At 71.3% G+C, this 57671-nt stretch carries 46 protein-coding genes (2 of these 46 only partly in view); 29 read left to right on the top strand and 17 right to left on the bottom strand.

Annotated elements, in window-relative coordinates; translation table 11 throughout:
• From dnaK to ACFCXS_RS30980, 3 genes are all read left to right on the top strand, one after another.
• Positions 1–353, top strand: partial view of a molecular chaperone DnaK gene (gene dnaK, locus ACFCXS_RS30990; RefSeq protein ID WP_376646666.1) — the end only. It extends 1516 nt beyond the left edge of the window; only the last 353 of its 1869 coding nucleotides appear in the window; the start codon falls outside the window, past its left edge; it ends in the stop codon at positions 351–353.
• Positions 354–459: 106 nt separating this feature from the next.
• Positions 460–1560 (top strand): hypothetical protein, encoded by a 1101-nt coding sequence (locus ACFCXS_RS30985; protein ID WP_376646665.1) that lies wholly within the window; start codon positions 460–462, stop codon positions 1558–1560.
• Complete coding sequence (locus tag ACFCXS_RS30980) at positions 1476–2609, top strand: LamG-like jellyroll fold domain-containing protein (RefSeq protein ID WP_376646687.1); 1134 nt, start codon at positions 1476–1478, stop codon at positions 2607–2609. Before ACFCXS_RS30985 ends, ACFCXS_RS30980 begins: the two co-directional genes overlap by 85 nt.
• Positions 2610–2625: 16 nt before the next feature.
• On the opposite strand, the gene ACFCXS_RS30975 is transcribed toward ACFCXS_RS30980, so the two are convergent.
• Together ACFCXS_RS30975 and ACFCXS_RS30970 are read right to left on the bottom strand one after the other, a co-directional pair.
• Entirely contained in the window at positions 2626–3093 is a 468-nt protein-coding gene (locus ACFCXS_RS30975) for a nitrate reductase molybdenum cofactor assembly chaperone (protein ID WP_376646664.1), read from the bottom strand.
• Positions 3094–3225: 132 nt separating this feature from the next.
• Positions 3226–4089, bottom strand: a complete 864-nt coding sequence (locus tag ACFCXS_RS30970; RefSeq protein ID WP_376646663.1) for a helix-turn-helix domain-containing protein — start codon at positions 4087–4089, stop codon at positions 3226–3228.
• Between the two features lie 241 nt (positions 4090–4330).
• Here ACFCXS_RS30970 and ACFCXS_RS30965 point away from each other — a divergent pair, with 241 nt between their 5' ends.
• The gene (locus ACFCXS_RS30965) at positions 4331–4756 is read left to right on the top strand and encodes a hypothetical protein (protein WP_376646662.1); all 426 of its coding nucleotides are present in this window, start codon (positions 4331–4333) and stop codon (positions 4754–4756) included.
• On the opposite strand, the gene ACFCXS_RS30960 is transcribed toward ACFCXS_RS30965, so the two are convergent.
• Positions 4738–5544: a helix-turn-helix domain-containing protein gene (locus ACFCXS_RS30960; RefSeq protein WP_376646661.1), complete on the bottom strand. Its 807-nt coding sequence runs from the start codon at positions 5542–5544 to the stop codon at positions 4738–4740. The two genes, ACFCXS_RS30965 and ACFCXS_RS30960, sit on opposite strands and share 19 nt — an antisense overlap.
• A 127-nt stretch (positions 5545–5671) precedes the next feature.
• Between ACFCXS_RS30960 and ACFCXS_RS30955 the strand changes: the two genes are divergently transcribed.
• Positions 5672–5977, top strand: a complete 306-nt coding sequence (locus tag ACFCXS_RS30955) for a 4a-hydroxytetrahydrobiopterin dehydratase (protein WP_376646660.1) — start codon at positions 5672–5674, stop codon at positions 5975–5977.
• Positions 5978–5981: 4 nt separating this feature from the next.
• On the top strand, positions 5982–6725 hold the full coding sequence (locus tag ACFCXS_RS30950) for a class I SAM-dependent methyltransferase (RefSeq protein ID WP_376646659.1): 744 nt from the start codon (positions 5982–5984) through the stop codon (positions 6723–6725).
• Positions 6726–6823: 98 nt separating this feature from the next.
• Here ACFCXS_RS30950 and ACFCXS_RS30945 read toward each other — a convergent pair whose 3' ends face one another.
• Together ACFCXS_RS30945 and ACFCXS_RS30940 are read right to left on the bottom strand one after the other, a co-directional pair.
• Positions 6824–9475 (bottom strand): cellulose binding domain-containing protein, encoded by a 2652-nt coding sequence (locus ACFCXS_RS30945; protein ID WP_376646658.1) that lies wholly within the window; start codon positions 9473–9475, stop codon positions 6824–6826.
• 209 nt (positions 9476–9684) lie between these two features.
• Positions 9685–12603 (bottom strand): glycoside hydrolase family 48 protein, encoded by a 2919-nt coding sequence (locus ACFCXS_RS30940; RefSeq protein ID WP_376646657.1) that lies wholly within the window; start codon positions 12601–12603, stop codon positions 9685–9687.
• Between the two features lie 459 nt (positions 12604–13062).
• Between ACFCXS_RS30940 and ACFCXS_RS30935 the strand changes: the two genes are divergently transcribed.
• Both ACFCXS_RS30935 and ACFCXS_RS30930 read left to right on the top strand, forming a co-directional pair.
• Positions 13063–14784: a glycoside hydrolase family 6 protein gene (locus ACFCXS_RS30935; protein ID WP_376646656.1), complete on the top strand. Its 1722-nt coding sequence runs from the start codon at positions 13063–13065 to the stop codon at positions 14782–14784.
• Between the two features lie 130 nt (positions 14785–14914).
• Positions 14915–15811, top strand: a complete 897-nt coding sequence (locus ACFCXS_RS30930) for a class I SAM-dependent methyltransferase (protein WP_376646655.1) — start codon at positions 14915–14917, stop codon at positions 15809–15811.
• Between the two features lie 195 nt (positions 15812–16006).
• Here ACFCXS_RS30930 and ACFCXS_RS30925 read toward each other — a convergent pair whose 3' ends face one another.
• The 3 genes from ACFCXS_RS30925 to ACFCXS_RS30915 all read right to left on the bottom strand — a co-directional run bounded on the left by ACFCXS_RS30925 (position 16007) and on the right by ACFCXS_RS30915 (position 19983).
• On the bottom strand, positions 16007–16798 hold the full coding sequence (locus ACFCXS_RS30925) for an aldo/keto reductase (RefSeq protein WP_376646686.1): 792 nt from the start codon (positions 16796–16798) through the stop codon (positions 16007–16009).
• Positions 16799–16954: 156 nt separating this feature from the next.
• Positions 16955–18781, bottom strand: coding sequence for an AMP-dependent synthetase/ligase (locus ACFCXS_RS30920; RefSeq protein ID WP_376646654.1), 1827 nt, complete (start codon positions 18779–18781; stop codon positions 16955–16957).
• A 323-nt stretch (positions 18782–19104) separates the two neighbouring features.
• Positions 19105–19983, bottom strand: coding sequence for a LysR substrate-binding domain-containing protein (locus ACFCXS_RS30915; protein ID WP_376646653.1), 879 nt, complete (start codon positions 19981–19983; stop codon positions 19105–19107).
• 163 nt (positions 19984–20146) lie between these two features.
• Here ACFCXS_RS30915 and ACFCXS_RS30910 point away from each other — a divergent pair, with 163 nt between their 5' ends.
• Positions 20147–21160, top strand: coding sequence for a bile acid:sodium symporter family protein (locus ACFCXS_RS30910; RefSeq protein WP_376646685.1), 1014 nt, complete (start codon positions 20147–20149; stop codon positions 21158–21160).
• On the opposite strand, the gene ACFCXS_RS30905 is transcribed toward ACFCXS_RS30910, so the two are convergent.
• The 3 genes from ACFCXS_RS30905 to ACFCXS_RS30895 form a co-directional block, all read right to left on the bottom strand.
• On the bottom strand, positions 21096–22331 hold the full coding sequence (locus ACFCXS_RS30905; protein WP_376646652.1) for a DUF4185 domain-containing protein: 1236 nt from the start codon (positions 22329–22331) through the stop codon (positions 21096–21098). The genes ACFCXS_RS30910 and ACFCXS_RS30905 overlap by 65 nt on opposite strands.
• Positions 22332–22342: 11 nt before the next feature.
• Positions 22343–24214 (bottom strand): exo-alpha-sialidase, encoded by a 1872-nt coding sequence (locus ACFCXS_RS30900; RefSeq protein ID WP_376646651.1) that lies wholly within the window; start codon positions 24212–24214, stop codon positions 22343–22345.
• Between the two features lie 139 nt (positions 24215–24353).
• The gene (locus tag ACFCXS_RS30895; protein ID WP_376646650.1) at positions 24354–25271 is read right to left on the bottom strand and encodes a zinc-binding alcohol dehydrogenase family protein; all 918 of its coding nucleotides are present in this window, start codon (positions 25269–25271) and stop codon (positions 24354–24356) included.
• Positions 25272–25373: 102 nt separating this feature from the next.
• Here ACFCXS_RS30895 and ACFCXS_RS30890 point away from each other — a divergent pair, with 102 nt between their 5' ends.
• Positions 25374–25811 carry a MarR family winged helix-turn-helix transcriptional regulator gene (locus ACFCXS_RS30890; RefSeq protein ID WP_376646649.1) on the top strand — a complete coding sequence of 146 codons (438 nt, stop codon included), beginning with the start codon at positions 25374–25376 and terminating at the stop codon, positions 25809–25811.
• A 171-nt stretch (positions 25812–25982) separates the two neighbouring features.
• Here ACFCXS_RS30890 and fdhD read toward each other — a convergent pair whose 3' ends face one another.
• Genes fdhD through ACFCXS_RS30865 form a run of 5 tightly spaced genes read right to left on the bottom strand, consistent with a single transcriptional unit; the run spans position 25983 to position 32418 of the window.
• Positions 25983–26831, bottom strand: coding sequence for a formate dehydrogenase accessory sulfurtransferase FdhD (fdhD, locus tag ACFCXS_RS30885; protein WP_376646648.1), 849 nt, complete (start codon positions 26829–26831; stop codon positions 25983–25985).
• A gap of 7 nt (positions 26832–26838) precedes the next feature.
• The gene (locus tag ACFCXS_RS30880; protein ID WP_376646647.1) at positions 26839–27699 is read right to left on the bottom strand and encodes a 2Fe-2S iron-sulfur cluster-binding protein; all 861 of its coding nucleotides are present in this window, start codon (positions 27697–27699) and stop codon (positions 26839–26841) included.
• Complete coding sequence (locus tag ACFCXS_RS30875) at positions 27696–29519, bottom strand: NAD(P)H-dependent oxidoreductase subunit E (RefSeq protein WP_376646646.1); 1824 nt, start codon at positions 29517–29519, stop codon at positions 27696–27698. Before ACFCXS_RS30875 ends, ACFCXS_RS30880 begins: the two co-directional genes overlap by 4 nt.
• 5 nt (positions 29520–29524) lie before the next feature.
• Positions 29525–31450, bottom strand: coding sequence for a molybdopterin oxidoreductase family protein (locus tag ACFCXS_RS30870; RefSeq protein ID WP_376646645.1), 1926 nt, complete (start codon positions 31448–31450; stop codon positions 29525–29527).
• A complete protein-coding gene (locus ACFCXS_RS30865) occupies positions 31447–32418 on the bottom strand; it encodes a 2-dehydropantoate 2-reductase (RefSeq protein ID WP_376646644.1) in 972 nt (323 codons plus the stop codon). Before ACFCXS_RS30865 ends, ACFCXS_RS30870 begins: the two co-directional genes overlap by 4 nt.
• A 235-nt stretch (positions 32419–32653) precedes the next feature.
• Between ACFCXS_RS30865 and ACFCXS_RS30860 the strand changes: the two genes are divergently transcribed.
• The 19 genes from ACFCXS_RS30860 (at position 32654) to ACFCXS_RS30770 (ending at position 56694) form a co-directional block, all read left to right on the top strand.
• A complete protein-coding gene (locus ACFCXS_RS30860; RefSeq protein WP_376646643.1) occupies positions 32654–33988 on the top strand; it encodes an OFA family MFS transporter in 1335 nt (444 codons plus the stop codon).
• Complete coding sequence (locus ACFCXS_RS30855; RefSeq protein ID WP_199808545.1) at positions 33957–34097, top strand: hypothetical protein; 141 nt, start codon at positions 33957–33959, stop codon at positions 34095–34097. The genes ACFCXS_RS30860 and ACFCXS_RS30855 overlap by 32 nt, the downstream gene beginning before the upstream one ends.
• 237 nt (positions 34098–34334) lie before the next feature.
• Positions 34335–35273 carry a beta-ketoacyl-ACP synthase III gene (locus ACFCXS_RS30850; RefSeq protein WP_376646642.1) on the top strand — a complete coding sequence of 313 codons (939 nt, stop codon included), beginning with the start codon at positions 34335–34337 and terminating at the stop codon, positions 35271–35273.
• 157 nt (positions 35274–35430) lie between these two features.
• Positions 35431–36108: a GntR family transcriptional regulator gene (locus tag ACFCXS_RS30845; RefSeq protein ID WP_376646641.1), complete on the top strand. Its 678-nt coding sequence runs from the start codon at positions 35431–35433 to the stop codon at positions 36106–36108.
• Positions 36109–36361: 253 nt separating this feature from the next.
• Positions 36362–37543: an ROK family protein gene (locus ACFCXS_RS30840; protein WP_376646640.1), complete on the top strand. Its 1182-nt coding sequence runs from the start codon at positions 36362–36364 to the stop codon at positions 37541–37543.
• Between the two features lie 118 nt (positions 37544–37661).
• Positions 37662–39176: a sugar ABC transporter ATP-binding protein gene (locus ACFCXS_RS30835; protein ID WP_376646639.1), complete on the top strand. Its 1515-nt coding sequence runs from the start codon at positions 37662–37664 to the stop codon at positions 39174–39176.
• Positions 39173–40189: an ABC transporter permease gene (locus ACFCXS_RS30830; protein ID WP_376646638.1), complete on the top strand. Its 1017-nt coding sequence runs from the start codon at positions 39173–39175 to the stop codon at positions 40187–40189. The genes ACFCXS_RS30835 and ACFCXS_RS30830 overlap by 4 nt, the downstream gene beginning before the upstream one ends.
• 50 nt (positions 40190–40239) lie before the next feature.
• Positions 40240–41286 carry a substrate-binding domain-containing protein gene (locus tag ACFCXS_RS30825; protein ID WP_376646637.1) on the top strand — a complete coding sequence of 349 codons (1047 nt, stop codon included), beginning with the start codon at positions 40240–40242 and terminating at the stop codon, positions 41284–41286.
• 55 nt (positions 41287–41341) lie between these two features.
• Positions 41342–42553 carry a Gfo/Idh/MocA family protein gene (locus ACFCXS_RS30820; RefSeq protein ID WP_376646636.1) on the top strand — a complete coding sequence of 404 codons (1212 nt, stop codon included), beginning with the start codon at positions 41342–41344 and terminating at the stop codon, positions 42551–42553.
• Positions 42554–42565: 12 nt separating this feature from the next.
• The gene (locus ACFCXS_RS30815; RefSeq protein WP_376646635.1) at positions 42566–43564 is read left to right on the top strand and encodes a sugar phosphate isomerase/epimerase family protein; all 999 of its coding nucleotides are present in this window, start codon (positions 42566–42568) and stop codon (positions 43562–43564) included.
• Between the two features lie 136 nt (positions 43565–43700).
• Positions 43701–47423, top strand: a complete 3723-nt coding sequence (locus ACFCXS_RS30810) for a ThuA domain-containing protein (RefSeq protein ID WP_376646634.1) — start codon at positions 43701–43703, stop codon at positions 47421–47423.
• Between the two features lie 87 nt (positions 47424–47510).
• Positions 47511–48695 carry an inositol-3-phosphate synthase gene (locus ACFCXS_RS30805; RefSeq protein ID WP_376646633.1) on the top strand — a complete coding sequence of 395 codons (1185 nt, stop codon included), beginning with the start codon at positions 47511–47513 and terminating at the stop codon, positions 48693–48695.
• Positions 48692–49918: an SCO3242 family prenyltransferase gene (locus ACFCXS_RS30800; RefSeq protein ID WP_376646632.1), complete on the top strand. Its 1227-nt coding sequence runs from the start codon at positions 48692–48694 to the stop codon at positions 49916–49918. The genes ACFCXS_RS30805 and ACFCXS_RS30800 overlap by 4 nt, the downstream gene beginning before the upstream one ends.
• 101 nt (positions 49919–50019) lie before the next feature.
• Positions 50020–51012, top strand: a complete 993-nt coding sequence (locus ACFCXS_RS30795; RefSeq protein ID WP_376646684.1) for a sugar phosphate isomerase/epimerase family protein — start codon at positions 50020–50022, stop codon at positions 51010–51012.
• Between the two features lie 221 nt (positions 51013–51233).
• Complete coding sequence (locus ACFCXS_RS30790) at positions 51234–51977, top strand: EboA domain-containing protein (RefSeq protein ID WP_376646683.1); 744 nt, start codon at positions 51234–51236, stop codon at positions 51975–51977.
• Positions 51977–52888, top strand: a complete 912-nt coding sequence (locus ACFCXS_RS30785) for a TatD family hydrolase (RefSeq protein WP_376646631.1) — start codon at positions 51977–51979, stop codon at positions 52886–52888. The genes ACFCXS_RS30790 and ACFCXS_RS30785 overlap by 1 nt, the downstream gene beginning before the upstream one ends.
• 3 nt (positions 52889–52891) lie before the next feature.
• Entirely contained in the window at positions 52892–54061 is a 1170-nt protein-coding gene (eboE, locus tag ACFCXS_RS30780; protein ID WP_376646630.1) for a metabolite traffic protein EboE, read from the top strand.
• A complete protein-coding gene (locus ACFCXS_RS30775) occupies positions 54058–55542 on the top strand; it encodes a nucleotide pyrophosphatase/phosphodiesterase family protein (RefSeq protein WP_376646629.1) in 1485 nt (494 codons plus the stop codon). The genes eboE and ACFCXS_RS30775 overlap by 4 nt, the downstream gene beginning before the upstream one ends.
• A gap of 81 nt (positions 55543–55623) precedes the next feature.
• Entirely contained in the window at positions 55624–56694 is a 1071-nt protein-coding gene (locus tag ACFCXS_RS30770) for a sugar phosphate isomerase/epimerase family protein (protein WP_376646628.1), read from the top strand.
• A 67-nt stretch (positions 56695–56761) separates the two neighbouring features.
• Here ACFCXS_RS30770 and ACFCXS_RS30765 read toward each other — a convergent pair whose 3' ends face one another.
• Positions 56762–57671 carry the 3' portion of an OFA family MFS transporter gene (locus ACFCXS_RS30765; RefSeq protein WP_376646627.1) on the bottom strand. Its footprint extends 482 nt past the window's final position, so only the last 910 of its 1392 coding nucleotides appear in the window; its start codon lies off the right edge, out of view; the stop codon is at positions 56762–56764.

The raw sequence follows: 57671 nt of genomic DNA, 5'->3' as shown, positions 1-57671 counted from the left end.
GCGAGGCGGCCGAGACCCGCAACCAGGCCGAGCAACTCGTCTACCAGACCGAGAACTTCCTCCGCGAGAACGGCGACCGGGTCCCGGCCGACACGAAGTCCGAGGTCGAGTCGGCCGTCACCGAGGTGAAGGAGAGGCTGGAACAGCAGGCGGACACCGCCGCCCTGCGTGCCGCCGTCGAGAAGCTCGCCTCCGTCAGCCAGAAGATGGGCCAGGCGATGTACGCCCAGGCGGCCCAGCAGACCCCCGCCGAGGAACCCTCCGGCACTCCCCGGGACGAGGAGGGCGTGGTCGACGCGGAGATCGTGGACGAGGAGAAGAACGGCCCGGACGCGAAGGGCGGCGCCGCCTAGCCCAACTCCCCCCGGGATGACCCTTTCTGCGATGTCGGTGCTCCCTGTTAACCTCCAGCGGCTCGTGTGACCGGCGGGCCGAGGGAAGTTCCCAGGGGAGGGACAGTTGGACGCACTGAAGAGATCCGGCGGGCACAGACTGCTGGCGGTGGGGTGTGCGGTGGCGGCCGTGATGACGACCGGCACCGGCGTGGCACGGGCCGCGGACAACCTGCCGCCGAAGCAGCCGCTCGTCCAGGACCTGAAGACGGGGTACAAGGCGTGCGCGACGGGGGACGACAAGGCGTACGTCGCGGAAGCGCCCGTCCTCACCGCGGTGCTGTACGACCCGGAGGAGGACAACCACCCCGCCGAGGCCAACATGGTCAAGGGCGAGTTCGAGGCGTGGTGGACCGACGCCGCCGGGGTGGAACAGCGGCGCTCGTACACGACGCTCGAGACGCTGTCGGGCAGTCCGCAGCGGTGGCACATGCCGGAAGGTTCCGTCCCGCCGAACACCGTCGTCTCCTGGCGCGTCCGCGCGAACGACGGCAAGGAGAACTCCCCCTGGAGCTCCGAAGGCGCCGGTTCGGCCTGTGAGTTCGTCCACGACGACGACAACCCGGAGAAGGCGACGATCGCCTCCCCCGAATACCCGGAGGACGTGCTCTGGATGGACGGAGTGGGCGCGTACGGCCACTTCACCATGGACTCACCCTCCGACGACGTCGTGGCCTACGCGTACGGCTTCATCGGCGGCCCCTACAGCACCGTCCGTCCCGAGCGGCCCGGTGGGCCCGTGACCATCCCGTTCCTGCCCCTGCGGTCGGGCCCCCAGACACTGACCGTCCGGGCCCTCGACCGTGCCGGACGCAGCAGCGGCGAATCGTCGTACCGCTTCTTCGTGAAGGCCGGCCGCGCCCCCGTGGCGCACTGGCCCCTGGCCGACGCCGAGGGAGCCACGACCGCCCACGCGGAGACAGGCACCGACGCGAGAGCCGGCTCCGGTGTCACCTTCGGCGCCCCGGCCCCCGCGGGCACGGGCCTCACGGCGACGGCGGCCCTGGACGGCAGCAGCCACGGCTACCTCACCACGGACGCCCCGGCCGTCGCCGACCCCCGCAAGAGCTTCGCGGTCAGTGCCTGGGTCCGCCCGGCCGAGACCGACCGCAACATGACCGTCGCAGGCCAGGACGCGGGGATTCGGCCGCGTTCGCTCTCGGTCTGAGCTCCCGGGGCGAGAGCCCGGACTGGTCGTTCACCGTCGGCGGCGCAACGGTGTCGGGCGGTGCTCCGGAGACCGGCGAACGGGCCCATCTGCTGGGCGTGTACGACGCCGAGACCGGCAAGGCGCAGCTGTACGTCAACGGCGATGAGGTAGGCCACCCGGCCGAGGCCACGCCCGCCGCCACCGCCGGCGCCTTCCAGATCGGCCGCGTCCGCAACGGCAGTGGCTATCACGACCGTTGGCACGGCGAGCTGGGCGGCGTCAGGGTCCACGACCGGGTCGTCGTACCCGACGAGGCAGCCGAACTGGCTTACCGTAAACCGTCGTTGCGCGGCCACTGGTCGCTGGAGACGGCCCGGGACGGCACCAGCCCCGAACTGAACGGCAGCGCGCCTCTGAAGCTGGGAACCGGTGCGTCGATCTACCGAGTCCCGGACAGCTCGTGCGAGCCGTGGCTGGACCCGGACTGCGCGCGGGTGCCGGTGCCGCTAGTCGGAGACGGCCACTTGACGCTCGACGGCAGGACCGGACACGCGGTGGCCGAGGGGCCCGTGGTCGACACCTCCGACAGCTTCACCGTCGGGGTGGTCGTACGGCTGGCGGACGCGGAGCCCGAAGGCCCCATGACCGTGCTGTCGCTGCCCGGTGAGAACACGAACGCCTTCACGGTCCGCTACCAGCCCGAGCAGCACGCCTGGCAACTGGTCATGCCGCACAAGGACGAGCGGGGTGCCCCCGAGAGTGTGGTGGCACAGATGGAGATGGCGGACGGCGGCGAGGGCCTCGGCCACCGGCTCGCCGTCGTCTACGACGACGCCACCGACAAGATCAAGCTCTACCTCGACGGCAGGGCCGGCGCCGACGCGACAGTGGACCTCTCCGACGGCTGGCGCGGTTCCGGCCCGCTCCAGATCGGCCGGGCCCGGACGGGCGATGGGTGGGGTGAGTACCTGCACGGCGATGTCGACGAGGTGCACGCCTTCGCCGGCGCTCTGAGCGACGACGACATCCCGTTCCTGGGTTCGGGTGTGGAGCCCTGCTTCTGCTAGCCGGACCGTGGTCCCCCTAGGCCCCGGTGTGCGCGGGCGGCAGCGTCGCGCACACCGCGTCCAGGACCGTCGCGTACGGCGTGCCGAAGTCGGTGAGGCTGCAGCGGAGCTGGTCCAGGCCGTCCCGGTGGTCCGCCAGCAGCCCGGTGTCGCCGGTGCGGGACGCGCACTCCAGGACGGCCGGCAGGAAGTCCGGCGGCTCCTCGCCGGTGGTCTCCAGGCCGTGCGCGCGGTACAGCTCCTCCGACGGCGCCGGGGCGGCCTCGCGCCAGACACTCAGATACAGGCTGCGGTCCTGCCCCGCCTCGAAGACCTCGACGTAGTGGGCGGCCAGTTCCCTCGGCGGGGTGACGGCCGCACGGTCGGCGAACTCCCGTAGCTGCGGGGCGGCTTCGCGCAACAGCGGCAGCCGGGTGCGGAAGTCGTCGTCGGGGTACATCAGGCACAGCGCGGCCGCCTGGTACAGCACCTCGAATCCGGGCATCGGACCTCCTCCACGAGCGCTTGACCGCCCGCCCGTCACCCCGACGCTAGGGGCGGGCCGGAAAGCACACCTGCCGGCGGCGCCCGTACGGGTCAGAACCCGTCCCATGACGTCGCGCGGGCGGCGAGCCGCTCAGTAGCGCTCGCGGTACTCCCGCAGCAGTTCCTCCGTGCGCTGCGCGGAGCCCGCCCGGGCCGTCATGTGGTCCAGCACCTCCAGATGCGCGGAGACCTCCTTGCGGGAGTCCAGGTACAGCGCACCGGTCAGGTACTCGGTGAAGACCATGTCGGGCAGCTCGGGCTCGGCGAAACGGAACAGGGAGAACGGCGCGTACGTGCCCGGATGGGGGCCGTCCGCGAACTCGGCGATCTGGAGGGTGACCCGGTCGCGCCCGGCGTACTCCAGCAGCTTGTCCAGCTGCTCGCGCATCACCCGTCCGTCCGCGCTCACCGGGCGGCGCAGCACCGTCTCGTCCATGATGACCCACAGGTGCGGCGCGTCCGGGCGGTCCAGGAGCCGCTGCCGCTCCATGCGCAGCGACACATGCCGGTCGACGGCCGCCGGCCCGGCGTTGGCGATGGTGCCGGTCTGCAGCACGGCCCGCGCGTACCCCTCGGTCTGCAGCAGTCCCGGCACGAAGTGCGGCTCGTACGACCGGATGATCCGGGCCGCGCCCTCCAGGCTCACGTACAGGCTGAACCACTCCGGCAGCACGTCGTGGAACCGCTGCCACCAGCCCGGCCGGTTCGCCTCCTCGGCGAGGTCGACGAAGGCGGCGGTCTCGTCCTCGGCCACCCCGTACGCCGTCAGCAGGATCTGCACGTACGGAATCTTCAGCGCGACATCCGCGGTCTCCATCCGCCGGATGGTCGCCGGGGCGACCCGCAGCACCTTCGCCGCCTCGTCACGACCGAGGCCCGCGGCCTCACGCAGCTCCTGCAACCGCTTGCCCAGGACCACCTGGCCCACGGTGGGTGCGGCCCGCCGTTCACTCACGCCACGCCTCCCCAACGTGCCCAAGCCTGCGATCAGTCTGTCACGGTCGGTCGTCGGCACGACAGGGCCGGGAGCGAGAAGATCGCCGGAAGCGGAGGAGCGGTGCGGGTATTACCCCACGGGTAATCGACCGTACGCCACCCGACGGGGATCGTGAACGTACCGGTTCCCGGGCCGGCGCACTCCGGCCCGGGCACCGGCCCCAGTCGCCGCACCACGACCCGACGGAGGGTGATTCCCCATGTCCGCGATCCAGCTCGCCGCACTCGCCCGGACCTCCGAGCCGCAGTCGATGCTGCGCCGCTTCCTCGCCCTCGACGCGGCCGTGACCGGCGCCAACGCGCTCGCCTACCTGGCCCTCTCCGGCCCGCTCGGACGGTTCCTCGGGGTCGACACCACGCTGCTCCTGGCCGTTGGTGCGTTCCTCGCCGTCTATGCGGCGGGCGTGGGCCTGCCGGCCGCCCGCAGGCACCCGCCGGCGCTCGGTGTGCGGGCTGTGGTCGAGGCCAACCTCGCCTGGGCGGCGGTGAGCCTCGTGGCCCTGGCGCTGTGGCTCACGCCGAGCACGCCGGGCGCCGTGTGGACGGTGCTCCAGGCCCTGGTCGTGGCCGGCTTCGCCGTCCTCCAGCACCTGTCCCTGAGGGCACGTCAGGGCATGAGCTCCTGAAGGTACTTGACCGTCGCCGGGTCGGCCGGGAGCAGCGTCTCGATGGCCAGCTCGGCGACCGTCACGTCCATCGGCGTGTTGAACGTGGAGATCGACGAGATGAACGACAGCGTCCGTCCCTCGTGCTCGATCCGCAGCGGCAGCGCGAAGTACGGAACCGGCTCCGACGACTCGTCCACCGGATCCTCCTCGGGCACGGGATACGCGGCCACCTCCTCGTACAGCGCCCGCAGCGGCTCCGAGCGGTGCAGCGCGATCTGCCGCTCCATCTGCTCCAGCAGATGCCCCCGCCAGGCGCGCAGATTGCGGATGCGGGGCGCGAGACCTCGCGGGTGCAGGGCCAGCCGCATCGCGTTCAGCGGTGGTTCCAGCAGCGACTCGCACACACCGTCGACCAGCGTCATGACACCCCGGTTGGCGGCCACCACGTTGTACAGCGCGTCCACCACCAGGGCCGGATACGGCTCGTAGCCGCTGATCAGCCGCTCGATGCCCTCCCGCAGCGCACCCAGCGCGGGGTCGTCCAGCGGGGTCTCCGGATAGCGGGGGGCGTAACCGGCCGCCAGCAGCAGCGCGTTGCGCTCCCGCACGGGCACCTCGAGATGCTCGGCCAGCCGCAGCACCATCTCCTCGCTGGGCCGGGAACGGCCGGTCTCGACGAAGCTGATGTGCCGGGCCGAGGAGTCCGCGCGCAGGGCCAGCTCCAGCTGGCTGACCCGCCGCTGCTCCCGCCAGGCCCGCAGCAGCGGGCCCACGCCCTGCTCGGCGGTGCACGGGTGAGTGGTCATGCCGGGACCGTAGTCGAGAACCGGCCGCACCGGACAGACACACCTCTGTGACCAGGGCCCCTGCCGCCCCCGTGTGGCAGGCTGAGAGGACACCGAGGACACCGCAGTCCGGGAAGGAGCGCAGCCCATGCCCGTCGAACCGCTGTCGCAGAAAGAGGTCGAGGACCGGCTGGCCGAGTTGCCGGGCTGGTCGCTCGACAGGGACCGCCTCTTCCGCTCCTACCGCCTCGGCTCGCACTTCGCGGCGACGGCGATGGTCGTGCACATCGCCCAGGTCCAGGAGGAACTGAACCACCACTCCGACCTCACGCTCGGCTACAACACCGTCTCCCTGGCCGTGCACACGCACAGCGCGGGCGGCGCCGTCACCGAGAAGGACTTCGAGCTCGCCCGCAGGGTGGAGGACCTGGCCTCCGGGCACGGGGCACACTGACCGGGTGCTCGACTACGACAAGGAAGCGGAGCGCTACGACGCCTCGCGCGGCGGGGAGCCCCGGGCGGCCGCCGCCGCGCAGGCCGTGCTGAGCCTCGTGCCGCCGGACACCCGCAGGCTGCTCGACGTCGCCTGCGGCACCGGCATCGTGACCCGCCGGATCGCCGCCGCCCGCGACAGCATGCGGGTGACCGGCGTCGACCTCGCCGCCGCGATGGCCCGGCAGGCCTCCACCCGGCTCCCCGGTGCCGTCGTACGCGCCGACAGCCGCAGGCTGCCCTTCCGGGACGGTCAGTTCGACGCGGTGTGCAGCGTGTGGTTGCTGCACCTGGCCGCCGGGCCCGCCGAGGTACGGACCATCGTCGGCGAGTGTGCCCGGGTGCTGCGCCCCGGCGGGATCTACGTCACCACGGTCGACAAGGCCGCCTCGCACAACGTGGGCAGTGACATCGATGTCGTGCTGTCCTCCCGGCCGTCCAGCCCGGTCCGGGACGCGGCGGCGGACGTCGAGTCCGCGGCCGCCTCCCACGGCCTGTTGCCGGCCGGGCAGGCCCGCTTCACCGGTCACGGCCAGGGCCGCAGCCCCCGGCGTACGATCGCCGACCTGCGTCGGGGCTGGTTCGTCACCCTGCGGCCCGGCGACCCCCTCGCCGACAGCTTCGCCACCCGGCTCGCCCACCTTCCCGACCAGGACCGGCCACGCCCCGACCCGGTCTTCGGCCTGCGGTCGTTCCGGAAGGCCGGGTGAACCCTCGTCCTTGACGGTCGGGGTCTTCTGTTCGTGATCGGTTCCGGACGGCAAAGAGGGCGCACACCGTGTCCGGTGCACGCCCTCTCATCACCCGGTCAGGCGACCGTGCAGGTCTGCCGGCCCAGGGTGAAGGCGGTCGGCTTCGTGTTCGTGCCCGACCGTTGTGCCGTGAACCCGAAGCTCACCGACGACCCCGCCGCCACGTTCGCGTTCCAGCCGACGTTCTTCGCCGTCACCGCGGAACCAGACTGTGCCGTCTCGGCGTTCCATGCCTGGGTCAGCTTCTGGCCGTCGGCGAAGGTCCAGCCGAGCGACCAGCCGTTCCAGGCGCTCGTACCGGTGTTGGTGAGCTGGACGTCCGCCTGGAAGCCGTCCGACCACTGGCTCGTGATCGTGTAGGTCACCTTGCAGGCACCGGTCGGCGTCGGGTCGGGACCGGGCCCCGGATCCGTCGGGCCGCCGCCGGAGCTGTCGCCGTAGAGGACGCCCCGGCCGTTCGTCGAGACGTAGACGTGGCCGTACACCCGTGGGTCGCCGGTGATCGCGGCGCCCGTCCAGCCCCACTGGTGGGCGTCGTCGTTGATGCGTGTCCAGCTCGCGCCCTTGTCCGTGGAGCGGAAGACGCCGCGTACGCCGCCGAGCTTCGCGCTGGTGTAGAGGGTCTGGTAGGAGGCGCCGGGCGCCGCCTTGCCGAAGCCGATGGTGTCGGCCTGCTCGACGTTCGGGAGCTTGGTGAAGCTCGCCCCGCCGTCCGTGGAGTGCCACAGCCCGTACGCGCCGTCCGCCGCGCCGCCCGCGAGCCACACGTCGCCCTTTCCGCCGGGCAGCGCCTTGAAGCGGACGTCGCCGCCGGGCAGTCCACCGGCGGATGACTCCTTGAACGTCGCCCCACCGTCCGTACTGACGTAGAACTTCCCGGACTTGAAGCCGTAGAAGGTCTTCGCGTCGACGCGGTCCGACTCGACGATCGCCCCCGCGGGGATCCCGGAAGAGGCCTGCCACGACGTGCCGAAGCCCGTCGTGTGGTGGACACCGGCCCCCTCGGGGCTCCACACGAACCGGGTGCCGTCGGCCGCCGACGCCACCGTGCCGCCGCCGCTCACGCCCGAAGGGTCGGTCCCGGCGAACCAGTTGGCTCCGTTGTCGGTCGAGAACGCGATGTGCGGCCCCGAGTCGAGGTTGCCCACGCGCACCACCGTGTTCGGGTTCGACTCGGCGAAGTCCAGGCTCGTGGTCGTCGTGAAGTTCGGCTGTGTGAACATCATCGACGGCACCTTCGTCAGGTCCGTGTGCCGGAAGCCGCCGATGTCACCGAGCGCGCTCAGCAGCGGGGCGCCCGACGGGGGAGAGGCGAGGTCGTTGACCGAGGTCTCCTCCAGCCCCTGCACCATCGGTCTGATGGCGAACTTTCCTCCGCCGTCCCACTTCGTGAGGTTCTCGGTGCCGTAGACCGTCGCACCCGTCCCGTACATCATCCGGTCGGAGTCGAACGGGTCGATCTCCAGCGCCTCCGTCATCCAGCCCAGCTTCGGCGTCTGCTCGGGCGGTTGCGGGTTCGCGCCCCAGGTCAGCCACGGCGAGGACGAGACGTCCATCGTGTAGCGGTTCTCGCGGTTCGGGTACGACGTGTAGTCCCACGCCTTGGTCCAGCTCCCGCCGCTGTCCGTGGAGCGGAAGATCTGGGTGTCCGGCCACCAGGCGCTGTACGCGGTCGCCATGACCGTGCCCGGCCTCTGCCGGTCCACGGTCAGCCCGCTGAAGCCGTAGGAGGTGTCCGCCTCCGCCACCGGGCTGATGTCCCTCCAGGTCCCCGTGCCCGTCGCGTACCGCCACAGCCGGCCCTTGCCACCGTCGTACGGCCCGCCCTTGTCGCTGTAGGCGAGGTACAGATAGCCGTTCTTCGCGTCCAGGACGCCCTTGTGGGCCAGGTGGCCGGTGGGCTGCCCGGCCAGCCGCTGCCAGGTCGCCCCAGCGTCCGTCGACCGGTACACCGCGTTGTCCTTGTCGGCGACCCCGACGTAGATCGTCTTCGTGGCGCTCCCGGCGGTGCCGGTGGACTCGTCGAACGTGACCCAGACGATGCCCTGGTTGTCGCTCGCGTAGCCGCTCGTGTCGCTCGGGTCCTGAGCGTAGTTGCCGACGTTGGGGAAGTTCGCGACCTGCGACCAGGTGACGCCGGAGTCCGTCGACCGCCACAGCCCCTTGCCACTGGGCGCCCCCAGATACAGCACGCTGTTCCGGTTCGGGTCGATCGCCAGCCGCTCGCCCATGCCGCGCCCCGGCATGTTGCCGCCCAGCTTGAACGGCAGGTTCGCCTTCTTCCAGCTCGCTCCCCTGTCGGTGGAGCGCATGACCGCCCCGTTCTTCGGATCCCAGCTGTTCGTGTACGTCCCGACCGCCGCGTACACCCGGTTCGGGTCGACGGAGTCGGACGCGATGCTGGCGACGCCGGTGTGCCCCCAGTCGTCCCAACCGACCGAGTCCAGCAGCGGCGTCCAGGTCTTGGAGGACTGCTGCCAGCGGTACGCCCCGCCGATGTCCGTGCGGGCGTAGACGAGGTTCTTCTCCGAGCGGTTGAAGACGATGCCGGGGACGAACCCGCCCCCGTCGATCCGGGCGTTCTTCCAGGTGTACGTGTCCGCGGCGAGCTTCGCCGCCGGGGGATCGGCGGCCAGGGCGGTGGGGGCGCCCGACAGCAGCCCGGCCGCCAGCGCCAGCACGGCCGTGAGGATACGGCTTCTTCGCACGGTGGGGTCCTTCCGTGAGGGTGGACGTGCGAGGGCCGGGCGGCCCCTTTGCGGGTGGAGCCGCCCGGCCGTGGTGGCCCCGCGTCAGGTGCAGGGCCAAGCACGCAGAGCTTCGGACGCTGTCTTTTGGGGGCGCGGGGAACTGCGCGACCAGCCACAACGGGCCCGCAGCCGAAGAACCGCCCACCCCGCGGAGCGCCCGGCGGGGACTATTCGAGAAGCTCCGCGTACGAGCCCATGGCCAGGGCGATGTCGGCCTGGGCCCAGAACCGGTGATACGTGAACGACGGCACCGCGCCGCCGGCGAGATAGCTCTCGATCTTCGACCAGGCCGGATCGTCCTCGTAGAAGGACCGGATCGAGTCGAACGTCGACGACGAGTTGATCGCGTCACCGTTCGGCATCGTGCCCGTCCAGCCGCTCGGGATGTACACCGCATCGTCGAACCGGTTGTAGTCGGCCCGGTTCTCCGGGACCGCGATCCCGAGGGCGTCCTGGTGGTTGTCCCACATGCCGTCCAGCAGCTTCTTCGCCGCCGCCGCGGCCTGTGTGTCACCGGAGCGGTCCGCGTAGTACGTCAGGGTCTTGGCGTACGCGGCCGCCACCCCGACGTCGTCGGTGTAGTCGGCGACGGTGACGCGCAGCCCGCTGTTGGCGCCGGGGCTGGAGGCGTTCCAGGTGTCGGGCTGCCCCGACCACTGCAGCGTCGAGGGGATACGGAACGTGCCGTCCGGGTTGAACGTGGTCTTGGACAGCGCCCAGTCGACCCACTTGTCGAGGACCGTCTTGGCCTTCGCGTTCCCCGTCTGCTGGTACAGCTCGGCGACGCGCTCCATGGACCACGCCTGGAAGCCGAACCACTGGTTGGACGGCGGGTCGTGGTACACGGGCTTCTCGTCGTAGTACATGCCGTAGAAGGTCGACTTGCCGGCGGGCGGGGTCGCGTACCGGCCCGCCCAGCTGTTGGTCGCGCCGCCCGCGATGGCACCCTCGCTCGACTGCAGCCAGCGGTAGAACTCCAGCTGCCGGTCCATGGACTTGGCCCAGTCCGCCGCGCCGGTCGCCGACTTCGGCTTCAGCGGGGCGTAGCTGCTGAGCGCGTACGCGGCCAGCGGGTTCTGGTAGCCGCCGTGGGCGTGGCTGGAGCCGATGCGCCAGGCCCAGCCGGCATTCGTGTCCGTGGCGCCGCCCCAGGCGTAGTACCAGGACATCAGGTAGAACGAGGCGTCCTTGCCGGTGCCCGCCGGGCAGGTGGACGGTCCGACGCAGTTGCCCACCTTCTTGAAGTACTTGTCGTACATGGAGTAGCGCAGGTAGTCGCCCATCTTCGCGGCCTTGCCGACCGTCGCGGACACGGCCGAGCCCTTGCCCTGCTCCTTGGCCCACAGATCCGCCCAGTAGGCGGCCTGCACGGCCCGGGCGTCGGCGTCGGGGGCGTTGGTGAACTTCCACTGCTTGGCGTAGGAGGCGTCACCGGTGAACAGGTCCAGGTACCCGTTCTTGCCGCCGTACTTGAAGGCGTCACAGGTCGGCTGCGGCACCGTCTCCCACACCGACTCCTGCGCGCCGCGCTGGAAGGTGTTGATGTACGACGGTCCGGTGTCCGAGGGGCCCGCCTCGCACTTGCCGGGCGCGTTGCCGTAGCCGTAGACGTTGTCCACGTCCTGCAGCCAGTGCATGCCGTAGACGTCGTCCGTGCCGTAGGCGGACTTCAGCTCACCGGCGATGGGGTCGGACCCGACGGAGACACCGGTGTCGAGCTTGGCCGGATACTCGTTCGGCGTGTCCAGCTCGGGCGCGTAGGTGGCCGGCTTGGAGGCGTTGTAGAAGGAGTTGGTCGGCTGGTCGGCATGGGTGGGGATCATGTACTTCTCCATGAGGTCCCACGCCCCGTTGAACTTCGACCAGTCACCCGTCACCTTGCCGTACATGGCCTGCAGCCACAGGAGGTAGCTGTAGGCCTCCGAGGTGGTCTCATGGCCGTGGTCCGGCGCCTCGACGATCAGCGTCTCCACCGAGTGGTAAGGGATGCCCTCGGGGGAGAAGTAACCGTTCGCCGGGTTGGTGATCTTCCCGTACAACTCCAGGAAGCGCGCGTCGTACACCTTCGACGCCGCCAGCTGCGTCACGGTGACCGAGGCCTTGGCGTGGCCCGCTGCCGTCGACTCGAACACGGCCGATCCGGTGCCCGAGTTCGCGGCCGCCACGGTCACCTTCTGCGCGGTGTTCCAGTTCTGCGGCGTGAAGGTCAGCGAGGCGCCGGCCGAGACCGACAGCCCCGAGTTGCCACTCGCCCGGGCCGAGGTCACCGTCACGTTGGCCGACGGCTGCTTGGACAGCTTCACCTCGTAGGTGCCCGACTTGCCGGACTGGACGCCCAGTTGGAGCGGTGAGGCGACGACGGTCGGGCCGGAGGAGACGGTGATGCCGACCGGGGTGGAGTCCGCGGAGGCGCCCATGCTGTCGTAGGCCTTCGCCACCAGGGAGTGACTGCCCACGGCCAGGTCGGAGACGGACAGCGCATAGGGCGCGCTGGTGTCCGTGCCCAGCAGCTTGGTGTCGTCGTAGAACTCCACCTTGCTGATCGTGGCGTTGTCGGCGGCGGCCGCGGTGGCCGCCAGCGGCACCGCCTGGCCCTGGGTGTAGACGGCGCCCGCGCTCGGGCTGGTCAGCACGGCGATCGGCGGCTGGTGCGCGCCGGTGCAGCTGGTGCCGTTGACCGAGAAGGACGTGGGTGCGGTGTTGGTGCCGCTGTAGGAGAACTGGGCACCGGTGGAGACGGCGGCGCCCGCCGCGACCCGGCCGTTGTGGGAGGCGTTCTTCACGGTGATGTTCTGGCCGGACTGCGACCAGGTGCCGTTCCAGCCGTTGCCCAGCTTCTGGTTGCCGGAGTAGGCGTAGGCCAGCGTCCAGCCGTCGATGACGTCCGTGCCGCGGTTGGTGAGGGTGAGCTCGGCCGTGAAGCCGGAGCCCCAGTCGTTCGTCTTGTAGTCGACACTGCACTGAAGTGCGGCCGCCTGCGCGGGAGTCGACCCTGAGGAGAGCATCGTCAACGGAAGGGTGAGAGCTGCGAGCGCGGCCGTCCACAGACGCCGCACGCCTCTTTGCCTCCGGGGTGGGGGATGCATGGTGCTGGTTCCTCCTTGCGGCTCGGAGAAGTCAAGGCTTGAACCAGTGGGAGCGCTCCCATAGTGCGGATACGTCAGGTACCGGTCAAGGTCCTCGAAGAGTCGAAAAGATTCGACGCGCCGCCTTGAGCAAAAGTCAGCAACTCCCCTGTTCTTTGCCGTCACTTGCCGCTACCTTCCTTGACACCAGTGGGAGCGGTTCCATCAGTCGACGCGTCCGCCACGGCGCGCCCGACCTGCAAGGAGTCGCTCATGCGACACCCCCCGCGTTCAGTACTTTGAGCCGCCGCCGGCGCGAGAGCGCCGCGTGCGGCGGACAGGTGACGCCCTCAGCCGGCCGCGTACGGCGCCCACAGCCCCGGCATGCCCGCACAGGCTCACCGCACGCACCGCACCTCTGAACCCCCCACGGAACCGCGGACATCGCAAGGAACCCAACCGGAAGAGGGACCCCCACTCATGAGCCGTACGAGAACCGCGTTACTGGCCGCCATGGCTCTGGTCGCCGGCGCGACCGGCACCGCCTTCGCCGTCGACCCGGGCGGCACCGGCGTCGCCGCCGTCCCCTGCACCGTCGACTACAAGATCCAGAACGAGTGGAGCACCGGCTTCACGGCCGCCGTGACCATCACCAACAACAGCGCCGCCAAGTCGTCGTGGTCGCTGAAGTGGTCGTACGCCGGGAACCAGAAGGTCACCAGCGGCTGGAACGCCAAGCTGAGCCAGAGCGGTGCCGCTGTCACCGCCGCCAACGAGACGTACAACGCCCAGCTGGGGACCGGCGCGTCGGTGAGCTTCGGCTTCCAGGGCAGCTACAGCGGCAGCAACGCGATCCCGGCGACCTTCACCCTCGACGGTGTCACCTGCAACGTCGACGGCGGCGGTCCCGGCGGCCCGACCGACCCGCCGGACCCGGGCGGCCCGTCCAACCGGGTGAACAACCCGTACGAGGGCGCGAAGGTGTACGTGAACCCGGAGTGGTCGGCCAACGCCGCCGCCGAGCCGGGAGGCAGCCGCGTCTCCAACCAGCCCACGGGCGTCTGGCTGGACCGCATCGCGGCCATCAACGGCGCGAACGGCAAGATGGGCCTGCGCGCCCACCTCGACGAGGCCCTGAAGCAGAAGGGCTCCGGCGAACTCGTCGTCCAGTTCGTCATCTACAACCTGCCCGGCCGGGACTGCTCCGCCCTCGCCTCCAACGGCGAGCTGAAGGCCGACGAGATCGGCCGCTACAAGACCGAGTACATCGATCCCATCAAGGCCATCCTCGCCGACCCGAAGTACGCCTCGCTGCGGATCGTCACCACGGTCGAGATCGACTCGCTGCCCAACCTCGTCACCAACACCGGCAGCCGCCCGACGGCCGTCCCGCAGTGCGACGTGATGAAGGCCAACGGCAACTACGTCAAGGGCGTCGGCTACGCGCTGAACAAGCTCGGCGACGTGCCGAACGTCTACAACTACGTCGACGCCGGGCACCACGGCTGGATCGGCTGGGACGACAACTTCGGCCCCACCGCCACCATCATGAAGGAGGCGGCGACCGCCGAGGGCGCCACGGTGAACGACGTCCACGGCTTCATCACCAACACGGCGAACTACAGCGCCCTGAAGGAGAACAACTTCACCATCAACGACACCGTGGCCGGCAAGTCCGTCCGCGAGTCGAAGTGGATCGACTGGAACCGCTACACCGACGAGCTGGGCTACGCCCAGGCCTTCCGCAGCCAGCTGGTCTCGGCGGGCTTCAACTCGAACATCGGCATGCTGATCGACACCTCCCGCAACGGCTGGGGCGGCACCGCACGGCCCACCGGACCGGGCGCGACGACCAGCGTCGACACCTACGTCGACGGCGGGCGGTACGACCGTCGCTTCAACGCCGGCAACTGGTGCAACCAGTCCGGAGCGGGCCTCGGCGAGCGCCCGAAGGCCGCCCCGGCCGCGGGGATCGACGCGTACGTGTGGATGAAGCCGCCGGGCGAGTCCGACGGGGCGAGCAAGCTGATCCCGAACGACGAGGGCAAGGGCTTCGACCGCATGTGCGACCCCACCTACACGGGCAACCCGAGGAACAACAACAACATGTCCGGTGCCCTGCCGGACGCGCCGCTGTCCGGGAAGTGGTTCTCCGCCCAGTTCCGGCAGCTGATGCAGAACGCGTACCCGCCGCTGTCCTGACCCGTCCCCGCTGAACCGCTGATCCGCCGGGGCCCGTGCCCCGGCGGATTTTGCGGTACCGGCAACAGCAATGGCCTCCGCCCGGTGCGTCGGTGCACGCTGACCGCACCCGAGCGAGAGGCTGACCACCATGGGGCACCACCACCACGACGACGAGCGGGGCCACGGCCCTCACCACGGCCACACGGACCTCGACTGGGCCGAGATGGGACCGATGCTGGAGTCCTCGGCGGAACTGTTCGCGTCCCTGTACGAACGTGCACTGGGCTGGCTGGCGCAGGAGGTGACCGAGCCGGGGCTGATCGTCGACGCGGGCAGCGGGCCGGGCGTCGTGTCGTGCCTGTTCGCGGAGGTCTTCCCGGGCGCGCGGATCCTGGCGGTGGACGGCTCCGAAGCGCTGCTGGAGCGGGCCCGGGCCCGGGCCGGGCGGCAGGGTGTCGCCGACCGTTTCGGCACGCTCGCCGGTGATCTGCCCGAGGTGCTCGGCGAGCTGGACTACCCCGCCGACCTGCTGTGGGCGAGCCGGAGCCTGCACCACCTGGGCGACCAGCGGGCCGCGCTGGCCGCCTTCGCGCAGCGGCTCGCGCCGGGCGGCACGCTGGCCCTCATGGAGGGCGGCCTACCGCTGCGGTTCCTGCCGCGCGACATCGGCATCGGCCGGCCCGGCCTCCAGGCGCGGATCGACGCGGTGGAGGCGGAGTGGTTCAGCCGGATGCGCACGGACCTGCCCGGGCACGTGGCCGAGACGGAGCACTGGCCGGCCCTGCTGGCGGCCGCGGGACTCAAGCACACGAGGACGCACAGCTTCCTGCTCGATCTCCCGGCCCCCGCCTCGGACCGGGCGCGTGCGTATGTCGTGGCGTCGCTGTCGCACATGCGCGACATGCTCGCCGTGGAGCTCGACGCCGAGGATCTCGCGACCGTCGACCGCCTGCTCGACCCCGACGACGCGGCGAGCCTGCACCGCCGCCCGGACGTCTTCGTCCTGGAGGCCCACACGGTGCACACGGCGGTCCGGCCCGCATAGCGGGTCCAGCGCCTTCGAGGAAGCCGACCGTGGGCGACGCTCATCGGGAACGACAGCGCCCCGGCCCGGGCCCCTATGAGGGGCCTCCGGACCGGGGCGCTGGCGGGGTTCCGGCCCCGCGAAGGGGCTTCGGCCCGGGGCGCTGCCGGGGTTCCGGCCCCGCGAGGGGATCTGCCCCGGACTCGCCCGTGCCGCTCAGGCGCCGTTGAACTCCGCCGGGTCCGGGCCGATGCGCCGGTCCTCGTTCAGGGCGCTGATCGCCGCCAGGTCCTCGTCGTCGAGGCTGACGTCGAACACCTCGATGTTCTCCTTGATCCGCGACGGCGTCACGGACTTCGGGATCACCACGTTGCCCAGCTGGATGTGCCAGCGCAGCACGACCTGCGCGGGGGTGCGCTCGTGCTTGCGGGCGATGGCCACGATCGCCGGGACCTCCAGCAGGCCCTTGCCCTGGCCGAGCGGGGACCAGGCCTCCGTGGCGATGCCCTGCTGCGCGTGGTATTCACGGGAGGCACCCTGCTGCAGATGCGGGTGCAGCTCGATCTGGTTCACCGCCGGGACGACCGACGTCTCGTCGATCAGCTTTTGAAGGTGCTCGGGGAGGAAGTTGGAGACACCGATGGCCCGGATCCGGCCGTCGGCGTGCAGCTTCTCGAACGCCTTGTAGGTGTCGACGTACAGACCCCGCTCCGGCGTCGGCCAGTGGATCAGGTACAGGTCGACGAAGTCCAGGCCGAGCTTCTCCAGCGACGTGTCGAAGGCGCGCAGCGTGGCGTCGTACCCCTGGTCGGCGTTCCAGAGCTTCGTCGTGACGAAGAGCTCCTCACGGGGCACACCGGAGTCGGCGATGGCCTTGCCGGTGCCCTCCTCGTTGCCGTAGATCGCCGCGGTGTCGATGCTGCGGTACCCGGCCTCCAGTGCCGTCCCGACGGCCGTCGCGGCCTCGTCGTCCGGCACCTGCCAGACGCCGAAGCCCAGCTGGGGCATCTCGACGCCGTTGTTCAGGATGATCGGGGGGACCTTGCTCACGAGCTCTCGATCCTTCGGTAAGTGGTCAGTGTGCTCCCATCGTCAACGATCACGGGCGGTGATGCATTCCTGACGGGAGAATTCCGAAGCCACACCTGCCCCGCGAGGCGGAGGTCACGCCCGGTAGAGCGCCTCGACCTCGTTCTCGTACGCGTTCTCGATGGCCTTCCGCTTCAGCTTGAGGGACGGGGTCAGCAGCCCGTGTTCCTCCGTGAACGGCTGGGCCAGTATGCGGAAGGTGCGGATCGACTCGGCCTGCGAGACGAGGGTGTTGGCGGCGACCACCGCGCGGCGCACCTCCGTCTCCAGATCCGCGTCGCGCACCAGCTCCGCCGGAGACAGCTGTGGCTTGGACCGCATGGCCAGCCAGTGCTCCACGGCCTCCTGGTCGAGGGTGATCAGGGCGGCGATGTACGGGCGGTCGTTGCCGACGACGATGCACTGGTTGACCAGCGGATGGTCCCGGACGCGTTCCTCCAGCACGCCGGGGGAGACGCTCTTCCCGCCGGACGTGACCAGGATCTCCTTCTTGCGGCCGGTGATGGTGAGGAAGCCGTCCTCGTCCAGCGCGCCCAGGTCGCCGGTGGCGAGCCAGCCGTCGTGCAGGGTCGCGTCGGTGGCCTTCTGGTTGTTGAGATACCCCTGGAAGACGTTCTCGCCGTGCAGCCAGATCTCGCCGTCGTCCGCGATGTGCACGGTCATGCCCGGGATGGGCTGCCCCACCGTGCCGAACCGGGTGCGCCCGGGCGGGTTGGCGGTCGCGGCCGCCGTGGACTCGGTCAGGCCGTAGCCCTCGTAGATGTGCACGCCCGCCCCGGCGAAGAACAACCCGAGGCGGCGGTCCATCGCCGAGCCGCCGGACATGGCGTGCTTGATGCGGCCGCCCATCGCGGCGCGGATCTTGGTGTAGACGAGCTTGTCGAACAACTGGTGCTGCATGCGCAGACCCGCCGACGGTCCGGGGCCGGTGCCCCAGGCCTTGGCCTCCATCGCGTCCGCGTACCGGATCGCGATGTCGACGGCCTTCTCGAAGGGGCCGGAGCGGCCCTCCTTCTCGGCCTTGCGGCGGGCCGCGTTGAACACCTTCTCGAAGATGTACGGCACGGCCAGGAAGAACGTCGGCCTGAACGCGGCCAGATCCGGCAGCAGGGCCGCCGCGTTCAGCTGTGGCTGGTGGCCGAACTTCACCTTGCCGCGGATCCCGGCGACCTGGACCATCCGCCCGAAGACGTGGGCGAGCGGCAGGAACAGCAGGGTGGCCGCCTCGTCGCCGCGCCGGGAGTGGAACACCGGCTCCCACCGCTCGATGACGGTGTCCGCCTCGTACATGAAGTTGCCGTGTGTGATGACACAGCCCTTGGGGCGGCCGGTGGTGCCCGAGGTGTAGATGATCGTGGCCACCGAGTCGGGTGTCACGGCCTGCCGGTGGCGGTGCACCACCTCGTCGTCGAGGTGCGCGCCCGCGTCGTACAGTTCGTGCACGGCGCCGGAGTCCAGCTGCCACAGCCGGCGAAGCCGGGGGAGCCGGTCGATGACGGTGGCGATCGTCATCGCGTGGTCCTCGTGCTCCACGACCGCGGCCGTCACCTCGGCGTCGTAGAGCATCCAGAAGCACTGCTCGGCCGAGGACGTCGGATAGACCGGCACGACCTGGGCGCCGATCGTCCACAGCGCGTAGTCGAAGAGGGTCCACTCGTAGCGGGTGCGGGACATGATCGCGACCCGGTCGCCGAACCGGATACCGCTCGCCAGCAGGCCCTTGGCCAGCGCGAGCACCTCGTCGCGGAACTCGGCGCTGGTGACGTCCTGCCATTCACCGGAGTCGTCCTTGCGGCCCAGCGCGATGTGCTGCGGGTCCTCCTGGGCATGCTCGAAGACCACGTCGGCCAGACCACCCACCGGAGGTGCCAACGCCAACGGAGGGTTGGTGAACTCGCGCAAACCCCGCTCCCCGTTCCTCAGCGCTCTTGTCGAGTGACGCCCCGCACAGCGCCGTGAAAGCTACCCCACCCGGCCGGGGGGCGGGAGGGGGTACGGAAGCGCACACCGTTCCGGTCCGCGCTGGTCAGCGAGGGAAAAAGCGCTCACATGGGGAAGGGTCGGACACAAACCTGACGGTTGAGTAAGCTTCGGTGCCGTAATCTCCACCGAATCTGTACGAGCCCGGCCGTGTGCGAGGCGTCGTCGAAGGGGCTCCCTTCTGTCAGCGGGACGGCGGCGGATTCCGTCACTCCGCTTTTGTCGGAGGTGACTGACCGGCCAGGTCACAGTCCCTTGCGCTCGCTGCGCTGCAGCCGGTCGCCGCCCGCCAGGATCGCCGCCGCCAGGGCGTCGGCCGCGCCCTGGGCGGAGGGGCGCCGCCGGCCGTGGACCAGGACGAAGTCGACCTGTCCCAGCTCCGGCAGCCCCGCCCGGTCGGGGACCCGGACCAGGCCCGGCGGGATCAGGCCACGGGAGTGGGCCATCACGCCTAGACCGGCCCGGGCCGCCGCGACGAGGCCGTTGAGGCTCCCGCTGGTGCACACCACGCGCCAGTCGCGGCCCTGCCGCTCCAGGGCCTCCAGGGCGAGTGCGCGGGTGATGCCGGGCGGCGGGTAGACGATGAGCGGCACCGGGCGGTCCGGGTCGAGCCGCAGGCGTTCCGCCCCGATCCACACCAGCCGGTCGTGCCGGACCGGCTCGCCCCGCGGGTCCTCGGGCCGCCGCTTGGCCAGGACCAGATCCAGTTTCCCGGCGGCCAGCTGCTCGTGCAGCGTGCCCGACAGCTCGACCGTCAGCTCCAGGTCGACCTCCGGGTGCTCGTGCCGGAAGCCCTCCAGGATCTCGGGCAGCCGGGTCAGCACGAAGTCCTCCGAGGCGCCGAAGCGCAGCCGGCCGCGCAGCCGGGTGCCCGTGAAGAACGCCGCCGCCTGCTCGTGCACCTCCAGGATCCGGCGCGCGAAGCCGAGCATCGCCTCGCCGTCCTCGGTCAGCTCCACGGAGTGCGTGTCCCGGGTGAACAGCGTCCGCCCGGTGGCGTCCTCCAGGCGCCGCACGTGCTGGCTGACCGTCGACTGCCGCACCCCGAGCCGCCGCGCGGCCTGCGTGAAACTCAGCGTCTGCGCCACCGCCAGGAACGTGCGCAGCTGGGACGGGTCGTACATGCCCTCCAGGTTATCGCGGAACGCAATGACAGTGAGAGCGGTATACCGGATTCCCGATCGCCCGTCGGGGAAGCAGGATGGAAGGGGGCCGCTACGACCCCGGACCGACCTGAAGTACCAAAGCAAGTGGAGCACCGTGAAACGCCTGCGCTGGCCGCATTGGATGCCGATCGACCCCTACATCCTGCTCCTCCTCGGGACGGTGGGACTCGCCGCACTGTTCCCGGCGCGTGGACCGGCCGCCGACGTCGCCTCGGGTGCCTCCACCGCGGCGGTCGCCCTGCTGTTCTTCCTGTACGGCGCCCGGCTGTCCACGCGTGAGGCGCTCGACGGACTGCGGCACTGGCGGCTGCACGTGACGGTCCTGGCCTGCACCTTCCTGGTCTTCCCGCTGCTCGGGCTGGCGGCCCGCGGGCTGGTGCCGGTGATCCTGACGCACCCGCTCTACCAGGGCCTGCTCTTCCTCACCCTCGTCCCGTCGACCGTCCAGTCGTCGATCGCCTTCACCTCGATGGCCCGCGGCAACGTGCCCGCCGCGATCTGCGCGGGCTCCTTCTCCTCCCTCGTCGGCATCGTCGCCACCCCGCTGCTCGCGGCCTCGCTGCTCGGCGGCAGCGGCGGCGGCTTCTCCGCCGACTCGCTGCTGAAGATCGTGCTGCAACTGCTGGTGCCGTTCGTCGCCGGGCAGTTGCTGCGCCGCTGGATCGGCGGCTTCGTCACGCGCCACAAGCAGGTCCTCGCCCTGGTGGACCGCGGCTCGATCCTGCTCGTCGTCTACACCGCGTTCAGCGCGGGCATGGTCCAGGGCATATGGCACCAGGTCAGCCCCGTGCGCCTCGGCGCGCTGGCCGTCGTGGAGGCCGTGATCCTCGCCGTGATGCTGCTGCTCACCTGGTACGGCGGCAAGGCGCTGGGCTTCGGCCGGGCGGACCGGATCGCGATCCAGTTCGCCGGCTCGAAGAAGTCCCTGGCGGCCGGACTCCCCATGGCGAGCGTCCTGTTCGGCGCGCAGGCGGCGCTCGCCGTGCTGCCGCTGATGCTCTTCCACCAGATGCAGCTCATCGTGTGCGCGGTGATCGCGAAGCGACGCGCACGGGAGGCGGCGGCGGAGGTCACCGCACCGCAGCCAGTCGCAACGACACGAACCGTGGTCGGTACAGGGACACGTTCCGGCTGAGCCGGTCGGCGGCGCCCGTCGTCTCCAGCCAGTTCACGTCGTAGCTCAGCACGAGCCGTCCGTCGCCGCTCAGCACCGGATGCGCCTGCGGGTTGTAGGCGGCCACCTGCCCCTGCGGCAGCGGTGGGCCGAACTCCTCGGCCGGACCGTGCCACGGCCCGGCCGGGGAGCAGGCCCAGTAGGACGCCACGGTGGTCAGTCCCTTCGCGCCGGCGGCCATCGTGAACAGCACGTACGTACCGCCCTCCCGGACGACCGAGAACGCGCTGCCCACGCCCTTGCGCCGCCCGTCCCCGAGCACCGGCCGGGGGCGGGCGCGGGGCACCCACGCCGAGCCGCTCCAGTACTGCCAGGCCGCCGGATCCGCGAGCGCGCCCTCGGGCACCCGGGCCGCGTACGCGTGCGAGGCGGGCCGGGAGGCGGCCCGGCCGTCGTCGCCGCCGAACACATAGCTCCAGCCGTCCTCCTCGACCAGCGTCGTGCCGAACAGCACCCGCCGGGAGGGGTCGGGGACCGACTGCTGGCCGAGCACCTCGACGATCGACTCCAGGCGCAGCTCGGGCAGCGACAGCGTGGCGACCTCGGTCGCGGTGGGCACCCCGTAGATCCAGGGGGACTGTCCCGCCGTGCGCACCCACAGCAGCACGCGGACGACCTGCTCCGCGGAGCCGGGGGAGCGGGGTTCGACGCGGGCGGCGACCGGCCAGCGCCACCGGTTCGGTGCCGGGTCGGCGAACAGCGGCGCGGGCAGGGTGGATTCGAGCCGGCCGTCGCGCATCAGCACGGCCGAATTGCGCACCAGCGGCGTGCCGGCGTCCCGCCAGGCATGGGACTCGCCGTGCGGATTGGGCGGGCCGTACACCCGGCCCAGGTAGGTGTCCGAGAACAGCCACAGCACCCGGCCGTCCGGCAACCGCACCGAGTGGGTGCCGTCGCCGCCGGTCCAGTCGTCCGTGCGGCTCGCGTCGTCGCCGTAGCGGGCGAACTCGGCGTCGAGGGCGTCGTCCGGGTCCCACGAGCCGACCGTGAGCGCCTGACAGCTGTCGTGGTCCGAACCGTCGTCGCCGGGCAGGGCGACGATCAGCGCCGCGCCGAGAACCAGGACCAGCAGCAGGCCGATCCCGGTTCCCGTGCGCTGTCGTGCTCGTAATGCTCCTGAGTCGTCGGGCACGTCCCGTGACGTTAGTTGCTGCCGCTCACCCGGTCCATGGGCAGCCACAGCACCGTGCCCCGGGAGGCCGCGCCCGAGGCGCCGGCGGCCAGCTCCTCGTCGCTCAGGGCCCTGTTCCACACCCGGACGTCGTCGATCGCCCCGGTGAGGAACGCCCGGCTGTCCATGCGCTGGCCGATGTGCACCCCGAACGGCGAGTTGCGGCTGACCGACCCGGGCACGTCAGCGGTGGTGAGCGGCGTGCCGTCGAGGAACAGGGTGAGCTGCCCGCCGCCCCGGCGCAGCGCCAGATGGTGCCAGCGGCCGTCGTTGTGGGCGCCGTCGGTCCACACCGAGGCCGACCTGACGGTCGTCGCGCCCGACCGGGTGGTGATCAGCCCTCGGACCCGGTTGCCCGCCGGTTCGCCCCGCAGCCAGATCTGCGGCTGGGTGCTGCCGATTCCGCCCATCCACAGGAAGGGCTGCTCGCCGGTCGTGGCCGTGTAGCGGAAGTGCAGCGAGGCGGTGAAGTCCCCCTCGCCGAGCGGGAGGCGGGAGCGGTAGGGCAGCCGTACGGCGTCGTCGGTGCCGTCGAAGGACAGCGCGCCGCCCCGGACACCGGCCGTGCGCGCGGCACCGCCGAGCACGGCTGCGGCTTTTGCGCCCGCCGCCGCGTCACGCGTGGTCGGGTCGGCGCCCCGGCGCGGCTTGAGCCAGTCCTCGGTGAAGCGGGCGAAGCGGATCTCGTCGCGTGCGTCGACCGCGCCGCCCTCGTACAGCAGCCCCACCGCCGAGCCGCCCAGGGCCGCCATGTCGGAGTAGCCGGACCAGTCCGTGGTGACGACCGTGCCCCGGTCCACGCTCTCCCAGGTGCGCCCGCCGTCGTAGGAGGAGCGGACCATCATCGTGCGGCGGCGGTCGGGGTCGGCCGGGGCGGACAGCAGCATCCGGCCGCCGAGACGCAGCGTCGCGCCCTGGACCTGCGGGGTGTACAGGTCGGGGAGGTCGCGGAAGGACGTGGCGAAGCTGTCGCCGCCGTCGAGGCTGAGGGTCTGGGAGCGGTGGCCCAGATCGGTGCCGTCCTGTTCCCGGCCGCTGACGAGCAGGGCGCCGTCGGCGCGTTCGGTGAGCGTCACCTCGGACGGCTTCTGCCGGAACGTGCCGTCCAGCGCTATGGGCCAGGTGTCCGTGGCGCCGACCCGCCAGGAGTCGCCGCCGTCGTCGCTGACGACGAGCGCCGCGTGGTTGGCGGAGACCCGGCTGCCGTTCCACGTCTCGGTGTTGACGCCGAACACCAGCCGCCCGGCGTGCTTGCCGCGGGTCAGCTGGATGCCGTGCACGGGCCCGGTCGCGTACCAGGAGTTCCAGTGCTCGGGCAGGATCTCGCCGCTCAGATCGCGCGGCTTCGACCAGGTGCGGCCGTCGTCGTCGCTGTACTGCAGGTGCGGGGTGCGGTCGCAGGGGACGGTGCAGTTGCCGGCGTCCGTACGGCCGGTGTTGTAGGTCTCGGCCAGCAGGATCCGGCCCGTCCTGCGGTCCACGACGGGCGCCGGGTTGCCGTGCGTGTCGCCCGCGCCCTCGGTGACGACCTGGAGCGGCCCCCAGGTGCGGCCGCCGTCGGTGGAGCGCTTGAGCACGATGTCGATGTCGGCCGCGTCACCGCAGTTGAGGACACGGCCCTCGGCGAAGGCCAGCAGGGTGCCGCCGGCGGTGCGGACCATCGCCGGGATCCGGAAGCAGGCGTATCCCGGATCCTGGGACGCCTTGAAGAGCACCTGCTGGTCGAACTCCGGTGAGGCCGTGCTGGGTCGGCTGTGCGCCGCAGCCGTGGACGCGAGGAGCGCCCCGGCGGCGACGGCGGCTGTCAGGGTGGATCTCAGACGTGCGCGAAGACTTGACGGCATGGTGCGACCTGCCCTTCATGCGTCTGTCGGCTGGACCACCGGATCACAGGATCGGACATCCGGTCATCCGGACATTCCACGTCCTATGTGTGGGTCACAGACGGTACTTGGCTCCCAGACCCCCCACAAGGACCGTGCGTCAGGGGATCAGGACGACCTTGCCCAGGTTGGACCGCCCCTCGATCTCCGCGTGCGCCTTGGTTGCGTCCTCCAGGGCGAACTCCCCGTGGACACGGGCCCTGAGCTCTCCGGCCGCGAACAGCCGCCACAGTTCCTCACGCCACTGCTCGTACAACTCCGGCTTGCCCCGGGCGATGCGGGCCATCTGGAACCCGATGACCGACTTGGCGCCCACGAGCAGGTCGTAGGCCTGGATGGCGCCGCCGCCCGAGCTGTAGGCCACCAGCCGCCCCTCGGGGACGAGCGCGTGGAGGGCCCGGGTGAGCAGCTCGCCGCCGACCGCGTCCAGGACGTAGTCCACGGGCGTCCCCCAGCTCGCGTCGCCGTAGGAGATGACGTGGTCGGCGCCGAGCCCGCGCACGAAGTCGGCCTTGCCCGGGTCGGACACAGCTCCCACCACGCGTCCGGCGCCGCGCGTCCTGGCCAGCTGCACCGCCAGCTGGCCGACACCGCTCGCGGCCGCCGTGACCAGGACCGCCTCGCCCGGCTCGGGGCGGGCCGCCTCCAGGGCGCCGAGGGCGACCAGGCCGCTGCGGACCAGGGCGACCGCGTCGACGGCGCTCGCGTTCCCGGGGACCGGGGAGGCCATGGTCTCGTGCAGCACGGCGAAGTCCGCGTAGCCGTGGCCGAAGCAGAGCCCGGTCACCCGGTCGCCGGTGCCGAACCCCGTGACGCCCTCGCCCGCGGCCACGACCTCACCGGCGATCTCGCCGCCGAGCGGGACCGGCTCGGCCGCCTCGGTGACCTTGCGGACGACCGGAAGCGTGACGCCGATGGCCTCCGCGCGCACGAGCAGCTCTCCGGGGCCGGGCACGGGGAGTGGTGCCTCCTCCACGAAGAGGGGGCCGCCTGGGGATTCGTAGCGGACGCGGCGCATCACACCTCCGGGTCGTCGGTGATCCCGACGAGATCGTTGGGATGCCCAACGGTATAGGAGGATCATAGGGAGAACCAACGATTTCTTGGTTAGGCTGCGGCCATGTCGGAAGCCCCCCTGCCCGCGATCCGCTCCCTGCCCAGCTGGCTGCTCGGCCGTGCCGCCGCCCGCGGCCGGGCCCTGGTGGCCGAGGCGCTGGCGGAGGAGGACATGCGGATGTGGCACCACGTGGTGCTGTCCGCCGTGCGCGACCTCGGTCCCGTCGCCCAGGCGGACCTCGGCCGCGGGGTCCGGCTGGACCCCAAGGACCTCGTCGGGGTCCTCGACGACCTCCAGTCGGCGGGAACGGTGCTGCGCGAGCCGGACCCGCGGGACCGCCGCAAGAACGCGGTGTCCCTCACCCCGCGCGGAGCCCGGCTGCTCGAACGCTGCGAGAAGGCGGCCCACGCCGCCAACGACGAACTGCTCGCACCGCTGTCGGCGGACGAGCGGGAGCAGTTCACGGCGATGCTGCTCCGGATATCCGGCACGGCCGACTGACGATCCGGCAGGGGTCCTGCCTTCGCGAGGGCAGGCCGGAAAGGGACTCTCAGGGGGTGTCATGGCATGCCGGGGCGGGGGGCGTGCGGGCAGGCCGAGACGGGGCCCCTGCGGCGCAGGGGGCGCTCCCCGCCGGTCGGGGCCCCGCCGCCGTGCAGCGGGCGAATCCGCTCAGCCCTGGGCGGCCGCGGCCTGCAGGGCGATGCGGTCCTCACCCGCGTACACGTTCATGGAGCTGCCCCGCAGGAAGCCCACCAGCGTCAGGCCCGCCTCGGCGGCCAGGTCCACCGCCAGCGATGACGGCGCCGACACGGCCGCCAGCACGGGTATGCCGGCCATCACGGCCTTCTGCGCCAGCTCGAAGGAGGCCCGGCCCGACACGAGCAGGACCGCCCGGGACAGTGGCAGCTCCCCGTTCTGCAGCGCACGGCCGACCAGCTTGTCGACCGCGTTGTGCCGGCCCACGTCCTCCCGGACGTCCAGCAGTTCGCCGTCCTCCGAGAACAGGGCCGCCGCGTGCAGGCCCCCGGTCCGGTCGAAGACCCGCTGGGCCGCGCGCAGCCGGTCGGGGAGGCTCGCGAGCAGCCCGGGGGAGATCCGGACCGGGGGAGTGTCGGCGACGGGCCACCGGGTCGTGGTGCGCACCGCGTCCAGCGACGCCTTGCCGCACAGCCCGCAGGAGGACGTGGTGTAGACGTTGCGCTCCAGCGTGATGTCGGGGATCACCACGCCCGGTGCCGTCCTCACGTCGACCACGTTGTACGTGTTCGAGCCCTCGGCCGTCGCCCCGGCGCAGTAGACGATGTTCTGCAGGTCCTGCTGCCCGGCCAGCACCCCCTCGCTCACGAGGAAGCCGGCCGCCAGCGCGAAGTCGTCGCCCGGGGTGCGCATGGTGATCGCCAGGGGCTTGCCGTTGAGCCGGATCTCCATCGGCTCCTCGGCGACCAGCGTGTCCGGACGGTCGGAGACCACCCCGTCCCGGATGCGGATCACCTTGCGTCGTTCCGTGACTCGTCCCATGTCCTGATCAGTCCCGGTTCTGTACGTGCTGGTAGCCGAAGCGGCCCTTGATGCAGAGGTTGCCGTGGGTCACCGGGTTGTCGTGCGGCGAGGTGACCTTCACGATCTCATTGTCCTGTACGTGCAGCGTCAGGTTGCAGCCCACTCCGCAGTACGCGCACACCGTGGTCGTCTCCGTCTGCCGCGACTCGTCCCAGGTACCCGCCGCGCGCATGTCGAACTCGGACTTGAAGGACAGCGCCCCCGTCGGGCACACCTCGATGCAGTTCCCGCAGTACACGCATGCCGAGTCGGTCAGCGGCGCGTCGTGCTCCACGGCGATCCGGGCGTCGAAGCCGCGTCCGGCCACCGAGATCGCGAAGGAGTTCTGCCACTGGTCGCCGCACGCGTCGACGCACTTGTAGCAGAGGATGCACTTGTCGTAATCACGGACATACAGGTCGTTGTCGATCCTGGGTTCCTCGTTCAGCCGCGCCGCGTCCGGGCCGAAACGGTCCGGCTTCGCCTCGTACTCCTTCAGCCACCCGGCGACCTTCGGGGTCGTCGACAGGTCGACCGAGGACGCGAGCAGTTCGAGGACGACCTTGCGGCTGTGCCGGGCGCGCTCGGTGTCCGTACGGACCTCCATGCCCGGCTCGGCCTTGCGGGAGCAGGCCGGGACGAGTGTCCTGGCCCCCTCGACCTCGACGACACAGACCCGGCAGGCGTTCTTGGGCCGCAGGGTGTCGCCCTCGCACAGGGTCGGGATGTCCTTCCCGGCCGCCCGGCAGGCGTCCAGGATCGTCGAGCCTTCGGGGACCCGGGCCTCCTCCCCGTCGATGGTGAACTCCAGCATGCGGCGCGGGATCCCCAGCGGTGTGACGGTCATTCGTACGCCCCCAGACGGTCGATGGCGGATTCCACGGCGTTCCACGCGGTCTGCCCCAGACCGCAGATCGAGGCGTCCCGCATGGCGCGGCCGACCTCCCGCAGCAGCGCGATGTCCCCGGCGGCCTCGGCGCCCGTGCGCTCCACGATCCGGTGCAGTGCCTCCTCCTGCCGCACGGTCCCGACCCGGCAGGGCACGCACTGCCCGCACGACTCGTCGCGGAAGAACTCCGCGATGCGCAGCAGCAGCCGGGGCAGGGGCACGCTGTCGTCGAAGGCCATGACGACCCCCGAGCCGAGCGTCGTGCCCGCCTCCCGGGTCCCTTCGAAGGTCAGCGGCACGTCCAGCTCGTCGGCCCGCACGAAACCGCCGGCCGCCCCGCCGAGCAGCACCGCCCGCAGTCCCTCGCGCACCCCGGCCATGCCGAGCACCTCGCCGAGCGTCGCACCGAACGGCACCTCGTAGACACCGGGCCGCTCCACACTCCCGGACACGCAGAACAGCTTCGGGCCGGTGGAGCGTCCCGTGCCGATCGCCGCGTAAGCCGGGGCGCCCATGGTCAGGATCGGCAGGACGTTGACCAGCGTCTCGACGTTGTTCTCGACCGTCGGCTTGCCGAACAGGCCCTTCTCCACCGGGAACGGGGGCTTGGAGCGGGGCTCGCCCCGGTAGCCCTCGATGGAGTTGAACAGGGCCGTCTCCTCACCGCAGATGTAGGCGCCCGCGCCGCGCCGGATCTCGATGTCGAAGGCGTAGCCCTGCCCGAGGACGTCGTCGCCGAGCAGCCCCCGCGCACGTGCCTGCGTGATCGCGTGCTCCAGCAGGCGCAGGGCGCGCGGGTACTCGCCGCGCAGATACAGATAACCCTTGTGGGCGCCGGTCGCGTACCCGGCGATCGTCATCGCCTCGACGAGCGCGTACGGGTCGCCCTCCATCAGCACCCGGTCCTTGAAGGTGCCCGGCTCCGACTCGTCGGCGTTGCAGACGAGGTAGTGCGGACGGTCCGGCTGCGATGCCGTGGCCTGCCATTTGCGGCCGGTGGGGAAGGCGGCGCCGCCGCGCCCGACCAGGCCCGAGTCGGTGACCTCGCGGATGACCCCGGCGGGACCCAGCCCGAAGGCCCGGCGCAGGGCGGAGTAGCCGCCGTGGGCGCGGTAGTCGTCGAGGGACGACGGGTCGACCACGCCGACCCGGTGCAGCAGCATCAGCCCGTCCTGCCCCGCCTGGGGCACCGCCAGCGCGGCCGCCGGCTCCTCGGGCGCGGAGTCCGGGGAGCTCGCGGCGAGCACGGCGTCGTGGACGGTCGCCGGGGCCGAGACCGCCGTGCGCACGGGATCCCCGGCCTTGATCGCGAGCGCGGCCGGGGCCCGTTCGCACAGGCCCAGGCACGGGCTGCGCTCGACGCTCACCCCGCTGCCGAGGCCCAGCCGCGCCTCGATCCCGGCACACAGCTCCGGCGCCCCGGCCGCCGCGCAGGCCAGGTCCGTGCACACGTGCAGCACGGTCGCCGGACGGGGCTTGACCGAGAACATGGCGTAGAAGGTGGCGACCCCGTAGGCCTCCGCCGGCGGCACCGTCAGCCGCCGGCACAGGTAGTCGAGGGCGCCCTCGCTGATCCAGCCGATCCGGTCGTTGATCGCGTGCAGCCCCGGCAACAGCAGGTCGCGGCGGTCCCGGGCCTCGCGTCCGCCACGCGCCCACCGCAAATCCGCATCGGTGCGGTCGGCGCCCTCCCAGGAGGACTCGGGAGGCCCGAGCAGGGCGTCGACGGCCGCCCGTTCCTCGTCCGTCGGTTTGCTGTCACCGAAGTGCAGGTCCACTTACGTCACCCCACGATGGTCGCGATGGGCAGCTTCTCGATCCGGATCGCCGACGCCTTGAACTCCGCCGTCCCCGCGATCGGGCAGTTCGCCTCGATCGTCAGCTGGTTGGTGTCCACCTCGTCCGGGAAGTGCATGGTCATGAAGGCGAGCCCCGGCCGCAGCGCGGTGTCCACCCACACCGGCGCGGTCACCGAACCGCGCCGCGAGGTCACCTGGACGTGCTCGCCGACCACGACCCCGTAGCGCTCGGCGTCCTCCGGGCTCAGCTCGATGAACTCGCCGCGCCTGAGCGGCGAGGCGTAAGCGCCGCTCTGCACACCGGTGTTGTACGAGTCGAGCCGCCGTCCGGTGGTGAGCCGGACCGGGTACCGCTCGTCGGTGAGGTCCACCGGCGGGTCGTGCTGCACGATCCCGAACGGAGCGAGCGGGCCGCGCCGGGCGGGGTCCGACTCCCACAACCGGCCGTGCAGATACGTCGGTTCGATCCCGTCCGTGCTCGGGCAGGGCCACTGGATGCCCTGGTGCTCCTCCAGGCGCTCGTACGTCATGCCGTAGTGGTCGGGTGAGACGGACCTCAGCTCGTTCCACACGGTCTCGGCATCGGCGTACTTCCAGTCGTGCCCGAGCCGGGCCGCGAGGTCGCAGATGATGTCGATGTCCTCGCGGGCCTCGCCGGGCGGGGTGACGGCCTTGCGGACGCGCTGGACGCGCCGCTCGCTGTTGGTGGTCGTGCCGTCGGTCTCCGCCCAGCCGGCGGTGGCCGGCAGGACGACGTCCGCGAGCTGGGCCGTCTTCGTGAGGAAGATGTCCTGCACGACGAGGAAGTCCAGGGCTTTCAGCCGCCGCACGGCCTGCTCGCTGTCCGCCTCGGACTGCGCCGGGTTCTCGCCGATGCAGTAGACGGCCTTGAGAGTGCAATCCTCCATGGCCTCGAACATCTCCGTGAGGTTCAGGCCGTAGTGCGGCTGGATGACGGTGTCCCAGGCCGACTCGAACTTCAGCCGGGTGTCCGGGTCGAGAATGTCCTGGAAGCCGGGCAGCCGGTTGGGGATCGCGCCCATGTCGCCGCCGCCCTGCACGTTGTTCTGGCCGCGCAGGGGCTGCAGGCCCGAGCCGTAGCGGCCGACGTGCCCGGTGAGCAGGGACAGGTTGATCAGGGCGCGGACGTTGTCGGTGCCGTTGTGGTGCTCGGTGATGCCCAGGGTCCAGCACAACTGGGCCCGTTCGGCGCGGGCGTAGGCGTGCGCCAGCTCGCGGATGGCCGCGGCCGGTACGCCCGTCACCTTCTCGGCGAGCGACAGCGTCCACGGCTCGACCAGGGCCTTGTACTCCTCGAAGCCGGTGGTGGCCCGCTCGATGAACGCCTCGTTCGCGAGCCCCGCGTGGATGATCTCGCGGCCGATCGCGTGCGCCATCGGGATGTCCGTGCCGACGTTGAGCCCCATCCAGCTCTCCGCCCACTCGGCGGTCGAGGTCCGGCGCGGATCGACGGCGTACATCCGGGCGCCGTTCCTGATCCCCTTCAGCACGTGCTGGAAGAAGATCGGGTGCGCGAACCGGGCGTTGGAGCCCCACATCACGATGACGTCGGTGTGCTCGATCTCCTCGTACGACGACGTCCCGCCGCCCGAGCCGAACGCCGCCGACAGGCCCGCCACGCTCGGGGCGTGACAGGTGCGGTTGCAGGAGTCGACGTTGTTGGTGCCCATGACGACCCGGGCGAACTTCTGCGCCACGTAGTTCATCTCGTTGGTGGCGCGGGCGCAGCTGAACATCCCGAAGGCGTCGCGGTTGCGCCCGAGGCCGGCGGCGGCCCGGTCCAGGGCCTCCTCCCAGGTGGCCTGCCGGAACGGCTCGTCGCGGGAGTCCCGGACGAGCGGGTGGGTGAGCCGGGTGTAGGTCGTGGAGGTCCGGTCGCGTTTCCTCATGCGGCGCTCCTCAGCGCGAGCAGGTCCGAGATGGCGTGCACGGTGCGCAGGGTGGGCACCTCCACGCCGGTGATCTCCGCCAGCTCGACGACCGCCGCCAGCAGCACGTCGAGTTCGAGCGGTTTGCCGCGCTCCAGGTCCTGGAGCGTGGAGGTGCGGTGGTCGCCGACCCGCTCGGCACCGGCGAGCCGGCGCTCGACGGAGACGCCGACCTCGCAGCCGAGGGCCTCGGCGACCGCCAGCGTCTCGGTCATCATGATCTCGATGACCTTGCGGGTGCCGCCGTGCAGGCACATCTGCCGCATGGTCGCGCGGGCCAGGGCGCTGATCGGGTTGAACGAGATGTTGCCGAGCAGCTTGACCCAGATGTCGCCGCGCAGGTCCGGTTCGACGGGGCACTTCAGCCCGCCCGCCTGCATGGCCTCGCTGAACGCGAGACAGCGTGCGGAGCGGCTGCGGTCGGGCTCGCCGATGGAGAACCGCGTGCCCTCCAAGTGGCGTACGACCCCCGGCCCTTCGAGTTCGGTCGCCGCGTAGACGACGCAGCCGATGGCCCGTTCGGGCGCGAGCACCGCACTGACCGCGCCGTCCGGGTCGACACTCTCGACACGGTGGCCGTCGTACGGGCCGCCGTGCCGGTGGAAGTACCACCAGGGGATGCCGTTCTGGGCCGCGACGACCGACGTCGTCTCGTTCAGCAAGGGCGCGATCAGCGGCCCGCACGCCGCGTACGCGTTGGCCTTGAGGCCCAGGAAGACATGGTCGACCGGGCCGACTTCGGCCGGGTCGTCGGTGGCGTGGGGGCGCGCGGTGAAGTCGCCGCGTGGGCTGCGCACCCGGACTCCGTGCTGCCTCATGGCCGCCAGATGCGGTCCACGGGCGATGAGATGCACCTCGGCGCCCGCGCGGTGGAGCGCGGCGCCGACGTAGGCGCCGATGGCACCGGCGCCGAGAACTGCGACTTTCACGGGAACACTCCGTTCGGTTTGAGGGATACCGCGGAGGTGGCTGCCGTCCGGCCGCTCACGGGTCACGTATGGCTCGCGGACGGCTTGTGTCGACGAAATATTGTCTACAGTATGGAGGTTGGGTGGGCAAGGGTGCGTGCGCCGACCGTTCGGCGCATGCCGGATACCGTTCACCGCATACGGCCGCCGTGCCGACTTCCCAACTCCCGTGTCGGATCTCTACCGTCCGGGGTTCATGAGTCCCCCAGTCGCGCCCCCGGGCTGGAGCCGCTGGCTCGTTCCGCCCGCCGCTCTCTCCGTACATCTCTCCATCGGCCAGGCCTACGCCTGGAGCGTGTTCAAACCGCCCCTCGAATCCGCTCTCGGCCTCAGCGGCACGCAGAGCGCGCTGCCCTTCCAGCTGGGCATCGTCATGCTGGGCCTGTCCGCCGCGTTCGGCGGCACCCTCGTGGAGCGCAACGGCCCGCGCTGGGCCATGACCGTCGCCCTGATCTGCTTCTCCTCCGGCTTCCTGCTCTCCGCGCTGGGCGCGTCCCTGGAGCAGTACTGGCTGATCGTCCTCGGCTACGGCTTCGTGGGCGGCATCGGTCTCGGCATCGGCTACATCTCGCCCGTCTCCACGCTGATCAAGTGGTTCCCGGACCGGCCCGGCATGGCCACCGGCATCGCCATCATGGGCTTCGGCGGCGGCGCGCTCATCGCCTCGCCGTGGTCGGCCCAGATGCTGGAGTCGTTCGGCGGCGACAGCACCGGCATCGCACTGGCCTTCCTGGTGCACGGGCTGTCGTACGCCGTGTTCATGCTGCTGGGTGTGCTCCTGGTCCGCGTTCCGCCTCATGCCCCCGAGGCGCGCGGAACCGCGCGGCAAGCACCCACCGGCCCGCAGGTCTCGGCGAAACAGGCGCTGCGCACCCCGCAGTTCTGGCTCCTGTGGATCGTGCTCTGCATGAACGTCACCGCCGGCATCGGCATCCTGGAGAAGGCCGCGCCGATGATCACGGACTTCTTCGCGGACACCTCCACCCCGGTGTCGGTGACGGCCGCCGCCGGTTTCGTCGCGCTGCTGTCCGCGGCGAACATGGCCGGCCGCATCGGCTGGTCCTCCACGTCCGACCTCATCGGCCGCAAGAACATCTACCGCGTCTACCTGGGCGTCGGCGCCCTGATGTACGCCCTCATCGCCCTGTTCGGCGACTCCTCCAAGCCGCTGTTCGTCCTGTGCGCGCTGGTCATCCTCTCCTTCTACGGTGGTGGTTTCGCCACGGTTCCGGCCTATCTGAAGGATCTGTTCGGCACGTACCAGGTCGGCGCCATCCACGGGCGGCTGCTCACCGCCTGGTCCACGGCCGGGGTGCTGGGCCCGCTGATCGTGAACTGGATCGCCGACCGGCAGGAGGAGGCGGGCCGGCACGGCGCGTCCCTGTACGGGCTGTCCTTCGTGATCATGATCGGGCTGCTCGTCGTCGGCTTCGTCGCCAACGAACTGGTGCGGCCCGTCGACCCCCGCCACCACGTCCCCGCCCCGAAGGAGGCCGCCCATGTCGAGCGACAGCAGTCAGAGTCCGCCTAGCCCGGACCGGCGGTGGCTGATCGCCCTCGCCTGGGTGTGGGTGGGCGTACCGCTCGTCTACGGGCTGTACGAGCTCGTCCGCAAGGCGACGCAGCTGTTCACCGGGTAGGAGCCGGACACGAGCGGGACCCGGGCGCGGGCAGGAGCCCGGGTCCGGGTGGCGGCCGGGCTCGGGCGGCAGGCGGGCCGCCGGGTGGGCGTTCGACAGGTGTCCGGGCGTCCGGGCTCCTGACCGAAGCTGACAACCCCGGCGCCCGTTTCCTGTCGCCTTGGCTGCCGTCGTACCCGTGAGTCACTGATCAGACTGGTGGATCCGCTACCCAAGGCAACGAGGGGGATCCACCCAATGAACGGCTCGCGCATCGCCGCCGTCGGCCACTACCAGCCCGCCAAGGTCCTCACCAACGAGGAACTGACGGGCCTGGTCGACACCAGTGACGAGTGGATCAGGAGCCGGGTGGGCATCCGCACGCGTCACATCGCCGGACCCGACGAGCCGGTCGACGAGCTGGCCGCCCACGCCGCCGCCAAGGCGCTCGCCGGGGCGGGGCTGGCCCCGGCGGACATCGACCTGGTCCTGGTCGCGACGTCCACCGCCGTCGACCGCTCGCCCAACATGGCCGCCCGGGTCGCGGCCCGCCTGGGCATCCCGCAGGCCGCCACCATGGACCTCAACGTCGTGTGCGCGGGCTTCACCCACGCCCTGGCCACCGCCGACCACGCCGTCCGGGCGGGGGGCGCGAGCCGGGTGCTGGTCATCGGGGCCGACAAGATGTCCGAGGTGACCGACTGGAGCGACCGCACCACCTGTGTGCTGGTCGGGGACGGGGCCGGGGCGGCGGTGGTGGAGGCCGCCGGCGAGCCCGCCATCGGACCGGTGCTGTGGGGCTCGGTGCCCGAGATGGGCCACGCCGTGCGCATCGAGGGCACCCCGCCGCGCTTCGCCCAGGAGGGCCAGAGCGTCTACCGCTGGGCCACCACACAGCTGCCGCCCATCGCCCGCCGGGCCTGCGAGCGGGCCGGGCTGGAGCCGGCCGACCTCGCCGGGGTCGTGCTGCACCAGGCGAACCTGCGCATCATCGAACCCCTCGCGGAGAAGATCGGCGCCGTCAACGCGGTCGTCGCCCGCGATGTGACCGAGTCCGGCAACACCTCGGCCGCGAGCATCCCGCTGGCCTTCTCGAAGCTGGTCGAACAGGGGGCGCTCACCACGGGCGACCCGGTGCTGCTGTTCGGCTTCGGCGGGAACCTGTCGTACGCCGGGCAGGTCGTCCGCTGCCCTTGAGTGCCGGCCCGGTCCCTGGCGGTGTGACGCGGTCAACTCCCCGAAACCCTGGCACTTGTGGGCCGTAGACTGTAGACGAAAGACAATCAATACTGACTCTGCGGCGATACCGGCTCGCGCCGCGTTGTGCACGGCCCTGCCGAGGAGGGGGACCGCGATGCTGTCGACAGGCCTGCCCCAGGGGGCGGTACCCAAGCTGGAACGCCCGGGACCGCTGCGCGACCGTGTCTACGAGGCACTGCTCGAACTCATCACGACCCGTGCGCTGCAGCCCGGCCAGCACCTCGTCGAGAGCGAACTCGCCGGGCACCTCGGCGTCTCGCGGCAGCCGGTGCGCGAGGCGCTGCAGCGGCTCAACACCGAGGGGTGGGTCGATCTGCGGCCCGCCCAGGGCGCGTTCGTGCACGAGCCGACGGAGGAGGAGGCCGACCAGCTCCTCACGGTCCGTACGCTCCTGGAGGCCGAGGCGGCCCGGCTCGCGGCGGCCAACGCGAACAGCGCGGGCATCGCGGCCCTGGAAGCACTGTGCGCGGAGGGCGAGAAGGCCGTCGAGGCCGATGACGTCGACGGGGCCGTCGCCATGAACGCCCGCTTCCACGCCAAGATCATGGAGTTCGCCGGCAACGCGGTCCTCGCCGAACTCGCCGCCCAGGTGGACCGGCGTGTGCGCTGGTACTACACGCCGGTGGCCCGTCGGCGCGGTCACCAGTCCTGGATCGAGCACCGCGAGCTGATCGCCGCGGTCGCCGATCGGGACGAACAGCGCGCCACCCAGCTGATGCGCGCACACACCGAGCACACGCGGCGCTCGTACCACGCGCGTTCCCGCTCGTAGCTCAGTGGCCGTAGGTCCCAAGCCCCGGGGTTCCATGGCTCCGGGGCTTTGTGACGCCACCACACGCGGCTGCGAGGCGGGGCAACCTCACCACTCCTTTGTCCTGTGAGTGGAAAAAGTAGGGGGCAATTCCTGCGCGACTTCTTCCCAGCCCCGGCAGCCGCTGCTACGTTCCCTCCGAAAGCAAGCCACCACGGTGGCGGGAAACCGGCGCGCACAGGCCGATCGAGGCGGGGAGGGGCTCGTGAGACGCATGACGGCACGACCCGGAAACGCCCACCAGGCCCGACTGCTCAAGCTGTTGCGCGACGGCGGCCCCAACTCCCGTGCCCAGCTGGGCGACCAGATCGACCTCTCGCGGTCCAAGCTGGCCGTGGAGGTGGACCGGCTGCTGGAGACGGGGCTGGTCGTGGCCGACGGACTCGCCGCCTCGCGCGGCGGCCGCCGCTCGCACAACATCCGTCTCAACCCCGAGCTGCGCTTCCTCGGCGTCGACATCGGCGCGACCTCGGTCGACGTCGCCGTCACCAACGCCGAACTGGAGACCCTCGGGCACCTCAATCAGCCCATGGACGTGCGCGAGGGACCCGTCGCCGTCTTCGAGCAGGTCCTCGCCATGGCCGCGAAACTGAGGGCCTCCGGGCTCGCGGAAGGGTTCGACGGCGCCGGTATCGGCGTCCCGGGCCCGGTCCGCTTCCCCGAGGGCATCCCGGTGGCGCCGCCGATCATGCCGGGCTGGGACGGCTTCCCCGTGCGGGAGGCGCTCAGCCAGGAACTCGGCTGCCCGGTCATGGTCGACAACGACGTGAACCTGATGGCGATGGGGGAGCAGCACGCGGGCGTCGCCCGCACCGTCGCCGACTTCCTCTGCGTCAAGATCGGCACCGGCATCGGCTGCGGCATCGTCGTCGGCGGCGAGGTCTACCGCGGTACGACGGGCAGCGCCGGCGACATCGGGCACATCCAGGCCGTTCCCGACGGCCGCCCCTGCGCCTGCGGCAACCGGGGCTGCCTGGAGGCCCACTTCAGCGGGGCCGCCCTGGCCCGCGACGCAACGGAGGCCGCCCAGCAGGGACTTTCGGCCGAACTGGCCTCGCGGCTGGAGACCGACGGCGGCCTCACCGCCGTCGACGTCGCCGCCGCGGCCGCCGCCGGTGACGCCACCGCACTCGAGCTGATCCGCGAGGGCGGCAACCGCACCGGCCAGGTCATCGCAGGCCTGGTCAGCTTCTTCAACCCGGGCCTGGTGGTGATCGGCGGCGGGGTGACCGGCCTCGGTCACACCCTGCTCGCCGCGATCCGCACCCAGGTCTACCGCCAGTCGCTGCCGCTGGCGACCGGCAACCTTCCCATCGTTCTGGGCGAGTTGGGCCCCACCGCCGGGGTGATCGGCGCGGCCCGGCTCATCAGCGACCACCTGTTCTCACCCGCGTAAGCCCGCACCCCCGTACGGCCGCACCAGCACGACCCGCTGCTCCGCCCTGCCCTGCCCGGCCCTGAACACGCCTGTTCGGCAAGCGCCCTGACACCGGCCCGCCCGCCAAGGGGACCTCATGGCACCAGAACCACCGCTGCTCAGCATGTCCGGCATCACCAAGTCGTTCCCCGGAGTCCGCGCCCTCGACGGCGTCGACCTCGACGTCCAGGCCGGTGAGGTGCACTGCCTGCTCGGCCAGAACGGGGCCGGCAAATCCACCCTCATCAAGGTGCTGGCCGGCGCCCACCAGCCCGACACGGGGACCATCCACTGGCACGGCGAGGAGGTGACGCTGCGCTCGCCGATCGCCGCCATGCGCCTCGGCATCGCGACCATCTACCAGGAACTCGACCTGGTGGAGCACCTCTCGGTCGCCGAGAACGTGCACCTGGGGCATGAGCCGACCACCGCCGGATTCGTCGTCCGGGGGAAGGCGGCAAGGACGTCAACGGCCGCTCTGCTGGGACGACTCGGCCATGCGGAGATCGATCCGGCCCGGCTGGTCGGCGAACTGCCGGCGGCGCAGCAGCAGATCGTGTCCATGGCGCGGGCGCTCTCCCACGACGTGCGGCTCATCGTGATGGACGAGCCCTCCGCCGCGCTCGACCCGGACGAGGTCGACAACCTCTTCCGTATCGTCGGCGACCTCACCGCCGCCGGAGTCGCCGTCGTCTACATCTCGCACCGCCTGGAGGAGATCCGCCGTATCGGCGACCGGGTGACGGTGCTCAAGGACGGCCGGGCCGTCGCGGGCGGCCTCCCCGCGAAGTCGACCCCGACCCGCGAGGTCGTCGCGCTGATGACGGGACGCAACGTCGAGTACGTCTTCCCCGACCGGCCTCTCTCGCCGCCACCCGGCGAACCCGTGCTGACCGTCCAAGGGCTGTCCAGGCAAGGAGAGTTCGAGCCTCTCGACCTGGAGGTCCGCCCGGGCGAGATCGTCGGCCTCGCCGGACTCGTCGGCTCGGGCCGCTCCGAGATCCTGGAGACCGTCTACGGCGCCCGCAAACCGACGGCCGGTCAGGTGCTGGTCGACGGCAGGGCCCTGAAGCCGGGCAGCGTGCGCGCCGCCGTCCGGGCCGGACTCGGGCTCGCCCCCGAGGAACGCAAGGCGCAGGCCCTGCTGATGCTGGAGTCCGTCACCCGCAACGTGTCGGTCTCCTCCATGTCCCGCTTCTCGCGCGGCGGCTGGATCGACCGGGGCGCCGAACTCGGTGCGGCCCGGGCCGCCACCCGCGAGCTGTCGCTCCGGCCGGACAACCCGTCCGTGCCCGTGCGCACCCTGTCCGGCGGCAACCAGCAGAAGGCAGTCCTGGCCCGCTGGCTGCTGCGCGGCTGCAAGGTGCTGCTGCTCGACGAACCCACCCGCGGCGTCGACGTCGGCGCCCGCGCCGAGCTCTACGCGGTCATCCGCAGGCTGGCCGACGAGGGGCTCGCCGTGCTGCTGGTCTCCAGCGAGGTGCCCGAGGTGCTCGGCCTCGCCGACCGCGTGCTGGTGCTGCGCGAGGGCCGGATCGTGCACACGGCGCCCGCGCGCGAACTCGACGAACACCGCGTACTCGACCTGGTCATGGAAGGAAGCCCGGCATGACGCAGCCTGTCTCCCCGCCGCGGGGCAGCACCGCGAAGGTGCCCGAGGCTCAGCCCCCGGCCTGGCGCGGCCTGCCGGCCCGCGCCGACGTCCGCACCCTCTCCCTGCTCGGCGTGCTCGCCGCACTGATCGTCGTCGGCGGCATCACCAAGCCCGACGAGTTCCTCGACACCCGCAATCTGCAACTGGTCCTCACCCAGGCCTCCGTGGTCGGCGTCGTCACCGTCGGCATGACCTTCGTCATCGTCTCCGGCGGTATCGACCTGTCGGTCGGCGCGATCGTCGCCCTCGCCTCGGTGTGGGCCACCACCGTCGCCACCCAGGAGTACGGCTTCGCGGGCATCCTCTTCACGGCGATCGTCGTCGGAGTCGGCTGCGGCCTGGTCAACGGGGTGCTCATCGCCTACGGCTCGATGGTGCCGTTCATCGCCACCCTCGCCATGCTGGCCTCCGCCCGCGGCCTCGCCCTGCAGATCACCGACGGCAAGACGCAGATCGTCACCGTGCCCTCCGTCCTCGACCTGGGGGAGCGCGACGCCTACGTCCTCGGCATCCCGCCCCTGGTCATGGTGTTCGCCGTCGTCACGGTCATCGGCTGGCTGGTGCTCAACCGCACCACCTTCGGCCGCCGCACCGTCGCGGTCGGCGGCAACCCCGAGGCCGCGAGGCTCGCCGGCATCGACGTCCGCCGCCAGCGGCTCTACCTCTACCTGCTGTCCGGGCTGTGCTGCGGCATCGCGGCCTTCCTGCTGATCGTCCTGTCCGGCTCCGGCCAGAACACCAACGGCAACCTCTACGAACTCGACGCCATCGCCGCCGCGATCATCGGCGGCACCCTGCTCACCGGCGGCCGCGGCACCATCACCGGATCCGTGCTCGGCGTCCTGATCTTCTTCACGATCACCAACATCTTCGCCCTGAACAACCTGCAGAGCGACGTCCAGCAGATCGCCAAGGGCGCGATCATCGTCGCCGCCGTGCTGGTCCAGCGCCGTACCGCGAGCACGACCTGAGAGCCGCACCGCACCCGCCCGGCACGACCTGAGGAAAGGGTTCTCCCGCCATGACAGAGATCACGAGCCGCAGAGGGCTGCTCTTCGGGGCCGCCGCCGTCTCCGCAGGTGCCCTTCTCACGGGGTGCACGAGCAACGAGCCGTCCGACTCCGAGGACGAGCCGGCCGGCAACGGCCGGCCGGCCGCCGACGACAAGCCCGGCAAGAAGGTCACCATCGGCTTCGCCGGACCGCAGGCCGACCACGGCTGGCTCAACGCCATCAACGACAACGCCAAGAGCCGCGCCGAGAAGTACTCCGACGTCACCCTGGAGATCACCGAGGGCTCCAACGACACCGCCCAGCAGATCGGCCAGATCGAGACCCTCATCAACAAGAAGGTCGACGTCCTGGTCGTGCTGCCCGCGGACGGCAAGGCACTCACCCAGGTCGGCCTGAAGGCGATGCGGGCCGGCATCCCGGTCGTCAACCTCGACCGCATCTTCAACACCCCGCAGGCCTACCGCTGCTGGATCGGCGGCGACAACTACGGCATGGGCCTCAACGCCGGGCACTACATCGGCGAGAAGCTCAAGGGGAAGTCCGGCGCCCGTGTCATCGAACTGGCGGGCCTGGACAACCTGGAACTCACCAAGCAGCGCACCAAGGGCTTCGACGACGCCCTGAAGAACTACCCCGACATCAAGAAGGTCGCCCGGCAGGCCGCCGAGTTCACCGTCGAGTCCGGGCAGGCCAAGATGGCCCAGCTGCTCCAGGCCCAGTCGAAGTTCGACGCCCTGTGGAACCACGACGACGACCAGGGCGTGGGCGCGCTGCGCGCCATCGAGCAGGCCGGGCGCGACGACTTCCTGATGGTCGGCGGCGCCGGCGCGCTCTCCGCGTTCCAGGCCATCAAGCAGGACGACGGTGTGCTCAAGGCGACCGTGCTGTACCCGCCGACGATGGCCGCTTCCGCGATCGACCTGGCCCGCGCCCTCGGACAGAGCAAGGGCATCGGGGGCCTCGCCGAGTTCGAGATCCCGTCGTCGCTCACCCTCTACTCGGCCGTCGTCGACAAGACCAACGTCGACCAGTACATGTCCACCGGCTTCAAGTGAGCCACCCCGCACCCCCCACGTGCGCCACCCCGACCAGGACGAGGAGGACACCCGTATGGGACAGCCGCAGGAGCAGCCGGAGGGGACCGAGGCAGGCAAGCCACCCCTGCGCGTGGGGATGGTGGGCTACGCCTTCATGGGAGCCGCCCACTCCCAGGGCTGGCGCACCGCCGGCCGCGTCTTCGACCTGCCGCTGAACCCCGTCCAGGCGGTGATCTGCGGCCGGGACGCCGCCGCGGTCCGGGCCGCGGCCGACCGGCACGGCTGGGAGACCACCGAGACCGACTGGCGGGCCCTCGTGGCACGGGACGACGTCGACCTGGTCGACATCTGCACCCCCGGCGACAGCCACGCCGAGATCGCCCTGGCCGCCCTGGCCGCGGGCAAGCACGTCCTGTGCGAGAAGCCGCTCGCCAACACCGTCGAGGAAGCCACCTCGATGGCGCTGGCGGCCGAGGAGGCCCACGCCCGCGGCCAGGTGGCGATGGTCGGCTTCAACTACCGCCGGGTGCCCGCCACCGCCCAGGCCCGCCGCATGGTCGCCGAGGGCCGCCTGGGCAGGCTGCGGCATGTACGGGTGACGTACCTCCAGGACTGGCTGAGCGACCCCGCGTTCCCGCTGACCTGGCGGCTGCGCAGGGAACAGGCCGGTTCGGGCTCGCTCGGCGACCTGGGCGCGCACATCGTCGACCTCGCGCAGTACCTGGTGGGGGAGCCGCTGGCGGGCGTCTCCGCGCTGACGGAGACCTTCGTCCGGGAACGGCCGCTGCCCACCGGCGCCACCAGCGGGCTGTCCGCCGTGACCTCCGCCGGAACCGGGCAGGTCACCGTCGACGACGCCGCCCTGTTCACCGCCCGCTTCCCCTCCGGTGCACTGGCCTCCTTCGAGGCCACCCGCTACGCCACCGGCCGCAAGAACGCCCTGCGCATCGAACTCAACGGGGAGCGCGGCTCACTCGCCTTCGACCTGGAACGGCTCAACGAGCTGTCCTTCCACGACGCCGGCGAGCCCGGTGCGGAGGCCGGTTTCCGGCGGATCCTCGTCACCGAACCCGACCACCCCTACCTGGAGGCCTGGTGGCCGCCGGGTCACGGCCTCGGCTACGAGCACACCTTCGTCCACCAGGCCCGCGACCTCGTCCACGCCATCGCCGAGGGACGCCGCCCCGAACCCTCCTTCGCCGACGGGCTGCAGGTGCAGCGTGTGCTCGCGGCGGTCGAGGAGAGCGCCGAGAAGAACTCCGTCTACACGCCGATCGCGGTCTGAGGAGGCCACGAGATGCCGCGCACCTTCACCCTGTTCACCGGCCAGTGGGCGGACCTGCCCCTCGAGGAGGTCTGCCGCCTCGCCCGCGACTTCGGCTACGACGGCCTCGAACTCGCCTGCTGGGGCGACCACTTCGAAGTCGACAAGGCGCTGGCCGATCCCTCCTACGTGAAGTCGAGGCAGCAGCTCCTCGACAAGTACGGCCTCAGGTGCTGGGCGATCTCCAACCACCTGGCCGGCCAGGCCGTCTGCGACGCCATCATCGACGAGCGGCACCAGGCGATCCTCCCGGAAGCGGTCTGGGGCGACGGCGAGCCGGAAGGCGTCCGGCAGCGGGCCGCCGACCGCATGAAGGACACGGCCCGGGCCGCCGCAGCCTTCGGAGTGGACACCGTCATCGGGTTCACCGGCTCCGCCATCTGGCATCTGGTCGCCATGTTCCCACCCGCGCCCGAGGCGATGATCGCACGCGGCTACCAGGACTTCGCCGACCGGTGGAACCCGATCCTGGACGTCTTCGACGCCGAGGGCGTGCGGTTCGCGCACGAGGTCCACCCCAGCGAGATCGCCTACGACTACTGGACCACCCAGCAGGCCCTGGAAGCCGTCGGCAGGCGCCCCGCCTTCGGCCTCAACTTCGACCCTTCGCACTTCGTGTGGCAGGACCTCGACCCGGTCGGCTTCCTCTGGGACTTCCGCGACCGGATCTACCACGTCGACTGCAAGGAGGCCCGCAAGCGCCTCGACGGACGCAACGGCCGGCTCGGCTCCCACCTGCCCTGGGGCGACCCGCGGCGCGGCTGGGACTTCGTCTCGGCCGGGCACGGCGACGTCCCCTGGGAGGACGTCTTCCGCATGCTGCGCTCCATCGACTACACCGGCCCGGTCTCCGTCGAGTGGGAGGACGCCGGAATGGACCGGCTCCAAGGGGCGCCCGAGGCGCTGACCCGGCTCAAGGCCTTCGACTTCGACCCGCCCAGCGCGTCCTTCGACGCCGCGTTCAACAGCTGAACCACGAGTTCACCGCACTGACCTGCCTTGACGCGCTCAAGGCACGCACACCTCCGGGGTGACGGCGCACCCCGGCGCCCGCACCGCACGCTACGCACCCACCCCGTACGGCCCACCCCGTTCCCGGAGGGACTTCGTGCACAGAACCAGACCCAGAAGCACCCGCACCCCCAGGCGTACCGGACTTCGCACCACCGTCGCCCTGTTCACCGGCCTGCTTCTCGCCGTCGGAACCCCCGCAACCGTCGCCGGCGCCCACCCCGGGCACCCGGAACACGACGAACCGGCGGCCGCCGAGGGGCAGTTCCAGCAGGTGCCGCTCGCCAAGGGCGAGCCCGAGACGGGCGAGCCCATGTCGCTCGCCGTGCTCCCGGACCGCAGCGTCCTGCACACCTCGCGCGACGGCACACTGCGCCTCACCGACCAGGGCGGCGTCACCAAGATCGCCGGCAGGCTCGACGTCTACAGCCACGACGAGGAGGGCCTCCAGGGCGTCGGCATCGACCCGGACTTCAAGAACAACCGGGCGATCTACCTCTACTACGCCCCGCCGCTCGACACCCCCGCGGGCGACGCCCCGGAGACCGGCACCGCCGACGACTTCAAGAGGTTCGACGGCGTCAACCGCCTCTCCCGCTTCGTCCTCAACCCCAACGGCACGCTCAACCTGTCCAGCGAGAAGAAGGTCCTGGACGTCGCGGCCTCCCGGGGCACCTGCTGCCACGTCGGCGGCGACATCGACTTCGACGCGGACGGCAACCTCTATCTGTCGACCGGCGACGACACCAACCCCTTCTCCTCCGACGGCTACACCCCGATCGACGACCGGCCGAACCGCAACCCCGCCTTCGACGCCCGCCGCAGCGCCGGCAACACCAACGACCTGCGCGGCAAGATCCTGCGCATCAAGGTCGCCGAGGACGGCTCCTACACCGTCCCGGAGGGCAACCTCTTCGCCCCCGGCACCGGCAAGACCCGCCCCGAGATCTACGCGATGGGCTTTCGCAACCCGTTCCGGATGAGCGTCGACGACAAGACCGGCACCGTCTACGTCGGCGACTACGGTCCCGACGCCGGCGCCGCCGACCCCGAGCGCGGCCCGGGCGGACAGGTCGAGTTCGCCAAGGTCACCAAGGCCGCCAACTTCGGCTGGCCCTTCTGTACCGGCGACAACGACCCCTACGTCGACTACGACTTCGCCACCAAGGAGTCCGGCGAGACCTTCGACTGCAACGCCCCGAAGAACACCTCGCCGCACAACACGGGCCTCACCGACCTGCCGCCCGCGCAGGCCGCCTGGATCCCCTACGACGGCGGCTCCGTGCCCGAGTTCGGCAGCGGCTCCGAGTCCCCGATGGGCGGCCCGGTCTACCGCTACGACCCCGAGCTGAACTCCGGCGTGAAGTTCCCCGAGGCCTACGACGGCGACTTCTTCGCCGGTGAGTTCGGGCGCCGCTGGATCAAGCGGATCGAGCAGAACGCGGACGGTTCCGTCGCGAAGATCAACGACTTCCCCTGGACCGGCACCCAGATCATGGACATGGAGTTCGGCCCCGACGGCGCCCTCTACGTCCTCGACTACGGCCTCTCCTGGTTCCAGGGCGACAAGGACTCCGCGCTGTACCGGATCGAGAACGCCGAGGACGGCTTCTCCCCGATCGCCGAGGTCAGCGCCGACAAGTCGTCCGGCGCGGCCGGCCTGAAGGTCAAGTTCACCGCCTCCGCCAAGGACGCCGACTCCACGGACCTCACCTACAGCTGGGACTTCGGCGACGGCACCAAGGGCGAGGGCCTCAACCCCACCCACAAGTACAAGAAGACCGGCACCTACAGCGCCACCTTCACCGCCAAGGACCCCGAAGGCAACACAGGCAACGCCAGCGTCCGCATCGTCGTCGGCAACACCGAGCCGAAGGTGACGATCGAGACCCCGGGCAACGGCAGCATGGCCGCCTTCGGCAAGCCCGTCCCGTTCAAGGTGAAGGTCACCGACCCCGAGGAGACCGTCGACTGCTCCAAGGTCAAGGTCACCTACAGCCTCGGCCACGACGTGCACGCCCACGAGCTGACCAGCGAGATGGGCTGCGAGGGCACCCTGACACCGCCCCCCGGTGACGGCGGACACGACCCCAACGCCAACATCTACGGCGTCGTCGGGGCCAGTTACACCGACGGCGGGGCGAACGGCCAGGAGACGCTGACCGGCACCGCCCGCGCCGTGCTCCAGCCGCTGCACCGGCAGGGCGAGCACTTCACCAGCCAGTCGGGCGTGACGGTGATCGAGAAGACCGGCGCCAACGGCGGCAAGACCGTCGGCAACATCGACGAAGGCGACTGGATCTCCTTCAGCCCCTACCGGTTCGACGGGCAGAAGAAGATGACCGTGCGGGCCTCCTCCGGCGGCGCGGGCGGCTTCATCGAACTGCGCACCGGCTCGCCCGACGGCCCCCTGCACGGCTCGGCGTACATCCCGCCGACCGGCGGCTGGGAGACGTTCCAGAACGTCGACGTGCCGTTGCGGTCGCTGCCGAAGAAGACCACGGACATCTACCTGGTCTTCAAGGGCGGCGAGGGCGCGCTGTACGACGTGGACGACTTCGAGTTCTCCAAGGAGCCGTTCAAGGGCGGCAAGAAGGTCCTGGTCTTCTCCAAGACCGCCGGGTTCCGGCACGACTCCATCCCGGCGGGCATCACCGCCCTGAAGGAGCTCGGTGGCCCGGCCGGCATCACCGTCGACGCGACCGAGGAGGCCAGGCAGTTCACCACGACCAACCTCGCCAAGTACGACGCGGTGGCCTTCCTGTCCACCACGGGTGATGTCCTCAACACCGAACAGCAGAAGGCGTTCGAGGACTACGTGGCGGGCGGCGGTGGCTACCTGGGCATCCACGCGGCTGCCGACACCGAGTACGACTGGTCCTTCTACGGCGGCCTCGTCGGCGCCTACTTCGACTCGCACCCGGCCATCCAGAAGGCCACCGTCCGCGTCGAGGACCACGACCACCCGTCCACCGCGCACCTCGGCGACGCCTGGGAGCGCACCGACGAGTGGTACAACTACCGCACCAACCCCCGTGAGAAGGCCAAGGTCCTCGCCACCCTCGACGAGACCACCTACCAGGGCGGCACCATGAAGGGTGACCACCCGATCGCCTGGTGCCAGAGCTACGGCGGCGGCCGGTCCTTCTACACCGGCGGCGGCCACACCAAGGAGTCCTACACCGACGCCGCCTTCCGCGCCCACCTGCTCGGCGGCCTGCAGTACGCCACCGGCCAGGTGAAGGCGGACTGCAAGCCGGGCAAGGACCACCGGAAGATCTTCAACGGCCGGACCCTGGACGGCTGGAAGCAGGCCGGCCCCGGGAAGTTCGACGTCAAGGACGGCACCCTTGTGTCCGAGGGCGGCATGGGCCTGCTCTGGTACCAGGCCAAGGAGCTGAAGTCGTACTCGCTCAAGCTCGACTGGAAGATGCGGGGCGACGACAACTCCGGGATCTTCGTGGGCTTCCCCGCCTCCGACGACCCCTGGTCCGCGGTGAACAAGGGCTACGAGATCCAGATCGACGCCACCGACGCGCCCGACCGCACCACGGGCTCCGTCTACTCCTTCAAGTCGGCGAACATCAAAGCCCGTGACCAGGTCCTGCGGCCGCCCGGCCAATGGAACTCCTACGAGATCAAGGTCCAGGGCGAACGCCTCCAGGTGTTCCTCAACGGAGTCAAGATCAACGACTTCACCAACAAAGACCCCGAGCGGAGCCTGACCGACGGCTACATCGGCCTGCAGAACCATGGCGCCGACGACCAGGTCTCCTTCCGCAACATCCAGCTGAAGGAACTGCCCGTCCAGGGCCAGTGAACGGCGGCGGGCGGGGGACGCCGGACCCCCGCCCGCCGTCCCCGTACCCCGCTCCCCCGTGGCTCGCGCACGATCAGGAGGCTGCCCATGTCCGCGTCCCTCTCCCGACCGCGTGTGGGGGTGTGGCTGATCGGAGCCCGAGGCTCCGTCGCCACCACCGTCGTCACGGGGTGCGCCGCCGTCGCCGCGGGACTGCACCCGCCCACCGGCATGGTCACCGAGACGCCCCCGTTCACCGACAGCGGCCTGCCCGCGCTGTCCGACCTCGTCTTCGGCGGCCACGACACCCTCGACTGCCCCCTGCCCAAACGCGCCGAGTCCCTGACCGCAGGCGGCGTCCTCCCACCCGGAGTGGCCACCGCCGTCACCGCCGAACTCGCCGCCGCCGACCGTGAGATCAGGCCCGGCGGCCCCACCCCCGGGGACACCAGGAGCGAAACCGAACTGATCACGGCCTTCGCCGACGACCTGCGCGACTTCATGCACCACCACGAGCTGGAGCGGGCCGTGGTGGTGAACGTCGCCTCCACCGAACCCGTCGCCCACGGGCCCGACGCCCCCCTGCCCGCCAGCACCCTGTACGCGCTGGCCGCCCTGCGCGCGGGCTGCCCCTACGTCAACTTCACCCCTTCCGAGGGCATGCACCACCCGGTCGCCGCCCGAGAGGCCGAGCACAGCGGCCTGCCCCACGCGGGCCGGGACGGCAAGACCGGGCAGACCCTGCTGCGGGCCGTGCTCGGCCCGATGTTCGCCCAGCGGGCCCTGACGGTCCGGGCCTGGTCGGGCACGAACCTGCTGGGCGGCGGCGACGGTGCCGCCCTCGCCGACCCGGCCGCCGCCGCGGCGAAGAACGCCGGCAAGGAACGCGTCCTCGCCGACACCCTCGGCACCGTCCCCGAGGGCGAGGTCCACATCGACGACGTCCCCGCCCTCGGCGACTGGAAGACCGCCTGGGACCACATCGCCTTCGACGGTTTCCTCGGCACCCGCATGATCCTCCAGACCATCTGGCAGGGCTGCGACTCGGCCCTGGCCGCACCCCTGGTGCTGGACCTGGCCCGCCTGACCGCCCGCGCCCACGAGGCGGGCGTGTCCGGCCCGCTCGGCGCTCTCGGCTTCTACTTCAAGGACCCGGTGGGGGAGGGGCCCTCGGGGTTGTCCGAGCAGTACGAGGAACTGGTCCGGTTCGGGCGGAGCCTCGGGGAGGCCGACGGAGCGGACCGCGCCACCAGGGTGTCGCGGGACACGGAGAAGGCAGGAGAGGCCCTGTGACGCTGGGCGAGAGCACGTCCGGATGCTCCGACGGGACGGCCGCGACCGCCCCGGGAGCCCCTGCCGCCGCCGACCGCAGGGGAGCCACTGCCGACCGCAGGGGAGCCGCTGCCGTCGCCCCCGGAGACACTGCCGTCGCCCCCGGAGGCACTGCCGTTGCCGCCCTCCCGGGAGGCACATCCACCACCGTCGCCCCTCGCGCCCACCCCGGCCGCTCGCACCGGAGCCGCGCCTGGGCCGAACTGCTGCGTCTGCCGGCCCTGTTCAGCGTCCCAGGCGACGCCCTGGCCGGCGCGGCGGCAACCGGCGCACCCGTCAGCTCCCGCACTCTGCTCGCCATCGCCTCCTCCCTCTGCCTGTACGAGGCCGGCATGGCCCTCAACGACTGGGCCGACCGCGACATCGACGCCGTCGAACGCCCGCACCGCCCCCTGCCCTCCGGCCGCATCCGCCCCGCCGCCGCCCTCACGGCGGCCTGCGCCCTCACCGGAGCCGGACTGGCCCTGGCCGCCCGCGCGGGCCGCCCGGCCCTGACCGTCGCCGCACCCCTCGCGGCAACCGTCTGGGCGTACGACCTCGGCCTGAAACACACACCCGCCGGGCCCGTGGCCATGGGCACGGCCCGCGGCCTCGACCTGCTCCTGGGGGCCGCGGCCACAAGGGGCAGCGTCCGCCCGGCCCTGCCCTCCGCCGCCCTCCTCGGCACCCACACCCTCGCCGTGACCACGGTCTCCCGCCAGGAGGCCCGGGGCGGCTCACCCGTGCCACCGCTGGCGGCCCTCGCGACGACGGCTCTGCTGACCCGACTGGTGACGCGGCACTCGGGCGGGGCGACGGGAGAGGGCCGTCAGCCGACCGTCCACGGAGTGACGCGGGGGCGTCGGCAGGTGACTGTCGACGGAGTGACGCGGGGCCGTCGGCAGGTGACCGTCCACGGCCCGGCCGGTCCCCGGCCGACTCCACACCCGGCGCAGGACTCCGGAGCGCTGCTCACCACCGCCCTCGGCGCCGCCTACGCCGCCACGACCGCCCGCCCCTGCCTCCACGCCACCCTGAATCCCTCACCTCCTCTCACCCAACGCGCCGTCGGCGCCGGCATCCGCGCCACGATCCCCCTTCAGGCCGCCCTCGCCGCCCGCTCCCGGGGCACGGCCACGGCACTTCTCATCGCCGCCCTCGCCCCCCTCGGAGCCCGGTTCGCAAAGAAGGTGAGCGTCACTTGAGCGCCGAAGCCCGGGCCCCCGAACCCCGAGCAGCCTCCGAAAGGAGTGCCGAAGCGTCAGATGCCCCCGGCCCGCGGGCCTCGGCCGGCTCGCCCGGCACGATCGCCCGGGCCACCGCCGCTCCACACACCAGCGGCGCCTCTCCCGGTGTCCTCCCTCCGCTCCGCTTCGGCTACGGCACCAACGGTCTCGCCGACCTCCGGCTCGACGACGCCCTCGCCCTCCTCGCCGACCTCGGCTACGACGGCGTCGGACTGACCCTCGACCACATGCACCTCGACCCGCTCGCCCCCGACCTCGCCGCCCGCACCCGCCGGGTCGCGCACCGGCTGGACGAACTCGGGCTGGGCGTCACCATCGAGACGGGCGCCCGCTATGTGCTCGACCCGCGCCGCAAGCACGGCCCGTCCCTGCTGGACCCGGACCCTGAAGACCGGGCCCGCCGGGCCGGCCTCCTCGTCCGGGCCGTTCGGGTCGCCGCCGACCTCGGCGCGCACGCCGTCCACTGCTTCAGCGGCATCGTCCCGGCGGCCACCGACACGGACACCGCGTGGAAACGCCTCACCGAGGCCCTCACCCCCGTCCTGGACGCCGCGGCCTGCGCGGGCATCCCGCTCGCCGTCGAACCCGAGCCCGGCCACCTCCTGGCCACCCTGGCCGACTTCCACCACCTCCGCGGCCTCCTCGGTGACCCCGAATACCTCGGCCTCACCCTGGACATCGGCCACTGCCAGTGCCTCGAACCCCTCTCTCCCGCCGACTGCGTGCGCGCCGCCGCCCCTTGGCTGCGGCACGTCCAGATCGAGGACATGCGGCGCGGTGTCCACGAGCACCTGCCCTTCGGGGACGGGGAGATCGACTTCCCCCCGGTCCTGGCGGCCCTCGCCGCCACCGGCTACCAGGGCCTGACCGTCGTCGAACTGCCCCGCCACTCCCACGGCGGCCCGCACTTCGCCACACACTCCCTCCCGTTCCTCCGCCGCGCCGAGCGGACCGCGGCCACCCTGCCGCCTGACACCGCTCCGGCCCCCCAGCAGGCCGCGCCACCCCACGGCGCTCCCTCCGCCACCCATGAGGGGAGCAGCACCGGATGACCCATACCGGAGCCACACCAGAGGCGAGAACCGAGAACACCCGCAGCTCCGAGGCAGCGCCAGGCCTTGAGGACACGGACCGGAGCCCCGAGGCAGCGCCGGGCCTCGAGGACACGGACCGAAGCCCCGACGGTGCCCATGACCTGAAGGACACGGACCGAAGCCCCGACGGTGCCCATGACCTGAAGGACACGGACCGGGGCACTGACAGCGCCCATGACCTGAAGGACACCGACCGGAGCGCCACCGGCCGCGGTCCCCAGGCCGCCTCTGGCGACGCCCGCACCCGCACCCGCCACCCCGCCCAAGACACCGCACCCACCCCCTCGCTCACCGACCTCCGCCACCACCTCACGACCCACCTGGACCCGGTCGCCCGCACCTGGCTCGACCACGCCCTCGACGAGGCCGCCGCCCACCCCGGCCTCCACGGACCCGTCTCCGTCTGGGAACTGCGCCTCGCCGAAGCCGGCCGGCGCTGCGGCCCCGCGTACGCCGACGCCGCACGCGTCCTCATCCTGGACGCGGCCCGCGCCGGCACCGACGCCCTGACCCGGGTGTACTTCCAAGGCACCGCCGACGAACGCCGGGCCGTGCTGCACGCCCTGCCCCACCTCGTCTCCCATCCGGGCGCCCTCCCACTGATCGAGGACGCGCTGCGCACCAACGACACCCGGCTCCTCGGCGCCGCGGTCGGCCCCTACGCCGCCCGGCACCTGACCGCCCACGCCTGGCGTCACTCCGTGCTGAAGTGCCTGTTCACCGGTGTCCCGGTCGACGACGTGGCGGACCTGCCCCGGCGCGCCGCCGGCGACGTCGAACTCGCCCGCATGCTGGGCGACTACGCGGCCGAACGCACCGCCGCCGGCCGCACCGTTCCCGAGGACCTGTACCGCGTCCTGGACCTGACCGAGTCCGTCACCCCGGCCCCCGGCACGGACCACCCCCACGTCAAGGAGTCCTGATGCGCATCTTCGACCCCCACATCCACATGACGTCCCGGACCACCGACGACTACGAGGCCATGTACGCCGCCGGTGTCCGCGCCCTCGTCGAGCCGTCCTTCTGGCTCGGCCAGCCGCGCACCTCTCCCGCCTCCTTCCGTGACTACTTCGACGCCCTCCTCGGCTGGGAGCCCTTCCGCGCCGCCCAGTACGGCATCGCCCACCACTGCACCATCGCCCTCAACCCCAAGGAGGCGAACGATCCGCGCTGCCGTCCCGTCCTCGACGAACTGCCCCGGTATCTCGTCAAGGACAACGTCGTGGCGGTCGGGGAGATCGGCTACGACTCCATGACCCCCGCCGAGGACACCGCCCTCGCCACACAGCTACAGCTCGCCGCCGACCACGGCCTGCCCGCCCTTGTGCACACCCCGCACCGGGACAAACTCGCCGGACTGCGCCGCACCCTCGACGTCGTCCGCGAGTCCGCACTCGCTCCGGACCGGGTCCTGGTCGACCACCTCAACGAGACCACCGTCAAGGAGGCCAGGGACAGCGGCTGCTGGCTGGGCTTCTCCGTCTATCCGGACACCAAGATGGACGAGGAGCGCATGGTCGACATCCTGCGCGCCTACGGAACCGGGCAGGTCCTGGTGAACTCCGCCGCCGACTGGGGGAAGAGCGACCCCCTCAAGACCCGCAAGGTCGGCGACCTCATGCTGGCCGAGGGCTTCGACGAGGACGACGTCGATCAGGTGCTGTGGCGCAACCCCGTCGCCTTCTACGGGCTCAGCGGACGCCTGAACCTCGATGTCACCGGCACGGAGACCAGCCACGAGGGCAACTCCGTCCTGCGCGGCGCCCCGAAGGATCCGCAGGAGCCGGACAGCGGCCCAGAGGAGTCGGTCCCCGTCCCCGCCGCGGAGGCGTGAACCATGCGCTTCCGCCACCCCGACGGCTCCACCGTCCACCTCGCCTACTGCACCAACGTCCACCCCGCCGAAACCCTCGACGGCGTCCTCGCCCAGCTCCGCGACCACTGCGAGCCCGTCCGCCGACGCCTGGGCCGAGACCGGCTGGGCATCGGGCTGTGGCTCGCCAAGGACGCCGCCCTCGCCCTCGTCACCGACCCGTCCGCCCTGCGTAGCCTGCGCACCGAGCTCGACCGGCGCGGCCTCGAGGTCGTCACCCTCAACGGCTTCCCCTATGAGGGCTTCGGTGCCGAAGAGGTCAAGTACCGCGTCTACAAGCCGGACTGGGCCGACCCGGAACGCCTCGACCACACCACCGCCCTGGCCCGCGTCCTCGCCGGTCTCCTCCCCGACGACGTCACCGACGGGACCGTTTCCACGCTGCCCCTCGCCTGGCGCACCGCGTACGACGACACACGAGCGGAGACCGCCCGCACCGCGCTGCGCACCCTCGCCGAACGCCTCGACGCCCTCCAGGAACTGACCGGCCGCTCCATCCGCGTCGGCCTGGAACCGGAACCCGGATGCGTCGTCGAGACCACCCACGACGCCATCGCCCCGCTGACCGCGATCGGTCACCACCGCATCGGCATCTGCGTCGACACCTGCCATCTCGCCACCTCTTTCGAAGACCCGCACACCGCCCTGGACGCGCTCACCGCAGCCCGCGTCCCCGTCGTGAAATCCCAGCTGTCCGCCGCCCTGCACGCAGAGCACCCCCATCTCCCCGAGGTGCGCGAAGCACTGGCCGCCTTCGCCGAACCCCGCTTCCTGCACCAGACCCGCACGGCGACCGCCGCCGGCCTGCGCACCACCGACGACCTCGACGAGGCCCTCGCCGGACCCGCCCTGCCGGACGCCTCACCCTGGCGCTCCCACTTCCACGTCCCGCTGCACGCGGCCCCCGCCGCACCCCTCACCTCCACCCTCCCGGTCCTGAAATCCGCACTGACCCGGCTGGTCGGCGGCCCCACCCCACTCACCCGCCATCTGGAGGTCGAGACCTACACCTGGCAGGCCCTTCCGCCCGAGCTGCGCCCCAAGGGCCGCACCCAGCTCGCCCAGGGCATCGCCGCCGAACTCACCCTCGCCCGCGACCTGCTGACGGACCTCGGCCTGAAGGAGCTGCCATGAGCACCGGCCCCCATGAGCACCCCGATCCGGCCGCCACGGACACACCCGCCCCGCTTCCGGAGACCTCGGTCACACCCGCCCCGCTCCCGGCGGCCACCGGCCCGGACCGCCCCACCCCGCTTCTCGTGCTCGACGTCGTCGGCCTCACCCCCCGCCTCCTCGACCACATGCCCCACCTCAAGGCGCTCGGCCGGTCCGGCTCCCGTGCCCCGCTGGGCACCGTCCTGCCCGCCGTCACCTGTGCCGCACAGTCCACCTTCCTCACCGGCACCATGCCCTCGGAGCACGGCATCGTCGGCAACGGCTGGTACTTCCGCGAACTCGGCGACGTCCTGCTGTGGCGCCAGCACAACGGACTCGTGGCCGGCGACAAGATCTGGGACGCCGCCCGCCGCGTACACCCCGGCTACACCGTCGCGAACATCTGCTGGTGGTACGCCATGGGCGCCGACACCGACATCACCGTCACCCCCCGTCCCGTCTACTACGCCGACGGCCGCAAGGAACCCGACTGCTACACCCGCCCGGCCGCGCTCCACGACGAACTCACCGACAGGTTCGGCACGTTCCCCCTGTTCCACTTCTGGGGCCCGGGAGCCGACCTCGTCTCCAGCCGGTGGATCATCGACGCCACCCGCCACATCATCACCACCCGCCACCCTGATCTGACGCTCTGTTACCTCCCTCACCTCGACTACGACCTGCAGCGCTTCGGCCCCGACGACCCGCGCTCGCTCAAGGCGGCCGCCGACCTGGACGCCGCCCTGGCCCCGCTGCTGGACGACGCCCGCGCAGAGGGCCGTACCGTCGTCGCGCTGTCCGAGTACGGCATCACCCGCGTGAACCGGCACGTCGACATCAACCGCGCCCTGCGCCGCGCCGGACTGCTGGAGGTGCACACGCAGGACGGCATGGAGTACCTCGACCCGATGGCGTCCCGTGCCTTCGCGGTCGCCGACCACCAGATCGCCCATGTCTACGTGCGCCGCCCCGAGGACCTCGAAGCCACCCGGGCCGCACTCGACGGCCTGCCCGGCATCGCCCAACTCCTGGACGACGAGGGCAAGAAGGCGCATCACCTCGACCATCCGCGTGCCGGCGAACTCGTCGCCGTGGCGGAAGCCGACGCCTGGTTCACCTACTACTACTGGCTCGACGACGACCGCGCGCCCGACTTCGCTCAACTGGTCGAGATCCACCGCAAACCCGGCTACGACCCGGTCGAACTCTTCATGGATCCCCTCGACCCCTACGTCAAGGTCAAGGCGGCCACCGCACTGGCGCGCAAGAAGCTCGGCATGCGCTACCGCATGGCGGTCGTGCCCCTGGATCCCTCACCTATTCGCGGCAGCCACGGCCGCCTTCCGCAGAGCGACGACGACGGTCCGCTCCTCATCTGCTCCACCCCCCGCGCTGTCGGCGACCGCGTCGCGGCCACCGATGTGAAGTCACTGCTGCTCCGACTCGCCGGTCTCACCTGAGGCCACAGGCCTCAGCACCGACCGCTCACAAGTGAAGCACTCACCACTGACAACGCCCCGCGATCACGAGGAGTTCCCCGCATGAGCCGCTTCTCCCAGCCCGACCCCGAGCTCGGCCACCGCCTCAGCAGACGAGGCATGCTGGGCGTGGCCGCCGGTGCCACCGCGGCCGCCCTGCTCGGCGCCGCGGCCCCGGCGAGCGCCGCCACCGGCAACGCGGCCGCCACCGGAAGCGCAACGCCCGCCACGGCCTCCGGCGCCAAGGGCCGCGGCCGCCCCGTCCTGCCGCCCGGCCGCCTGGGCATACAGCTCTACAGCCTGCGCGACAAGGTCTCCACCCTCGGCTTCGGCCCCGTCTTCGCCGAACTGGAGCGGTACGGCTACGACGAGGTCGAATTCGCCGGATACACCCAGGGCTCCGCCGGCCCCATCACGCTCGCCCAGCTCAAGCGGCTCGCCCGCAACCACGGCCTCAACCCGATCGGCAGCCACGTCGGCTACTACTCCGACGACCCGAACGCCTACACCTTCGCCCAGAACCTCACCAAGGTCCTCGACGACGCCCAGGCCCTCGGCCTCAAGCACATCGGCACGGCATCCGGCCCGTTTCGCTACGGCTCGACCGTCGACGCCTGGAAGCGCGCCGCCGAGGACTTCAACACCTACGGGGCGGCAGCCAGGGCCCGCGGCATGAAGTTCTACCAGCACAACCACTCCGAGGAGTTCTCCTTCGCCACCGACAACCCCAAGGTCCGCCTCTACGACATCCTGCTCAGGGAGACCGACCCGGACCTCGTCCACCTGGAGATGGACATCTACTGGGCGTACGTCGGCCAGTTCCGCTTCTCCAAGCGGCCCGACGGCACGCCCGCCCCGTTCGAACCGCTGAACTACGTCCTGCGGCAGCCCGACCGCTACCCGCTCTTCCACGTGAAGGACGGCGAGAGCGACCCGTCGAACCCGTACGGCTACCGCATGACCGACGTCGGCGACGGGGACATCGACTACCAGCGGTTCATCTCCGCCGTCACCCGGCTGCGCGGCCACCGCACGGCCCACCACTGGCAGGCCGAGCACGACAACCCGGCCGAGTCCTTCACCTTCGCGCGGCGCTCCAGCGCGCACCTGCACTCCCTCAGGGAGAAGTGCTGACCACTGTGCGGACATGAGGAGGCCCCTCCCCGAACGGGGAGGGGCCTCCTCATGGGTGCCGCGGACGTCAGCCCGTGGTCCGCGTCCGAGCCGGCGCGCGACCCGGCTGGCGCAGCAGCAGGGCCACCAGAGCGGCGAGCATCGACACGCCCCCGGCGAGCGCGTACGCGCCGTCGTAACCCCAGGCCGCGACCACCATCGAGCCCAGCCCGCCGCCGAACAGTCCGCTGATCAGCTTGCCGCTGTAGACCAGCCCGTAGTTGGTGGCGTTGTAGTTCTCCCCGAAGTAGTCCGGGGTGAGCGCCGCGAACAGCGGGTAGAACGCGCCGCCGCCGAAGCCGGACAGGAACGCGAAGAACAGGAACAGCCACTCGCTCTTCAGGTCGCCCGCCCAGATCACGCCGAACTGGGCGAGGCCCAGCACGACGATGACGAAGACCAGGGTGGACTTGCGGCCCCACCGGTCGGACAGCCAGCCCACCACGCCGCGGCCGACGCCGTTGACCACCGCCATCACGCCCATCGACGACGCCGCCACCAGCGGGCCGAAACCCACCTCTTTGGCGAAGTCGACCTGGAACGAGATGCCGAAGATCGACACGCCGGCGGTCATCACCACCGAGAGCCACATCAGCGGCAGCATGCCCGTGCGGATGGCCTCCTTCGGGGTGTACTGCCGTACCGCGGGCGGGTTCTTGGCCAGGCTCGCCGCGTTCTTGCGGTCCCCGGAGAAGGACAGCGGGTCGATCTCCGCGGGCCACCAGTTCTTCGGAGGGTCCTTGAAGAAGAACGCGCAGACCACGATCACGATCATGACGTAGGCGCCGATGAGGTCCAGGACACGGTGGTAGTTCGCCGTGTCGAAGCCGTAGTTGAAGATGAAGATGAACGGCAGCGACCCGTACGCGAACCCTCCGTTGACGAACCCCGTGCGGGCGCCGCGCCGCTCCGGGAACCACTTGCCGACCATGTTGATG

The organism is Streptomyces sp. NPDC056373, assembly GCF_042262425.1.
Lineage (GTDB): Bacteria > Actinomycetota > Actinomycetes > Streptomycetales > Streptomycetaceae > Streptomyces.
This window is presented reverse-complemented; position numbering and strand designations above follow the sequence as displayed.

What these genes read in the sequence shown, in the direction of transcription:
- ACFCXS_RS30975 (WP_376646664.1), bottom strand. Translation starts at nt 3,093, where the DNA reads ATGCCCGGATTCGAGGTGCTGTACCAGGCGGCCGCGCTGTGCCTGATG.
- ACFCXS_RS30965 (WP_376646662.1), top strand. Translation starts at nt 4,331, where the DNA reads ATGTCCGCGATCCAGCTCGCCGCACTCGCCCGGACCTCCGAGCCGCAG.
- ACFCXS_RS30960 (WP_376646661.1), bottom strand. Translation starts at nt 5,544, where the DNA reads ATGACCACTCACCCGTGCACCGCCGAGCAGGGCGTGGGCCCGCTGCTG.
- ACFCXS_RS30955 (WP_376646660.1), top strand. Translation starts at nt 5,672, where the DNA reads ATGCCCGTCGAACCGCTGTCGCAGAAAGAGGTCGAGGACCGGCTGGCC.
- ACFCXS_RS30940 (WP_376646657.1), bottom strand. Translation starts at nt 12,603, where the DNA reads ATGCATCCCCCACCCCGGAGGCAAAGAGGCGTGCGGCGTCTGTGGACG.
- ACFCXS_RS30935 (WP_376646656.1), top strand. Translation starts at nt 13,063, where the DNA reads ATGAGCCGTACGAGAACCGCGTTACTGGCCGCCATGGCTCTGGTCGCC.
- ACFCXS_RS30930 (WP_376646655.1), top strand. Translation starts at nt 14,915, where the DNA reads ATGGGGCACCACCACCACGACGACGAGCGGGGCCACGGCCCTCACCAC.
- ACFCXS_RS30925 (WP_376646686.1), bottom strand. Translation starts at nt 16,798, where the DNA reads ATGCCCCAGCTGGGCTTCGGCGTCTGGCAGGTGCCGGACGACGAGGCC.
- ACFCXS_RS30915 (WP_376646653.1), bottom strand. Translation starts at nt 19,983, where the DNA reads ATGTACGACCCGTCCCAGCTGCGCACGTTCCTGGCGGTGGCGCAGACG.
- ACFCXS_RS30910 (WP_376646685.1), top strand. Translation starts at nt 20,147, where the DNA reads ATGCCGATCGACCCCTACATCCTGCTCCTCCTCGGGACGGTGGGACTC.
- ACFCXS_RS30900 (WP_376646651.1), bottom strand. Translation starts at nt 24,214, where the DNA reads ATGCCGTCAAGTCTTCGCGCACGTCTGAGATCCACCCTGACAGCCGCC.
- ACFCXS_RS30895 (WP_376646650.1), bottom strand. Translation starts at nt 25,271, where the DNA reads ATGCGCCGCGTCCGCTACGAATCCCCAGGCGGCCCCCTCTTCGTGGAG.
- ACFCXS_RS30890 (WP_376646649.1), top strand. Translation starts at nt 25,374, where the DNA reads ATGTCGGAAGCCCCCCTGCCCGCGATCCGCTCCCTGCCCAGCTGGCTG.
- fdhD (WP_376646648.1), bottom strand. Translation starts at nt 26,831, where the DNA reads ATGGGACGAGTCACGGAACGACGCAAGGTGATCCGCATCCGGGACGGG.
- ACFCXS_RS30880 (WP_376646647.1), bottom strand. Translation starts at nt 27,699, where the DNA reads ATGACCGTCACACCGCTGGGGATCCCGCGCCGCATGCTGGAGTTCACC.
- ACFCXS_RS30870 (WP_376646645.1), bottom strand. Translation starts at nt 31,450, where the DNA reads ATGAGGAAACGCGACCGGACCTCCACGACCTACACCCGGCTCACCCAC.
- ACFCXS_RS30860 (WP_376646643.1), top strand. Translation starts at nt 32,654, where the DNA reads ATGAGTCCCCCAGTCGCGCCCCCGGGCTGGAGCCGCTGGCTCGTTCCG.
- ACFCXS_RS30855 (WP_199808545.1), top strand. Translation starts at nt 33,957, where the DNA reads ATGTCGAGCGACAGCAGTCAGAGTCCGCCTAGCCCGGACCGGCGGTGG.
- ACFCXS_RS30850 (WP_376646642.1), top strand. Translation starts at nt 34,335, where the DNA reads ATGAACGGCTCGCGCATCGCCGCCGTCGGCCACTACCAGCCCGCCAAG.
- ACFCXS_RS30845 (WP_376646641.1), top strand. Translation starts at nt 35,431, where the DNA reads ATGCTGTCGACAGGCCTGCCCCAGGGGGCGGTACCCAAGCTGGAACGC.
- ACFCXS_RS30840 (WP_376646640.1), top strand. Translation starts at nt 36,362, where the DNA reads ATGACGGCACGACCCGGAAACGCCCACCAGGCCCGACTGCTCAAGCTG.
- ACFCXS_RS30835 (WP_376646639.1), top strand. Translation starts at nt 37,662, where the DNA reads ATGGCACCAGAACCACCGCTGCTCAGCATGTCCGGCATCACCAAGTCG.
- ACFCXS_RS30830 (WP_376646638.1), top strand. Translation starts at nt 39,173, where the DNA reads ATGACGCAGCCTGTCTCCCCGCCGCGGGGCAGCACCGCGAAGGTGCCC.
- ACFCXS_RS30825 (WP_376646637.1), top strand. Translation starts at nt 40,240, where the DNA reads ATGACAGAGATCACGAGCCGCAGAGGGCTGCTCTTCGGGGCCGCCGCC.
- ACFCXS_RS30820 (WP_376646636.1), top strand. Translation starts at nt 41,342, where the DNA reads ATGGGACAGCCGCAGGAGCAGCCGGAGGGGACCGAGGCAGGCAAGCCA.
- ACFCXS_RS30815 (WP_376646635.1), top strand. Translation starts at nt 42,566, where the DNA reads ATGCCGCGCACCTTCACCCTGTTCACCGGCCAGTGGGCGGACCTGCCC.
- ACFCXS_RS30805 (WP_376646633.1), top strand. Translation starts at nt 47,511, where the DNA reads ATGTCCGCGTCCCTCTCCCGACCGCGTGTGGGGGTGTGGCTGATCGGA.
- ACFCXS_RS30785 (WP_376646631.1), top strand. Translation starts at nt 51,977, where the DNA reads ATGCGCATCTTCGACCCCCACATCCACATGACGTCCCGGACCACCGAC.
- eboE (WP_376646630.1), top strand. Translation starts at nt 52,892, where the DNA reads ATGCGCTTCCGCCACCCCGACGGCTCCACCGTCCACCTCGCCTACTGC.
- ACFCXS_RS30775 (WP_376646629.1), top strand. Translation starts at nt 54,058, where the DNA reads ATGAGCACCGGCCCCCATGAGCACCCCGATCCGGCCGCCACGGACACA.
- ACFCXS_RS30770 (WP_376646628.1), top strand. Translation starts at nt 55,624, where the DNA reads ATGAGCCGCTTCTCCCAGCCCGACCCCGAGCTCGGCCACCGCCTCAGC.